Genomic DNA, 54719 nt, shown 5'->3' with positions numbered 1-54719 from the left:
GCCGACATCGCCGAGCGCATCCGCGCCCGCGGCATCCGCTGCTCCATCCGCGGCTCGGGCACCGGCAGCCTGGTCAACCACCTCATCGGCATCTCGGCGGTGGACCCCCTGGCCAACGGGCTGCTCATGGAGCGCTTCCTGTCGCACGGGCGCACGGGGCTGCCCGACATCGACCTGGACGTGGAGTCGGCCCGGCGCCTGGAGGCCTACGAGGCGGTGTTCGAGGGCTACCCCGGCGCCGCCTGCGTGTCGATGCTGGAGACCTACCGGGCCCGCAGCGCCGTCCGCGACGCGGGCGCGGCCATGGGGCTGCCGCCGCACGAGGTGGACGTGCTGGCCAAGGCCTTCCCCCGGATCCGCGCCCGGCAGATCCGCCAGGCCTGCGAGGACCTGCCCGAGCTGCGCACGGGACGGCTGGGCGCGCACCCGGCCCGCGCGCTGTTCCGCCTGGCCGAGCGGCTCGACGGGCTGCCCAGGCACGCGGCCCTGCACCCCTGCGGCATCGTCGTCTCGGACGGGACGCTGCGCGACCGGGCGCCGCTGCAGCCCAGCCGCACCGGCTTCGACATGGTCCAGTTCGACAAGGACGACGTGGAGGAGATGGGGCTGATCAAGCTCGACGTCATCGGGGTGCGCCTGCAGTCGGCCATGGCGCACTCCCTGGACGAGATCGAGCGCACCGGCGGGGAGCGGGCCGACATCGACGCGCTGCCCGACGGCGACCCGGCCACCTACGCCATGATCCGCTCCTCGGCCACCCTGGGCTGCTTCCAGATCGAGTCGCCGGGGCAGCGGGAGCTGGTGGGCAAGCTCAGGCCGAAGAACATGGGCGACCTGATCATCGACATCTCGCTGTTCCGCCCCGGGCCGGTGGGCAGCGACATGGTCGCCCCGTTCCTGGCCGCCCGCGAGGAGGCCGCCGAGGGGGGCGCGCCGGCCGGCCCCGACCTGGTCTCCCCGGTGCTGGCCGAGGTGCTGCGCGAGACCGGCGGGGTGGTCGTCTACCACGAGCAGGTGCTGATGGTGCTGCACCTGATGACCGGCTGCGGGCTGGACCAGGCCGAGGTGATGCGCCGCCGCCTGGGCACCGAGGAGGGGCGCGAGCAGGTGCGGGAGGTCTTCACCCGGATGGCGCTGGAGTGCGGCCGGCCCGGCGAGGAGGTCGAGCGCGCCTGGGAGATCCTGGCCTCGTTCGGCTCGTTCGGGTTCTGCAAGGCCCACGCCGCGGCGTTCGCCCTGCCCACCTACCAGTCGGCCTGGCTCAAGCGGCACCACCCGGCCGCCTTCTACGCCGGGATCCTCACCCACGAGCCGGGCATGTACCCCAAGCGCGCGATCATCGACGACGCCCGGCGGTTCGGGGTGCCGGTGCTGGGGGTGGACGTCGACCGGTCGGGGCGCGAGTGGCGGGCCGAGCCCACCCCGGACGGCCGGTGGGGGGTGCGGGCCTCGCTGGCCGACGTCAAGGGGATCTCCTCGGCCGAGATCGAGGCGGTCGTCGCCGGGGCGCCCTACGCCTCGCTGCGCGACTTCGTCTCCCGCGCGGCGGTCTCGCGTGACGTGCTGGACCGGCTGATCGAGGTCGGGGCGCTGGACCGGGTGGGCGCGGCCCCCGGCGCCGAGCGGTCCGGCCGCCGCGACCTGCTGCTGCGCGCCGGGGAGCTGGAGCGCGCGGGGCGGTCGGGCCCGGGCGGGGGCCAGCTGGGGCTGGCGGTGGAGCCGGGGGCGGCGGCCCGGGAGGCGGGGCTGCCCGAGATGACCCCGGCCGAGGAGGTGCAGGCCGAGCTGCAGGTGCTGGGCTACGACGCGAGCCGGCACCTGCTGGACTGCTACGCCGAGGTGCTGGCCGCGCTGGCGGCCCGGCACGGGGCGGTGCGCGCCCGCGACCTGTCCCGGGCCCGGCACGGGGAGCAGGTGCTGGTCCTGGGGGTGAAGGTGGCCACCCAGACCCCTGCGGTGCGGTCGGGGCAGCGGATCATCTTCACCACCCTGGACGACGCCACGGGGCTGGTGGACCTGACCTTCTTCGAGTCGGTGCAGGACCGGTGCGCGGCGACGGTGTTCGGCTCCTGGCTGCTGGCGGTGCGCGGCCGGGTGCGCAGGGCGGGGTCGGGGCCGCCGACGGTGAACGCGGCCGAGGCCTTCGACCTGGAGGAGCTGGCCCGGCTCTGGCACGAGGAGGGGGCCGAGGCGATGGACGCCCACCTGCGGCGGCCGCACCGGAGCCGCCTGGCGGGCGTGGGCGGCAGGCGCGTGCGCTACGCGAGCGGGTTCGCGCTCACCCCCTACGCCGAGATCGCCCCCGCGGGCAGCGGAAGCGACTCGGCCCCGAGGAAGCTCTGGCACGCCAGCCCGGGCAGCACGGGAAGGTGAGACATGGAAAGACCGTACAGACGTCGTCCCCTGGCGCGAGGGTCCCACCGCGGAAGAGCCGGATCACCTTCGTAGCACGGGCGTGGCGCTGGGAGTCCTTACGCCGGTGTCCCTCCTCGTCTTCTCAGTGGTGGTGTCATGGGGCGCCTGGAAGGCGTTGTCGGCGCCGGAGCCGGAAGTGACCGTGGCCGTTGTCCGGCGGAGGCGTAGGATTCGGCGCGTGGACGTCTCTGCCTCCCGTCCCCGCGTCCTGGTGATCGGCCTGGACCCCTACCGGGTCCCCGGCCCTTGGGACCCCGAGCCGGTTGCCGAAGCGGTCCGAAGAGGGCTCGCCCGCTTCGCCGAACACGGCGTCGGCGTCCGGGCCTGCCTGCTGGGCCTGGAGGACGGAGACGAGGCGGAGCGCGTGGCACAGGCCGCCCGCGCGCTGCGCAACCACCCGTGGGAGTGCGTCGTCGTCGGAGGGGGCCTACGCACGCACGACGACCTGCTCGAACTGTTCGAGCAGGTGGTCGACCTGGTGCGGCGCCACGCCCCCGGCGCCGCGATCGCGTTCTCCTCGGCCCCGGAGGACACCTACGAGGCCGCCGCCCGCTGGATCGAGTGATACGCGCCGCCGTGCACGGTTCGTTCACCACTGGGGACCCCGCACGTGAGCCCCCGAGGTCGGTCAGGGGCGGCCTTGGAGCGCAAGGTGCACGGCCCCTGGGCCGTCCCCCTTGAGGGGTTCACGTGGCGTCCGCCGCAGGGCGCCGGGCCACGAACACGAGCTCGCGGCCCGGCCGGTCAGGCGCGCCACGGACCTCCTCCACCGTGAACCCCTGGGCGAGCAGGTCGTCCTCGACCTCCTGCCGCTCGCGGAAGCGCAGTGTCGAATCCGAGGTCAGGACCTGTCCGTCCGAGGCGAAGACGTAGGTCGTGCGGAACTCCACCAGCGGCAGGGCGACGCGGGTGGCCTCGATCCATGTCTCCACGGCACCGACGCCCTCGACGTCCACGACGCGGTGCGTCCACGCGCGCCTCCAACGCTCCCAGGCGCGGGCGGCCGGATCCCGTGTCTCGAACATCAGGAGCCCTCCGGGGGCCAGCGCCTTGTAGGCCCCTTCCAAGGTCGCCCGCCAGGCCTCCGGATCCACGATGGCCTGGGCGACGTTGCCCGTCATCGTGGCCAGGTCGACGGGCGGCACCGGAAGCTCGGACGCGTCGCCGCGGATCCACCGGACGCGCCCGCCGCCCGCCTTGGCCTCGGCGACGTCGACGGACGCCCCGGCGGGGTCGAGGCCGACGACCTCGAACCCGCGGCCGGCGAGGAGGAGCGCGAACACCCCCGTGCCGCAGCCGATGTCCAGCACGCGACGCGCACCGCACTCCTCCGCCGCCCCGAGGTAGGCGCCCAGGTCGCCGCGGTCGCCCTCGACCGCGTCGTAGACCGCCGCCAGCCGCGGATTCCCGAAGCACTCATCGACCATGCGGCAGAAGATACGCACGGCGCCTACGCCGCCCAACCGGATTTCGGTCGGAGGGCGAGCGGCCCGCGTCAGTCGGCCGGAGGGGGAAGCGCCTTCTTGAAGCCGACGTGGGTGGGGTCGTAGCCCAAGCGCCCGTAGAAGCGGTGGGCGTTTTTCCGGGTGCGGTCAGAGGTGAGCTGGATAAGCGAGCACCCCCGTTCGCGGGCCTGGGACTCGGCCCACTCCATCATCCGGGCGCCGATCCCCCTCCCGCGCTCTTCGGCCCGGACGCGCACCGCCTCGACCAGGGCACGGGTGGATCCGCCGCGCGACAGGTAGGGAATGAAGGTGAGCTGCAGTGTGCCCACCGCTCTCCCGCCCGTCTCGGCGACCGCGAGGAGCTGGCGGGGGTCGGCGTCGATCTCCTTGAACGCGGAGAGGTAGGGCCCCAGGTCCCCGGTGTCCTCGCGCCCACGCCCGATCGCGTCGTCGGACAGCATCGCCACGATCTCTGCCACGTCCTCGACCTGCGCCCGCCGCATCCGGACCGGTTCGGCCATGCCACTCCCCCCGCTGGTCCCGCAGCTCTCGGTGAACGGCGTGAAGCCTATCCCCCTCCCGGCGCGGTGCCGGGCCCGGCACCGAGGAAAAGGGCTGGAGGGGCGGGCCCCGGCCGTGCTGGAATGACCGGGTGATCGAGCCCCATGTCCTGACCGCGTTCGCCGTCGCCTCGTTCCTGCTGATCGTCGCCCCCGGCCCCAGCGTGCTCTTCGTCGTGGGCCGCGCCCTTGCGCACGGGCGGCGCGTCGCGCTGGCCGGCGCCGTCGGCAACGCGATCGGCTGCTACGCGCTCGTGGGGGCCGTGGCGCTGGGCCTGGCGCCGCTCGTGGAGCGCTCGGCCGTGCTGTTCACCGCGCTGAAGCTGGCGGGCGCGGCCTACCTGGTCTACCTGGGCGCCAAGGCCTGGCGCGAGCGCGGGGCCCTGGCGCACGAGTCCGCGGACCAGGGCGCGCACGGGGGCCTGCCGCGCCTGGTGTGGGACGGTTTCGCCGTCGGGGCCGCGAACCCCAAGACCCTGGTGTTCCTCGCCGCCGTGCTGCCGCAGTTCGTGGACCGGGCCCAGGGGCACGTGGCACTGCAGATGCTCCTGCTCGGCCTGGTCTTCAGCGCCCTCGCGGCGGCCTGCGACAGCTGCTGGGCGCTGGGCGCCTCCTCGGCCCGGTCCTGGTTCGCCCGCTCGCCCCGCAGGCTCTCCGCCCTCGGCGGCGCCGGAGGTCTCACCATGATCGGCCTGGGGGTCGGTCTCGCCGTGACCGGACGCAGGGACTGACGGCGCACGGGCGGCCGCGGCGCCTGCGGAGCCCGTCACGGCCGCGTGTCGGCCACCGTCTCCGCGACGATCCGCCGGAAGTGCGGGCAGGTGACCACGTCCTCGTGCTCGCAGGCCAAGGCCTTCTCCAAGAGCTCGGCCGCCCGGCTCAGCAGGGCGATCCGCTCCCGCAGCCCGCTCAGCCCCTCGGCGAGCACGTGCTGCCGCTCCTCGGCGCCGCGCGCCCCCAGCAGGGCGCGCATCCGCTCCAGCCCGAGCCCGGCCTCCTTGCCGTGCATGATCATCGCGATCCGCACCAGGTCCTCCTCGCCGAACGTGCGGCGTCCGGCGGCGTCCCGGCCCGGCGTGAGCAGCCCTTCGTCCTCCCAGTGGCGCAGCACGTGCGGGCGCAGCCCGAAGCGCGCCGCCGCATCCCCGATCGGCAGTTCCCGACCGCCTTCGCTTGACTTCATGTCGCCATTAACCCGCATGCTCAGGCCTTCGGAGAAGACCGGCGGGCACCGCCCGCCCGGATCGAGGAGGACCTGTGGCCGCCACGCACCGGACGAATCGCCCCGCAGCACGCGAGGCCGAGGAGACGGCGGGGCTCATCGCCGCTCTGGACGCCTTCGACGCCGTCCCGGAGGCCGCCGCCCTGCGCGAGCGGTCCCACACGCTGATCGCTCCGCCGCCCGGGGGCACCGTGGTCGACGCCGGCTGCGGCGCCGGGCGCGCCGTGGCCGAACTGGCCGGGCGCGGCGCCGTGCCGGTGGGGATCGACGCCGACCCCCGCATGGTCGAGGCCGCCCGGGCCCGGGTGCCCGGAGCCGACGTGCGGGTCGGTGACGCCGCCCTGCTCCCCCTGGACGACGGGGCCGCCGCCGGGTACCGGGCCGAGAAGGCGTTGCACGGGCTGCCCGACCCGGCCCGTGCCGTCGCCGAGGCGTACCGGGTGCTCGTCCCCGGGGGCAGGGCCGTGCTGCTCGGCCAGGACTGGGACGGTTACCTCATCGACGCCGACGACGCGGACCTGACCCGGCGCATCACCGCCGCCGTCGCACGGGGCCTGCCCTCCCCGGACAGCGCCCGGCGGTTCCGACCGCTGCTGCTGGACGCGGGCTTCACGGACGCCGGGGTCGAGGCGCACGTACTCATGCTGACCGATCCGGTGTTCCTGCCGGTCGTGGCCGGGGCCGCCCGCGGGGCCGTCGCCTCCGGGGCGGTGAGCGGCGACGAGGCCGAGGAGTGGATCGCCGGCCAGGAGCGCCGCGCCCGGGGCGGGCGGTTCTCCGCGGCACTGTGCTTCTTCCTCGCGGTCGGGGTACGGCCGAGGGACTGACGACGGTCCGAGGAAACCGCGCCTGAACACGCCCGTCCGGCGGCTCAGTGCCGGTCCGCGCCGGTGATGCGTCGGGCCGTCGCGACGAAGGACTCCAGCGCCGGGTGGACCGCCCCGGGCCGCCAGACCAGGTGGACGTGCACCGGCGGCGCGTCCTCCAGGGGGACGTACACGACCTCGGCGTGCCGGCGGGTCAGCGCCACCGACCCCAGTGTCACCCCGATGCCCGCGCCCGCCGCGATCAGGTCGATCCAGTCGTCGACGTTGGCGGTGTCGCCCACCACGCGCGGGCGCGGCCCCGCGCCCCACATGCTCGGGTCGGTGGTACCGGTGCCGGTGTTGACCAGCAGCCCCTCGTCCGCCAGGTCGGCCAGGACCAGAGACCCCCGCCCCGCCAACCGGTGGCCCGAGGACAGTGCCGCCCACCGCTCTTCGCGGTGCAGCCGCGCACGGCCGTACCCGCTCCCCGGCGGTGCTCCCCGCACGACGCACGCGTCCACCTCCCCGGCCTCCAGGCGGGCCATCGCGTCGTCGCGGCGGACCAGTTCGAGCGGGCAGTCCGGGCGCTCATCGCGCCAGGACCGCAGCAGCGGGGTGGTGAAAGGGCCGAACGCGCCCCAGGGGTGGCCGACCCGCAGCGGGCGCGGCGGCCCGGCCGGGGCGCGGACCGCCTCGTCGAACGCCTCCAGGACGTGCTGCGCCCGGGCCCGGAACGCCTCCCCCTCGGCGGTGGGCTCGACGCCCTGGGGAGAGCGGCGCAGCAGCACGGCGCCCGTCTGCTGCTCCAGTGCGGACAGCGTGCGTGAGAGGGCGGGCTGGGTGATGTGCAGCCGTTGCGCGGCGCGCGTGATGCTGCGCTCCTCCACTGCGGCGACGAACGCCCGGAGGTGCCGGATGTCGACCCCATGCCCGCAGAGCATACCCCCATGGGAGAACGGCATTTCCCGCGGCCGCCGGGGATTGGCTAGAAAAAGGGTGTGCGGAATGCGCGCCGGCGCTGCGGATTCCTCAGCCCTTTCCTTGCGCGTTTCCCTCTCCCCTTCCTTTCCGTCGGCGATCGGAGCCCCCCATGTCCGCCACGGCCCCCGCCGCCTCCGCCAAAGCGGCCGCGGCGGCGCCGGCCGCCTTCGTCCTGCTGTGGGCGAGCGGACCGCTCGCCGTCCAGCTGGGGCTGCCGCACACCACCGTCCCGGCCTTCCTCTTCCTCCGCGCGGCGGGCGCCGCCGCGCTCGCGTGGGGGATCTGGGCGCTGGTGCGCGACCCCCTGCCCCGCGGTGCGCGCCGGTGGCTGCGACTGGGGGCGGTGGCCCTGCTCGTGCAGGTCCTCTACCAGGGGTTCTTCTTCCTGGCTCTGGCGGTGGGCGCGCCCGCGGCGACGGTGGTCGTGATCGTGGCCCTGCAGCCGGTGCTCACCGCCGCCGTGACCGGCGCGGGGCGGGGACCTGCGGTGTGGGCCGGGTCGGCCCTGGGCGTGGCCGGGGCCGCGCTGACGGCGGGGGCGGGCGCGGGGGTCCTGTCCGGTGGCGAGGGCGGTGCCGCGGGCGTGGCGTTCGCGTCCGCGGCGCTGCTGGGCATCACCGCCGGAACCCTGGTCCAGGGCCGCGCCTCGGGGGTGGGCCTGTGGGCGTCGCTGGCGCTGCAGAGCACGTTCAGCGCGGCCGTCTTCGGGGCGGTCGCCCTGGCCGGCGGCCGGATGCGGACCGATTGGGAGCCGGGCCTGCTGTTCGGGGCCGGGTGGATGGCCGCGGTGGTCTCGGTGGGGGCCACGGCGCTGCTGTACGCGATGGTGGCCCGGGGCGAGGCGGTGCGGGTCAGCGCCCTGTTCTTCTGCGTGCCGCCGGTGACCGCCCTACTCGAGTGGGCCGTGCACGGCCGGGTGCCGACCCCGGCGGCGGCCGCCGGCATGCTCTGCGCCGCCGCGGCGATCGGCCTGGTGGGGCGGGGCAGGGGACCCGCTCGCAGTGCTGCGGCCGAAGGGCGTGCGGACCACTGCGCCGAGAACTCCGCCCCTGCACGGGAAACGCGTGGGAATGCGCGCGCCGCCCGTCGGTGGTGACGGATTTCTCCATCGTTTCCTGCGTCCGGGGGCCCACACTGCTTGCCGGGAACAAGCGCGATGTCGTATACCGTTTTTCAGGGGCCCTGCGATCGGGCCCGCGGACGAGGGAGCCGTACCCGCTTCACGACAAGACGGCCATGGAAAGAGGTCCACATTTCATGGCGTGGTTCGTGTTGGTGGTCTCCGGCGTCCTGGAGGCGGTGTGGGCGGCGGCCCTGTCGGCCTCCGAGGGCTTCCGCCGCCGGCGCCCGACCCTGCTCTTCTTCGTCGCCCTGACCCTGAGCATGGCCGGGCTCGGCTGGGCCATGACGTCCCTGCCGACCGGGACCGCCTACGCGGTGTGGGTGGGCATCGGCGCCACGCTCACCGTGGTGTGGGGCTTCTTCACCGGGAAGGACCGCGCGTCGGTCACCAAGGTCCTGCTGCTGGTGCTCCTGGTCGGTTCCATCATCGGTCTGAAGGCGGTGAGCTGAGCATGCCGTGGATCATCCTTCTCATCAGCGCCGTCTTCGAGGCCGTGTGGGCCACGGCCATGGGCATGTCGGAGGGGTTCACCGAGCCCGGACCGACCGCCGTCTTCGCCGTCGCGCTCCTGGCGAGCATGGTCGGCCTGGGACGGGCGGTCAAGCACATCCCGATCGGCACCGGATACGCGGTCTGGGTCGGCGTCGGCGCGGCGCTGACGGTCGCCTATGCGATGGCCACCGGCGCCGAGCCGGTCTCGGCGGCCAAGATCGTGTTCATCGGCGGGATCATCCTGGCCGTCGCAGGCCTCAAGCTGGTCCCGGGCGGGCCGGAGCCCCTGCCGGGGGCGGCCGCCGAACAGGACGCGGGCGGCTGAGCGCGGTGGGCGGCCTCATCCGCCCATCGCCGCCAAGTGCTCCTCCAGGCGCTCGCCGACCTGCTGCAGCGCGGCGATCCGCCGCCGGACGGCGCGCAGGCGGCCGCGGTAGAGCTCGGCCGCCTCGCCGCACCCGGGTTCGCCTTCGAGGCCCTGCCCGAGGCAGTCCGCGATTGCGCGGACGTCCTCGCTGGTCAGGCCGGAGTCGAGGAGCAGCCGGATGTCGCGCACGCGGGTGATGGCTTCGGACGGGTAGTCGCGGTAGCCGTTTCCGCTCCTGTGCGGGGTGAGCAGGCCCTGCTGCTCGTAGTAGCGCAGGGCGCGCGTGCTCGCCCCGGTCGCCGCGGCGAGTTCTCCGATGCGCATGGCCCCTACCTCTTCCCTCGTCCCGAACGACTACCACCGGAGGTGCCCGGCCCGCCAGGGGCGGGCGCCTCACCCGGGCGGACTCCCCTCGCTCAGCGGTGCGGGGTACAGGCGCACCGCCACCGCCATGAGGACCAGCGCCGCGGCCCCGACCGCGGCCGACGCCGCCGCGGGACCGGCTCCGCCGTACCCGCTCAGCGCCGCGCCGCCCACCGCCCCCGCCGCGGCGATCCCCGCGTACAGGCCGCTGGTGTTGAGCGCCAGCGCCTCGGTCCCCGAGGTTCCGGCCAGGGCGAGGATGCGCGTGTTCATCGCAGGGTTGAACCCCCAGGCCGCCGCGCCCCACACGGCCAGCACCGCCCCGGTCGCCCAGGCCGGGCCCGGGCCGGCCGCGGCCAGCACCGCCAGCCCCGCGGCCGCCGCCACCATGCCGGCGAAGGCCGACAGGAGCGCGCGGTCCGGACCCCAGCGGTCCACCGAGCGCCCCCCGAGGAAGGTTCCGGCGGCCCCCGCGATCCCCACGACCGCGACCATCCCGGCCAGGAGGGGGCCGTCGGCTCCGGCGGCCTCGCGGGCCAGGGGCGCCAGGTAGGTGTAGGTGGCGAACCCCGAGCAGGCTCCGGCGACCGTGCCCAGGACGCCGGTCAGCACCGCGGGGCGGGCGAGGGAGCGCACTCGGCCGGCCGGGCGCTCCGCCGCCTGCGCGGGCAGCGGGGGCAGCAGCGCCGCGCAGGAGGCGGCGATGAGTGCGCAGGCCAGCCCCACAGCGGTGAACGTCGCACGCCAGCCGAACGCCGACGCAATGAGCGTGCCGACGGGGACGCCGAGGAAGAGGGAGACGGTGAGCCCGGCCGCCACCGCCGCGACGGCCCGTCCCGCCCTGCCCGGTGCGGCCAGGCGGGGTGCCGCGGCGAACAGGGCGGGGCTGACGGCCGCGGCCAGCAGCGCCGTGGCCACCCGCAGCGCCATGAGCACGGGGTAGGACGGAGCGAACGCGGACACCAGGTTCACAGCGGCGAACGCCGTGGTCCCGCCGATGAGCAGTGCGCGCCGGGGCACCCGGGCGAGGGCGACGGCGAGAACCGGGGCCGCGAGGGCGTAGGTGAGGGAGAAGGCGGTCACGAGCTGTCCGGCGGCCGCCTCGCCGACCGAGAGGCCGGCCGCGACGGAGGGCAGCACCCCGGCGATCATGAAGTCGTCGGTGCCGATCGCGAAGGAGACCAGAGCGAGGCAGGCCAGGGCGGCGGCGGTCCGGCGGGGACGGGTGGTGGTCGCTGTGTCGGGCATGCCGGGACGCTAGAACCTTGACGCAGGCGTCAAGGTCAAGCCGTCGCGTGACCGGGGGGCGCGGCGGGCGTCGGGCTCAGTGCAGTACGGGGTCGGCCCAGACCGCGCCGCCCTTGACGCACTCGTGCGAGGTGGAGACCAGCTCCAGGCGCAGGACGTCCCCGACGTCGGCCTCCAGGTCCGCCGCCTCGCCCAGGCCCACGGTCTCCTGGGCCAGGCGCTCGCCGTCGCCCACGACCTCGAAGGTGACGCTGCCGTCGGCCTCCTCGGCGCCGTCGTCGATGCCCACGGTCCCGGTCCACGTGCTCCAGTCCCGGCCGAGGTTGAACTCGGTCGAGCGGTCGTCGTCGCAGTAGTGGTCGTGGACGAGGGCCCCGTTGCGACGGGAGCCGTCCACGGACGCGTTGCCCCACATCCGGTCCCGGCCCTCCACCGATTCCCAGCCGGTCATGGGCTCACCGTCAGGCCGTGCGGCCGAGGGCCCGTCGGCCCCGTCCTCCTGTCCGCCGTCACCATCGCCGCCTCTGGAAGGCTGCGGCGCAGGGGAGGCGGTGACGGTGTGCGCGGCGGTCACCGTCGCCACCGGTCGGGGCGCGGGGTCATGCGGGGCGCCGTCGCGCGCGGCGACGTAGACGACCGGTGCGGTGACCAGGGCACCGACGGCGACGCCTGCGGAACCGGTGATCAGGGCGGTGGGCACGGTGACGTTCCGGGGCAGCGGCACGGCGGGTCCTCAGGGGGCGGGGGGGCGGTCAGTGGGGGCAGGCTAGCGGCCCCGGACCCTCCGTGTTCGCCGATCGGTCCGGATTCTGCAGANGCCGGCCCCGCCTCGGGCCCGTCCTGCGCCGCCGCGGCCTCGCGTTCGGCGATGGCGGCGTTGACCTCCTCGGGTGCCAGGACGTGGTCGAGCACCATGGCCGCGCCGCCGCGCAGGCCGGCCGCGCCCCCGGAGCGGTTGGGCACGATGCGCAGCTGCCGGGTGGCCAGCGCCGTGGCCCGGCGGAACACCGCCTCGCGCACCCCGGCGGCCAGCGGGTCGAAGGCGGTGCCCAGGTGCCCGCCGAGCACGATGACCTCGGGGTTGAGCAGGTTCACGGCCCCGGCCAGCACCTCGCCGACCCGGCGCCCGGCCTCGCGCACCAGCGCCACCGCGTCGGCGTCGCCGTCGGAGGCCAGCGCGGCCAGCCCCTGCACGCCCGCCGCCTCCCGCCCGGCCCGGTGGAAGCGCTCCAGCAGCGCCGGCCCGCCGGCCACCGCCTCCAGGCAGTCGGTGTTGCCGCAGCGGCAGGAGGTCCCGCCGCCGTCGGGCACGGGGATGTGCCCGATCTCCCCGGCCGCGCCGAGGGTGCCGCGCACCAGTGCGCCGCCGGAGATGATGCCGGCGCCCACGCCGGTGGAGACCTTGACGAAGACCAGGTCGTCGGCGCCGGGGTAGTCGGCGGTGTGCGCGCCCAGCGCCATCACGTTCACGTCGTTGTCCAGCAGCACCGGCACCGGGAAGCGCTCGGCGACCAGCGGGGCGATGTCCACGCCGCCCCAGCCGGGCAGCACCGGCGGCTCCTCGGCGCGCCCCAGGGCGAAGCGCACGGTGCCGGGCAGGCCGATGCCCACCCCGCGCGCCTCGTGCGGGGCGCGGCCGCACTCCTGAAGCAGGCGCTCCCAGGTGCCCAGCAGCCAGGGCAGGGCGGTGTCGGGGCCCTGGACGACCTCCGGGGAGCCCTCGGTGCGGGCCAGCACCCGCCCGGCCAGGTCGCACACGGCCGCCTGGCTGCGGGAGATGCCCAGGGCCGCGCTGAGCACCACGCCGCCGGCGGCGTTGAACTCCAGGCGCCCGGGAGGGCGGCCGCCGCGCGAGGGGCCGTGGTGGCCCTCGGTGACCAGCCCCAGGTCCATCAGCTCGGCGACCCGGGAGGCGACCGAGGGCCGGGAGAGCCGGGTGACCCGCGCGATCTCGGCGCGGGTGGCGGCCTCGCCGGTGCGGATCAGCCGCAGCACGTGGCCGGCGGTGGCGGCGGTCGCGGGCGGGCCGTGGCGTCGGGGCATGCCGCAATTCAACCACGCACACCCCCGTGTCGGACGCCGAACCGCCCCACTTCTGTAAAAAAATCTTCAGAAGCATGACTTGTGGTGTGACCGAAGTTGCCGCTAGGTTTCAACCGGTCTGCCCGAAGTCCTGCGGAAAGGGACCACATGCCCGCCTCTGCCCCGGCCACCCCGCCCCCGGGGGCGGCGCGCACCGCCGCGCCCACCGACCTCGTCGTCTTCGGCGGCACCGGCGACCTGGCGATGCGCAAGCTGCTGCCGGCGCTGCTGCTGTGCGAGAAGGACGGGCGCCTGGCGCCCTCCACCCGCATCGTCGCCGTCTCCCGCGACGGCATCGGCGACGCCGACTACCGGGGCAAGGCCGAGGCGGCCGTGGCGGACAACCCCTCGGTGCTGCGCGCCGGCGCGGTTCCCGAACCGGTGCTGCGCCGCTTCCTGGACCGCCTGCACCACGTGCCGCTGGACCTGGACGAGCCCGGCGACGGCTGGGAGCGGCTGGAGTCCCTGCTCGGACAGGCACCGGCGCAGGACGGGGCCGAGCGGGGACGGGTGTACTACCTGGCCGTGCCGCCCATGCTCTTCGGGCGCATCTGCGCCGACCTGCAGGCCCACGGCCTGGCCGAAGGCGCCTCCCGCGTCGTCCTGGAGAAGCCCCTGGGGCGCGACCTGCGCTCGGCCCGGGAGATCAACGACGCCGTGGGCGCGGTCTTCAGCGAGCGCCGCACCTTCCGCATCGACCACTACCTGGGCAAGGAGACCGTCCAGAACCTGCTGGCGCTGCGCTTCGCCAACATGTTCCTGGAGCCGGTCTGGAACAGCCGCTGGATCGACAACGTGCAGATCACCGCCGCCGAGACGGTCGGCGTGGGCACCCGCCACGGCTACTACGACCGCGCCGGCGCCATGCGCGACATGGTGCAGAACCACCTGCTGCAGCTGCTGTGCCTGATCGCCATGGAGCCGCCCGCCAGCTTCGACCGCGAGGCCGTGCGCGACGAGAAGGTCAAGGTGCTGCAGTCGCTGGCCCCGCTGACCGGGCAGGACGCCCTGCGCGACACCGCGCGCGGCCAGTACGCCCCCGGCACGGCCGGCGGCCGCCCGGTGCCCGGCTACACGGGCGAGCCCGGGGCCGACGGCGCCAGCTCCACCGAGACGTTCGTGGCCCTGGAGGCCTCGGTGGCCAACTGGCGCTGGGCCGGGGTCCCCTTCTACCTGCGCACCGGCAAGCGCATGGCCCGGCGCTACTCCGAGATCGTGGTGCAGTTCCGCGACGTCCCGCACCCCATCTTCCCCGGGCAGGGCGCGGGCGGCACGCCCAACCGGCTGGTCATCCGCCTGCAGCCCGAGGAGACCATCCGCCTGCACATGCTCGCCAAGGAGCCCGGCGCCGGGGAGCTGCGGCTGCGCCCCGCACCGCTGGAGCTGAGCCTGTCCGACCGCTTCGCGGTGCGCTCCCCCGATGCCTACGAGCGCCTGCTCATGGACGTCATGGCCGGCGACCCCACCCTGTTCATGCGCCGCGACGAGGTCGAGACCGCCTGGCGGTGGGTCGACCCGATCATCGACGCCTGGCAGGGGACCGACCCCGAGCCCTACGCCCCCGGGGGCACCGGCCCCCAGGGCGCCCACGACCTCCTCGCCCGCACCGGGCGGACCTGGCACGAAGGGGATATGACCTGATGACCCTCCATCCGCGCATCACCGACGTCACCGAGCGCCTGCGCGAGCGCAGCGCCCAGAGCCGCGCCGCCTACCTGGAGCGGATCCGCGCCGCCGCCGAGGCCGGGCCCGCCCGCGGCGCGCTGGGCTGCACCAACCTGGCGCACGGCTTCGCCGCCTGCCCGGCCGGCGACAAGCTGGAGCTGAGCCGCACCGTCCCCGACGGCGCCAAGCCCAACATCGCCATCGTCTCCTCCTACAACGACATGCTCTCGGCCCACCAGCCGCTGCGGGACTACCCCGAGCTGCTCAAGGAGGCGGTGCGCGAGGCGGGGGGCGTGGCCCAGTTCGCCGGCGGGGTCCCCGCCATGTGCGACGGCATCACCCAGGGCCGGCCCGGCATGGAGCTGTCGCTGTTCAGCCGCGACGTCATCGCCATGTCGGCCGCGGTGGCGCTGTCCCACGAGATGTTCGACGGCGCGCTGATGCTGGGCGTGTGCGACAAGATCGTGCCCGGCCTGCTGATCGGGGCGCTGAGCTTCGGGCACCTGCCGGTGGCCTTCGTGCCGGCCGGGCCGATGGCCTCGGGGGTCTCCAACGCCGAGAAGGCCCGGATCCGCCAGCTGCACGCCGAGGGCAAGGTGGGCCGCGAGGAGCTGCTCAAGGCCGAGTCCCGGGCCTACCACTCCCCCGGCACCTGCACCTTCTACGGCACCGCCAACTCCAACCAGATGCTCATGGAGGTCATGGGCCTGCACCTGCCCGGGGCCAGCTTCGAGCAGCCGGGCACCCCCATGCGCGAGGCGCTGACCGCCGAGGCCGGGCGCCGCGTGGTGGGCCTGACCCGGCTGGCCGGGGACTACACCCCGGTGGGCGAGATGATCGACGAGCGCGCGGTGGTCAACGCGGTGGCCGCGCTGCTGGCCACCGGCGGCTCCACCAACCACACCCTGCACCTGGTGGCCGTGGCCGAGGCCGCCGGGATCAAGCTGACCTGGGACGACTTCGCCGAACTGTCGGAGGTCGTGCCGCTGCTGGCGCGCATGTACCCCAACGGCAAGGCCGACGTGAACCGCTTCCACGAGGTGGGCGGCATGCCCTACCTCATCGGGCAGATGCTGGACGCCGGGCTGCTCCACCCCGACGTGGGCACGGTCGCCGGCCCCGGCCTGGACCGCTACCGCCACCGCCCCGAGCTCTCCGGCGACGGCTCCCTGGCCTGGCGGGAGGCGCCCGCCGAGAGCGGCGACACCGAGGTGCTGCGCCCGGCGAAGGACCCCTTCGCCGACGACGGCGGGCTGCGCATGCTCCACGGCAACCTGGGCCGCTCGGTGATGAAGGTGTCGGCGGTGGAGCCCGAGCGGCGCGTCGTGGAGGCCCCGGCCCGGGTGTTCGACTCCCAGGCCGCCCTGCAGCAGGCCTTCACCGACGGCGGGCTGGACGGCGACGTGGTGGCCGTCGTGCGCTTCCAGGGCCCCGGTGCCAACGGCATGCCCGAGCTGCACAAGCTCACCCCGGCGCTGGGGGTGCTCCAGGACCGCGGCCACAAGGTCGCCCTGGTCACCGACGGACGCATGTCGGGGGCCTCGGGCAAGGTGCCCGCGGCCATCCACGTCTCCCCCGAGGCCGCCGCGGGCGGGCCGATCGCCCGGGTGCGCGACGGCGATACCGTCCGGGTGGACGCCGAATCCGGCACACTGGAGGTGCTCGCCGCCGACCTGGAGCAGCGCGCGCCCGCCGCGCCCACGGTGGACTCCTCGGTCGGCACCGGACGCGAGCTGTTCGCGGCCTTTCGCGCCGCGGTCGGCCCGGCCGAGCGCGGCGCAAGCGTCTTTGGAGGAGACCGGTGACACGTGTGCAGTCCGCCCCCACGGCCGAGCGCCCCTGGCTGGTCGGCGACATCGGAGGGACCAACGCCCGGTTCGGGCTGGTGCAGGCCGCAGGGGGGCGGCCGGTGCGCGTGGGCAAGGTGCCCAGCGCCCTGCACGACGGGCTGGCCTCGGCCGCCCGCGCCTACCTCGACGGGATCGAGGAGCCGGTGCGGCCCTCGGCGGCGTGCGTGGCGGTGGCCGGGCCGGTCGTGCGCGACCGGATCCGGCTGACCAACGTGGGCTGGGACTTCTCGGTCGAGCAGACCCGCACCGGGATGGGCCTGGACCATCTGGAGGTGGTCAACGACTTCGCGGCGCTGGCCCAGTCCCTGCCGGTGCTCGGCGAGGACGACCTGCTGCCGCTGGGGGGACCGGCCACCGACCCCTCCGAGCCGATGGCGGTGCTGGGGCCGGGCACCGGCCTGGGCGTCGCGGGCCTGGTGCCGCTGCCCGGCGGCGGGTGGCTCCCACTCCCGGGCGAGGGCGGGCACGTCGACGCCCCGGCCGTGGAGGACATCGAGGCCGAGGTGGTGCGGGTGATCACCGCCGAGCGCGGGCGGGTGAGCGCCGAGGCGCTGCTCAGCGGCCCGGGGCTGCCCCGGCTGTACCAGGCCCTGGCCCAGGTGCGCGGCCAGAGCGCGCGCAAGCTCTCCCCCCGGGAGATCACCGCGGCCGGGGTGCACCCGGAGGGCGCCGAGCCGCTGTGCCGCGAGACCCTCGAGGTGTTCGCCGCCCTGCTCGGCGGGTTCGCCGGGAACGCGGCCCTGACCCTCGGCGCCACCGGCGGGGTGTTCCTCGGCGGCGGCGTGCTGCCCCGCATCCCCGAAGTGCTGCGCAACGGCCGCTTCCGGCTGCGCTTCGAGGCCAAGGGGCGGATGACCGATTACCTGAAGAACATCGCCACCGTGCTCATCACCGCCGAGAACCCGGCGCTGCTGGGCGCGGCCGCGCGACTGGACCACCGACTGGAGCGCCCGTGAAACCCCAGACCAGCCACGACCTGTTCGCCCTCGCCCCGGTCGTGCCGGTGGTGGTGCTCGACGACGCCGGCACCGCGGTGCCGCTGGCCCGCGCGCTGGCGCGGGGCGGCCTGCCCGCCATCGAGGTGACGCTGCGCACCGAGGCCGGGCTCACGGCGATCGAGCGCATCGCCGCCGAGGTGCCCGAGGCCGTGGTGGGCGCGGGGACGGTGACCACACCCGGGCTGGCGGCCGCGGCGGCCAAGGCGGGGGCGGCGTTCCTGGTCAGCCCGGGCTGCACGGACCGGCTGCGCGGGGCCATGGCCGACACCGGCGTGCCGTTCCTTCCGGGGGTGGCGACCGCCTCGGAGGCGATGACGCTGCTGGAGCAGGGCGTGGACGCGCTGAAGTTCTTCCCGGCCGAGGCGGCCGGGGGCCGCACGTACCTGAAGTCGCTGTCGGGGCCGCTGCCACAGGTGCGGTTCTGCCCGACCGGCGGTGTGACCCCGGCGAGCGCGCCGGAGTACCTGGCCCTGCCGAACGTGGGCTGCGTGGGCGGCACCTGGCTGACCCCGCGCGATGCCGTGGAGGCCGGCGACTGGGACCGCATCGAGTCCCTGGCCCGGGAGGCCGCGGCCCTGCGCCCGTAGGGGCGCGTCCCCGGAAGAGCCGGGAACGGTCCACCGGAATCACCGGTGGGCCGTTCTTATTCCCGCTGCCGGTCCCCGTCCTCACGCGCGCCAGGCGTTCAGGCACCGGGCCATGATCCGGAACGGGAGGGCCCGCCCCGCGGTCTGGTCGACGGTGCCGGCCAGGTGCACGTCGAGTTCGGGGCAGTGGAAGAGCCAGGTCCCCGTGGCTCCGGAGTGCCCGATGAGGGTGACGGGCCGGTGGAGCGGTGACGCGGCACGGCCGACCGTGAAGAACATGGTGCCCAGTCCGTAGGAGAGGACGGGGGCGTTGCGCAACCGGTTGCGGCGCTCGGTGAGCGCCGCGGGCGAGCGCGGGTCGGCGAAGGGCGCACCGGCGAGCAGCGCCCTCTGGAAGGCGAGGAGGTCGCCGACCGTGCTGTACAGGTCGTTGCTGGAGGCGATCAGCGACGGCAGCTCCACACGCCGCCGCCCGGCGTGCAGGGGCGCGGGCTCCGCGGCCTCCGGACGGCGCGGGCGGTGCCCGGGAAGCCAGGTGTCCTCCAGGCCGAGCGGGACGAGGAGCCGCTCGGCCAGCAGTACGGGGAAGGGGCGGCCGGTGGCCTCTTCGAGGATGCGGATGAGGAGCTGGAAGCCGGTGTCGGAGTAGCGGGCCCTCTGCCTCGGGCTCCTCAGGTCCTGCGGCGCGAAGTGCGGGCGCTGCTCCCGGCGGGTGATCCGCACCGTGTCCTCGAAGGTCCACGCCGTGTCGCGGCCCGTGGCCAGGTGCCGGTCCAGGCTCGGCCCCCCGCGGCGCTTCTCGAAGTGGTCGGGCAGTCCGGAGGTGTGGGTGGCCAGATGGCGCACCGTGACCGACGGCGTGCGGTCGGTGCCCCGCAGGACGTGCAGCCCTGCGGCCTCCTCCGGCGGCAGCAGGGCGGTGATCGGCGCGCCGAGGTCGAGCTCGCCGCGCTCGTGGGCCTGCAGGACCAGCGCGGCGATGAAGCGTTTGGTGATGCTCGCGATGAAGAACGGGGTCCCGGGGCGCACCGGAGGGGCGTCGCCCGCGGGTCCGGCGGCGCCGCGCCAGCGCCGGCGCCCGTCCCCGCTCTCGACGGCCATGACCGCGTGGTGGACGCCGGGCCGTGCGGCGACGCGCCGCAGCAGGCGGGTCAGCCGGGCGTCGAGGCCGTCGGGGCCGCGGTCGTCCTGGTCGCGGGCCGTGGTCTGGTGCGGTGTCACGTCGTGCCTCCCGGCGGCGGGTCCCGCGCTCCGCCTCCGCCGGCCGGGGGCGTCGATCCGTCGGGCGGGGACCCGCGATGGCGACATGTCTACTAGACATGTCTATGAGAGGCAATAGACTCGGACGATGGCCCACGTGATCCTCGGACTCCTGCTGATCGCCCCGCAGAGCTTCTACGACCTGGTCAAGGCCTTCGAGGGCGGCGTCGGGCTCTTCTACAGCGCCAGCTCCGGAAGCATCAAACGGGCGCTGGACCGCCTGCTCGCGCAGGGCCTCATCGAGACCGACAGCACCGAGAGCGGCGGCCGGCGCCGCAAGGCCTACCGCCCGACCGAGGCCGGGCGCGCGGAGTTCCGGGCGTGGATGACGGCCGCGCCCCCGGCCGGCCCCGGCCTGGAGACCGGGGCGCTGGCCAGGCTGTATTTCCTCGGGCTGCTGGAGCCGGAGGAGCGCCCGCGGGTGCTGCGCGGCATCGAGGAGCGCATCGAGCACGGCCTCGCGGCGCTGGCGGACCTCGACGAGCGCCTGGACGCCCGGAGCGCCCCTGAGGGCCTCCACGACGTCTTCGAGTACCAGCGGGCAACGCTCGACTACGGCCTCGCCTCGCACCGCTTCATGCTCGACTGGTTCCGCGACCGGGCCGGCCGGGACGCCCTGCCCGGCGGCTGACTCCGCGTGCACCCGCCCGCGCCGACGCGCGGGAGCACTCCGCCGCCGTATACCCCGGTAGGGTTGTCACGCCTGTGCACGATAGGAAATGATTACCGTTTCCAGTGATGTCGAGCGGCAAGGGGACGGCCATGGGCGGGACGGGTATCGGAGGGGTCTTCGACGCCGGGGCGCGGGAGTTCGATGCGTGGGGCGCGCGGTTGTGGGACCCGATCGGCGAGGCCACCGTCGGCGCCTGCTCCCCCAAGGGCGGGGAGCGGGTGCTCGACGCCTGCTGCGGGGCCGGCGCCTCCGCGCTCCCCGCGGCCGCGGCCGTGGCGCCGGACGGGACGGTCGACGCGGTGGACCTGTCCGAGGCCCTCCTGGCGCAGGGGCGCGAACGCGCCGCGCGGGCGGGCATCGACAACGTGCGGTTCGTCCGCGCCGACGCCGCCGCCTGGCCCGAGCCCGGCGCCTACGACCTGGTCCAGGTGGTCCACGGCGTCGCGTTCTTCCCCGACATGGACGCCGGGACCGCGGCCCTGGCCGGTGCCCTGCGGCCCGGCGGCCGGATGGCGGTCACGGTCTGGGCCGAGGGCGCCCTGGCCGACTTTCTCACCTTGTACTTCGAGGCGATCGGGGCCGAGACCGGCACCCGGCCCGGACCGCCCGGTTTCCAGCAGGCCCGCGACCGGATCGCGGACGCCGCACGGCTGACCGCGTGGCTGGAGGGCCTGGGGCTGGTCTGCGAACACGTGGCGCGCCACGACCACCGCGTTCCCCTCGACGCCGCCTCGGCCTGGGAGTTCGTCCAGGGGAACGCCGCGCGGGGGCTGATGGACGGCCTGGACGCCCCGGCACGCGAGCGCGTGCGCACGCGGCTCGCCGACCTGATGGCCGAGCGCGGCGTGGCGGAGCTGGACGCCTCCTTCACCGTCGCCCTGGCGCGTCGCCCCGACTAGCTCCCGGCCCAGGCGCGTCCCCCGGAGTGTTACCGCCCTGGGGGACGCGCCCCGGTGGCTCATACCGTCGCGGAGAAGCGCCACCGCGTCTGGGCGGCGGCCCCGCCCCGTTCGAAGCCGAAGGCGGTCACCGGGGCCACGCCGAACACCAGCGCCGACCCGCCCTCGTGGTGGAAGGCCCCGTCGCGCACCTCGAAGCGCCACACCTCCCCGTACTTCGCGGCGAAGTCGTCGGCCAGGCCCGCCAGAAGGGCCTCGTCGCCCACCCGATCGGCGCGGCCCTCCACCACCACGTCCAGCCCCTTGTTCAGGTCGTTGGTGCCGGTGGTGAGCGTGCACTGCGGGTTGTCCGCCAGGTTGCGCGCCTTGCGCTCCTCGGGGCCGGTGCAGAAGTGCAGGGCCCCGTCCCGCCAGACCGCGATCAGCGGCGTCACGTGCGGCCGCCCGTCCGGGCGCACCGTGGACAGCCAGTACACGCCGGCCGACTCCAGCTCGCGCCGCGCCCGCGCCCACGGGGTGGGCCGGGCCGCCTTCCCGCTGTAGCGCGCGTCGAGTTCGCCCGCGGTGTCCGGGGTGTGCGTCATCGCCTGCTCCTTCGCTCCGTCACCGAGGCCGTGGTGAAGGTAGTGACGGGCCCGGGCGGGCGAACTCATCGCTCCCGCCGCCGGCTCCCGGACTTTTTCCCTGGGGGATTGACAGCGGCCCCGCCCGGGTGGATATTCAACCCAGAGATTGAACAACGAGAAGGTTGAATACATATGGCGGACGACCGGCTCAGCGTGGTCTTCGCGGCTCTGGCCGACCCCACGCGCAGGGCGATCCTCGCCCGGCTGGCGCGCGGCGAGGCCACCGTCAACGAGCTGGCCGAACCGTTCGAGGTGAGCCTGCAGGCCGTCTCCAAGCACCTCAAGGTGCTGGAACGCGCGGGGCTCATCACGCGGGGGCGCGACGCCCAGTGGCGCCCCTGCCGTCTGGAGACCGAGCCGCTGGAGGAGGCCTCGGCCTGGATCCGGCGCTACCGGGACGTGCAGACCGACCGGATGGACCGGCTGGAGGCCGCGATCGGCCGGATCCGCTCGGGGGCCGGCGACACCGACGAGGACGGGGCCGAGAGGCCGCAGAGAGGGCAGTGAGATGGGCAAGACGGAGTTCGTGATCGAGCCGGGCCGCCAGGACATCGTCACCGAGCGGGTCTTCGACGCCCCGCGCGAGGCGGTGTTCCGGGCCATGACCGACCCTGAGCTGATCCCCCGCTGGTGGGGGCCGGCCGCCTACACCGTGCGCGTCGACCGGGCCGAGATCGCCACCGGGGGCTCCTGGCGGTTCCTGACCTCGGGCGCGGACGGGGAGTTCGATTTCCACGGCGTCTACCACGAGGTGACCGCGCCGGAGCGGATCGTGCAGACCTTCGAGTACGAGGGCGCCCCGGGCCACGTGTGCCTGGAGACGGCCACGCTTGAGGACGCGGGCGGCTCCACCCGCTACCGGGCGGTGACCGTCTTCCAGTCGGTCGAGGACCGCGACGCCATGGTGGCCGACGGCATGGAGGAGGGCTCCGCCGAAGGCCTGGACCGCCTGGCCGACCTCGCGGCGGAGCTGGCGGAACGCGGGTGACGGGCCGGGGCGCGGCCCGGCGCCCCTGCGGCCGCGCCCCGGCGCGGTGGTGTGCGCACCACCCCCGGGAGAGGGGAGCACGGTAGTGCCCGCCGGGTGCGGGATCCGTAGCGTTCCGGGTATGCAGACGCTCATCCGGCGCCTCGGCGCCGACACCCGCTACGTCCTCATCGGGCTCCCCGCCTCCATCGTGGGGTTCGCCCTCGCCGTCGCCGGGCTGGCGGCCGGTGCCGGCACCGCGGTCCTGGGGGTCGGCCTGTTCGTTCTCGCCGGCACCCTGCTGGCCGCCCGGATGGCCGCCACGGTGGAGCGCAACCTCCTCCCCGACGTCCTGGGCCGCCCTCTGGGCGCCCCGCGCTACCGCCGCGCCGCGGCCGGCGCCGGACCGCTCCGCTCGGCCCTGGCCCCGCTCGCCTGCGGCCAGAGCTGGATGGACGCCGGGTACGCGCTGGTGCGCCTGCCCGTGTCCGTGGCCTCCTTCGCGGTGGTGGCGACGTGGTGGTCCGCCGCCCTGGCCGGGCTCACCTACCCGGTCTACGGGTCGGTGCTGCACCAGATCCCCGGCAACACCGGTCTGCCCGAACTCCTGGGACTGAGCGGTTCGCTCGCCGTTTCGATCGGCTTCCACACGGGCCTGGGCCTGCTCTTCGCCCTCACCCTGCCCGTCGTGGTGCGGGCCGCGGCGATGCTCAACGCCTCGCTCGCGCAGGCGTTCCTGTCCCCCTACACCCCGGCCTACGAGGAGCCGGAGCCCGGCCGGCGCGCTCCGGCGGACGCGGCGGCACCGACGGCCCCGGCGGCGCAGGGCGGGCCCGCCGAGGCCGCGGCCCCCGCCGCCCGGTGAGCGGCGCGGCCCGGCACGCCGGGCCGCGGCCTCAGTGCAGGATGCGCACGCCGTTCCAGCCCTGCCGGGCCCACGCCGCGGCCAGGACCTCCTCCAGCGGGTGGAAGTCCCGGTCGGCGGGCATCGCCATCTCCTCGTCGCAGGTCGTCGCCCACACGCACCAGCCCCGGTCGGCGAGCTTGAACACCGCGTGCCGCAGCTCCTCGGGGACCTCCTCGGGCGCCTCGGCGTCCCAGTCCGCGGCCAGGCCCCGGCGTTCGGCCTCGCGCCGGGCGACCTCGCAGGTGAACGACCGGGGGGTGTGGCGCATGCTTCTCCTCAGAGGTGGTCACGGTCCGCAGGTCATGCTACTGCCCGTGACGCCCCTGCGGCTGCGCCCCGGCGCCTACACCAGGTCGCGCGGGATCGTGGTGTTCCACGTCTTGGCCGCCACGCGCGCACCGTCCTCGTAGGCGTCCAGGGTGGCGTTGAGCCGGAACTCCTCGGGGGTGGCGCTCAGCTCGGTGCGCGTCACCGTGCGGACCTGCCACCCGCCCCGGGCGAAGCCCATCCGCCACTCGGTGCGCCCCACCGGCGAGGAGAAGTCCTCGCCCTGCGAGCAGTACTCCTCCCATGCGTGCCGGGACACCTCCCAGCCGGTGTCCGGGAAGCGCACCGTCCCCAGGTCCTTGACCACCCGCAGCGACGACCAGTAGTCGACCAGGTCGCGGGAGAGCTCCCAGCGCCCCTCCCCCGGCACCACCTGCTCGGTCTCCACCGGCGGGGCGCCCTCGGGCTCGGCGAAGGGCCGCGGCTCGACCCCCGTGCCCTCCGGCCGGATCGGCAGGACCAGGGAGGTGCCGCCCTCCAGCAGCGCGGTGAGCACCACCGGCTCGGGCGGCGGCCAGGCCAGCGGCCAGTAGGAGGTGGACACCGACACCCGGATGCGGTGGCCGGGCGGGAACGCCTGGGCCACGCCGTTCATCGGGACCGCCACCCGGTAGCGCCGCCCCGGCTCCAGCGGCCGCGGGTCGTCGTGCCCGGTCGCGTGGGTCAGGTTGAGCAGCCCGTAGGTGACCCGGGTGGCGCGGCCGTCGCGCGCCACGTCCGAGAGCCGCACCGCCGCCATGGCCACCGGCCGGTCGACGGTGAACTCCAGGTTGAGCACCGGCGCCCCGTGGATCTCCACCCGTTCCTCCAGCGGCGGGGTGTCGAAGACCAGCGAGCCGCCGTCGTCCTCGCGCTGGTCGTAGGGCAGGTCCGGCGGCGCGTTGTAGGAGCACCACTTGCCCGCGTACTGCCCCACGGTCAGCGGCGACCGCACCGAGGCGGTGTCGGGGCGCACCGGCTCGCCCGGCTCGCCGATCCGGTGCAGCCCGAGCGGGCGCTCCTCGTGCACGATCTTCGGCGAGGGCCACTCCTGCTCGCCCACCCACCGGCCGGGCCGCTCGGTGTAGGCGGTGGAGGGCGGCATGCTCTCCTGCATCCAGCTGCGCAGGACCGGCTCGGCGTCGATGCCGTTGTCGGCCCCCTTGAGCCAGCGGTCCCAGAACCGCACGCAGTGCTGCAGGAACCCGATGGCCGGGCCCGGCCGCCCCACCTGCGGGTACTTGTGCGACCAGGGGCCGATCAGCCCGATCCGGGGGACGGCCAGCCCCTCCATCAGCCGGAAGACCGCGTTGGAGTACCCGTCGGCCCAGCCGCTGACCGCCATCACCGGGACCCGGATCGCCGACAGGTCCTCGCACACCGACCCGTGCCGCCAGTAGGCGTCCCGGCGCTGGTGGCGCAGCCAGGTGTCCAGCCACAGCCCGCTGCCCTCCAGGCGGTCGCGCCACAGGTCCCGCCACCCGGGCCCGACCGCCGCGGGGTCGGGCGGGCAGGAGGTGTAGGCGAACATCGTCGAGGCCCAGGACAGGTTGTCGCCCAGCAGGCACCCGCCCATGTAGTGCACGTCGTCGGCGTAGCGGTCGTCGGTGGAGCACAGGGTGACGACGGCGCCCAGGCTGCGCGGCCGGCGCGCGGCCACCTGCAGGGCGTTGAACCCGCCCCAGGAGATGCCCATCATCCCGGTGGTGCCGTTGCACCAGGGGCGGGAGGCCAGCCACTCCAGGACCTCCTCGGCGTCCCGCAGCTCCCGCTCCAGGTACTCGTCCTGGAGCACCCCCTCGGAGTCGCCGCTGCCGCGCAGGTCCACCCGGGCGCAGGCGTAGCCGTGCCCGGCCAGGTAGGGGTGCATGGACGAGTCGCGCAGCGCGGTCAGGTCCCGCTGCCGGTAGGGGATGAACTCCAGGAGCGCGGGCACCGGGTCGGTGCCGGAGCCGGCCGGCCGCCAGACGCGGGCGGCCAGGTGCACCCCGTCGGAGACGGGGACGGTCAGCTCCCCCTCCTCGATCACCTCGTGCGGGAACTCGGTGACGGTGCGCATGTGCGGTCAGTCCCCCTCGCCGCCCGCGGCGGCGTCCTCGTCGGGTTCATCGATCTCGAACGGCAGCCGCGCCAGGCACAGCTCGTAGGCGCGGCGCAGGTCCTCGTCGCTGCGCCCGGCGGTGAACACCTGGGCCAGTTCGTAGCTGTAGCTGTCCTGGGAGGGCATCCGGGACAGCCGGGTCCCCGGCGGGGCCGACACCTTGGCACCGGTGCCGGGCACGTCGCGCTCCATCCGGGCGATGTCCTCGGGGCCGGGGGCGGTGCGCACCACCCCGTCGGTGAACCGGCGCAGGAACCACTTGGCCGCGGTGGCGTGGCGGCCGGCGCCGGTCTCCAACAGGGGCTCGCGGCCCAGCGCCAGGCGGACCATGTGGTCGTGGTTGGGCACCCCGTCGACCTCCGCCATCAGCCGGGCGTGCGACTGGGAGTGGCGGGGGTTGATCTCCAGCAGGCGCAGGGTTTCGTCCCCGGGGTTCCAGAAGTACTCGATGTTGAAGGTCGTGGCGTCCAGGCCCATGCGCCGCACCACCCGCTCGCTGATGTCGGCGAGCCGTTCCGCCACCGTTCCGGGCAGCCCGGCGGGGTAGGTGTAGCGCAGGAAGCTGGGCGAGTCGGGGTAGGTGGCCGAGGAGACCACGCCGTAGACCACGGGGTCCCCGCGCCAGACGTAGCCCTCGACGGTGACCTGCTCCCCGTGGACCTCCTCCTCGGCCACGCAGGCCGATCCCCCGGCACGGGCGACGGCCTCGGGCAGGTCGATGCGCCGGAGCAGCCAGTCGAACGGGCTCCCCAGGTCGTCGATGCCCTCCCTGATACGGCCGAGGGCCTCCCGGAACTCCTCGTCGTCGGTCACCCGGAAGGCCAGGGCCGAGGAGAAGGACTTCACCGGCTTGAGCCACATGGGGTAGCCGACCTCGGGCGGCGGCGCCTCGGCCTCCAGGGGCACCTCGGCGAACGGAGGGACCGCGTCGGTCACCTCGCGCTGCTCGCGGCGGCTCCAGTACTTGTGCTCGCACTTGACGACGGACTCCAGGGACGGCGAGGGCAGCCCCCGTTCGGCGCACAGGATCGGCACGAGTGTGCGCACGGGGAAGTCCCAGAAGCCGATGACGGCGTCGACGCTGCCCTCGAAACCGTCGAGGATCCGGCGGGCGTCGTCCAGCAGCTCGGGCAGCCGGTCGTGGGCGTCCCGCAGCTCCTCCATCTCCAGGAGCCCGTGGATCCGGTAGCCGCGCCTCTCTGCCAGCTCGTCCAGCACGGCCCGGTTGTGCGGGTCCGCGCCCAGCACGAAGACGTTGTCGCCCATCTCGTCCATGTGCCTCCCCTCCGCGTTCCCCGGCCGACTACCCGAATTCGCGATGGTTACGGATCGGAGGGGCAGCGGGAGACGGCCCGACCTGGGAGGAAACGACGGAGGCCGCCCTGCCGCCGCGTGTCACCGCGGCGGCAGGGCGGCCTCCGGGAGCCGGCGTCGGGGCGTCGGTTGTGCCCCCCATCCGCCCCCCCAGAAGGCCACGGACCGGCCTTCCGGGAGGCTTCAGGGGGCGCCCGGCCTGGCTATCCCTGCATCTCCTCCAGGGTCTTGCCCTTGGTCTCCTTGACGAACTTCCAGACGAACAGGAAGGACAGCACCGCGAAGGCCGTGTAGACCGTGTAGGTGCCGGCGAGGTCCCAGTCGCGCAGGGTCGGGAAGGTGACGGTGACCAGCCAGTTGGCGATCCACTGCGTGGCGGTGGCCACCGCCATCGCGGCCGCCCGGATGCGCAGCGGGAACATCTCCCCCAGCAGCACCCAGGTCACCACGCCCCACGACAGGGCGAAGAACAGCACGAAGCCGCTGGCCGCGACCAGCGCCACCGCGCCCCAGCCGAAGGACAGCTGGGCCTGGTCGCCGGCGACCGTGGCGTGGCTGAAGGCGAAGCCGGTCGTCGCCAGCGTCACCGCCATGCCCGCCGAGCCGATCAGCAGCAGGGGCTTGCGGCCGATCCTGTCGACCAGGCCGATGGCGACGAACGTGCCGATGATGTTCACGATCGAGGTGAACAGGCTCAGCAGCAGCGAGTCGCTCTCGTTGACCCCGACCGACTGCCACAGCGACGCGGAGTAGTAGAAGATCACGTTGATGCCGACCAGCTGCTGGAACGCCGAGATCGCCATGCCGATCCACACGATGGGCAGCAGCAGGTAGGGGCCGCGCAGGTCGCTCAGCCGGGGCTTGACCTCCGTGCCCAGGGCCCGGTGGATCTCGGCGATGCGCCCCTCGACGTCGCCGCCCTCGACGTCCTCGAGGATCCGGCGCGCCTTGGCGTCCTTGCCCACGCGCACCAGGTAGCGGGGGGACTCGGGGATGGTCAGCGACAGCAGGATGTACAGGGCGGCGGGGAAGACCTCCACGCCCAGCATCCACTGCCAGGCCTGCAGCGGCCCCAGCTCGTTGAGCGCGCTGCCCCCGGCCAGCGACGCCAGCGCGTAGTTGACCAGCTGGGACACGGCGATGCCGAGCACGATCGCCAGCTGCTGCATGGAGGCCAGGCGCCCCCGGTACGCCGCCGGCGAGACCTCGGCGATGTAGGTGGGCGCGATCACCGAGGCGATGCCGATGGCACCGCCGCCCACCACGCGCCACAGCGCCAGGTCCCACACCGTGAACGGCAGCGCCGAGCCGATGCCGCTGATCAGGAACAGCAGGCCGGCCAGCTGCATGACGCGGATGCGGCCGAAGCGGTCGGCCAGCGACCCGGCCACCGCCGCGCCCACCGCCGAGCCGAGCAGCGCCGCGGCCACGGTGAACCCCGTGACGCCCGGCCCCACCTCGAAGTGCGCCTGAATGGACTCGACGGCGCCGTTGATCACCGAGCTGTCGTAGCCGAAAAGGAAGCCGCCCATGGCCGCCGCGCCGGCGATCATGACGACATGGACGAGGTTGCCGGCCTCGGGATCCGAGGCCGAGGAGTGCGCTCGCGCCACGCTCCCCTCCTAACCGCGTTCAACGGGGGGTGATGGACATGTCACGGCCCACCATGCTCCCGCCGCCGCACAGGTGGGCCGTGACGAAACGCGGTGTGTTGTCGTTCACAGGCCGAGGGATTGCCGTTTCGCGGTGCGGATGACAGGCGCCATGCTCGGGTAGGGCCCCGCCGGCGGCCGCGGGGCCGCGACCGATCCGCGAAGGGAAACCAGCATGTCCGACCTGCTCGACCTGCACGGCCAGGCGATGAAGGAGTTCGACCGGAGGGTGCGCGCCATCGGCCCGGTGCAGTGGGCCGAGCCCACCCCCTGCCAGGAGTGGGACGTGCACGACCTGGTCGAGCACCTGGTGCGCGAGCAGCTGTGGGTGCCCTACCTGCTGGAGGGCGGCACCATCGCCGGGGCGGGGGACCGCTTCGAGGGCGACGCCATGGGCGAGGAGCCGGTGGCCACCTGGGAGCTGGCCGCGCGCGAGGCCCGCACCGCGTGGCTGCGGCCGGGCGCCCTGGAGGCGACGGTGCACCTGTCCTTCGGGGACGCCCCCGGGTCGCTGTACCTGTGGCAGATGACCTTCGACCTGGCCGTGCACGCCTGGGACCTGGCCCGCGCGATCGGCGCGGACGAGCGGCTCGACCCGGCCCTGGTGCGCGCCCTCCTGGAGTCCGAGCAGATCTCCGGCGACCTGGAGGCGGCGCAGAGCCGGGACGGCGCGGGCATCTTCGCCCCGCCGCAGCCGGTCCCCGAGGGCGCCGGCGACCAGGCCGTGCTGCTCGCCCGCACCGGCCGCGCCGTCTGAGCCCCGGCAGGCGGCCGGCGTAAGGGGCGGGGTCCACAAACTCGGCGGGGCCGACTTTGGCTCCTCCGTCTCCTGCGGCACACCCGCCCCCTGCCCCAGGATCGGCCCCATGGCCCGATTCGACGTGCTCTCGGACAAGGCGCTGCGGCGCGACCCCCTGACCCGCGAGGAGCTGCTCGGTGTGCTGGGCAGCGGCGACGACGACCTGATGGACCTGGTGGCCGCGGCGGCCCGCCCCCGCCTGCGGTTCTTCGGCCGCACCGTCAAGCTCAACTACCTGGTCAACCTCAAGAGCGGGCTGTGCCCGGAGGACTGCACCTACTGCTCCCAGCGCCTGGGCTCCACGGCCGACGTGGTGACCTACACCTGGCTCAAGCCCGACCAGGCCGCCGAGGCGGCCCGCGCCGGGGTGCGGGCCGGCGCGGCGCGGGTGTGCCTGGTGGCCAGCGGGCGCGGCCCCACCGACCGGGACGTGGACCGGCTCCGCCCCACCATCGAGGGCATCAAGGACGAGCACCCGGGGGTGGAGGTCTGCGCCTGCCTGGGACTGCTCTCGGACGGCCAGGCCGAGAGCCTGCGCGCCTCGGGCGCGGACGCCTACAACCACAACCTCAACACCTCCGGGGAGCGCTACTCCGAGATCTGCACCACCCACACCTTCGACGACCGGGTGGAGACGGTGGGCAAGGCCAAGGCGGCGGGCCTGTCGCCGTGCTCGGGGCTGATCGCCGGCATGGGCGAGAGCGACGCCGACCTCGCCGACGCGCTGCTGGCCCTGCGTGCGCTGGACCCCGACTCGGTCCCGGTCAACTTCCTCATCCCCTTCGAGGGCACCCCGCTGGCCGGGCGGTGGGACCTGGACCCGCAGCGGTGCCTGCGCATCCTGGCGGCGGCCCGCCTGGCCTTCCCCGACGCCGAGGTGCGCCTGGCCGCCGGGCGGGAGGTGCACCTGCGGGGCCTGCAGTCCACCGCGCTGTACCTGGCCAACTCGATCTTCCTCGGCGACTACCTGACCAGCGAGGGCCAGGCGGGCCGGGCCGACCTGGAGATGATCCGCGACGCCGGGTTCACCGTGCTGGGCGCCGACGGTGACGGGGCGAACGACGGCCACGGCGCCGACGGGGGGCGGGAGCGGCCGGACCTGGTCCGCCCCCGCCACCGCGGCACGGGCACGGCCCTGCCGCCGAACGCCTGAGCCGCGCCCCCGGGGCCGCCGGTGGGGACAGGGGTGTCACCCCCGGCGGCTACCATCGCTGTCCGTGCGCATCATCCTTGACGACGTCCCCTGGGACCACCCCGCCGGAGCGGCCCTGCGCCGCGAGCAGGAGCGGGAGACCATCGAACGCTACGGCGGCGACATCGAGGCGGGCCCCAAGCCCTCCGCCGAGGACGTCGCCGCCTTCCTGCTGGCCACCGACGACTCCGGCGACGCCGTAGGCTGCGGATGCCTGCGGCGCCTGGACGAGGACACCTTCGAGATCAAGCGGATGTACGTGGCCCCCCGGTGGCGGGGCCGCCGCATCGGCGGCCTGCTGCTGCGCGCCCTGGAGGAGCGCGCGCGGGAGCTGGGCGCCTCGCGCATGCGCCTGGAGACCGGGGCCGAGCAGCCCGAGGCGATGCGGGTGTACGAAAGGGCCGGCTACCGGCGCATCGAGCGGTACGGTCCCTACGTGGCGTGCGAGGAGAGCATCTGCTTCGAGCGCGGCCTGGCGGGCGAGCCCGCCCGGGCCTGACCGCCCCGGCCGCACGGCCCCGAGCACCCGAACCGTTGGAGGGCCCTGCCGTGGACCTGGTCTGGTACGTGAGCTACGGCGCCAACACCGACGCCGCACGCCTGGACTGCTATGTGCGCGGCGGGGCGCCCGGCGGCGGGGCACGGGCCAACCCGGGCTGCCGGGACCGCACCCCGCCGCGCGCCGACCGGCCGGTGTGGCTGCCCGGCGGGGTGTACTTCGGGCTCGAATCGCCGATGTGGGGCGGCGGCCTGGCGATGCTCGACCCGGACCTGCCGGGGGCGGCGCCCGCGCGCGCCTACCTGGTGGGGGCCGGGCAGTTCTCCGACATCGCCGCCCAGGAGATGTACCGCTCCCCCGGCCGGGGGCCCGACCCGGCCGAGGCGGTCGGTGGGGGACGCGCGGTCCTCGGTGAGGGCCGCTATGAGACGCTGCTGCACTGCGGGGACATGGACGGGCTGCCGATGCTGACCTTCACGGCGCACTGGTCGAGCCGGGAGGTTGAGCACACGCCGCCGTCCGCCGGCTACCTCAGGGTGATCGGCGCCGGCCTTGAGGCCGCGCACCGGTGGGGCCCGGTGCGGACGGCCGCCTACCTGGCGTCGCGTCCCGGTGCGGCCGGAGGGTGGAGCGCTGAGCAGGTGCGGTCGGTGCTGGCGGGCTGACGGGAAAAACCGGTTGCCCTCGCACGGGGCGCCGGGGTTGGATCGACGTGCGCGGGTCCTTCGGCCCGCCCGTCCCGTCCCCGTCCCACAGTGAGCGAGTGTGTGGTCTGCATGTCGAATTCGGTGAGGTCTGTGCCCCGGTCCCGCGTCGTCGCTACCCCGCGGAGAGCTTCGGACGCCTGACCTGCTGAGGCCCTTCGCGGGGCGGCGGACGGCGCCGAGCGCCCGATCCGGCCGTTCCACTCGCGAGGAGTCACCTTCGTGTCACGACGACGCGACCACCGAAAGCGCTCCCACCAGGGAGCCGACAGTTTCCGCTGCGCCCACTGCAGCCTCGACGTGCCGTTGGGCGCCCCGGGGACGCGGCACCGCAACCACTGTCCCAACTGCCTGTACAGCAAGCACGTCGACGACGGCGTCCCGGGCGACCGGGCATCGGACTGCGGGGCCCGCATGGAGCCCATCGCGGTCACCGTCCGCGGCGACGGCGAGTGGGTGCTCATCCACCGGTGCACCCGGTGCGACACGCTGGTCGCCAACCGCAGCGCCGGCGACGACAATCCGCTGCTGCTGATGCGCACGGCGACCCGCCCGCTGGCGAGCCCGCCGTTCCCGCTGGAGCGGTTGGCGGCTCTGTGAAGAGGGGGCCGGGGCCGGACCGCTGCGTGCGGTCGGGCCCCGGCCCCGCCGTTCTCCCGTGGATTCCGGGGCCGCACCGCCGTGCGCGGCCGTAGGGTGTCGGCGCGCCGGAGCGGCCCGGCGCCGCCCCGAGAACGGAAGGACCCCCCATGACCGGACCCGCGGACCTGTGGGACATGGCCGACCTGCTGACCCCCATGGCGGTGCGCACCGCCGCCACCCTGCGCCTGGCCGACCACATGGCGCAGGGGGCGCGGACCGCCCCCGAGCTGGCGCGGGCCTGCGGGGCCGACGCCGACGCCCTGGGCCGGCTCCTGGCGCACCTGGTGCGGGTCGGGGTGGTCGACCGCGACGCGCAGGGGCGCCACCGCACGCGCGGCGAGGGCGAGCGGCTGCGGTCGGACCACCCGGACTCGCTGCGGGCCGAACTGGACCTGGAGGAGCACCTGCCCCGCGCCGAACTGGCGCTGACGGAGCTGGTGCACAGTGTGCGCACCGGCGGGGCGGCCTTCCCCGAGCGCTTCGGGCGGGGGTTCTGGGAGGTGCTGGCCGACGACCCCGAGCGCGCGCAGGTCTACGACCGGCGGATGGGCACCGACGTGGCCAAGGACGCCGAGGCCATCGCGGCCGCCTACGACTGGGGCGCGCTGGGCGGCGTCGCCGACGTCGGCGGGGGCGACGGGACCCTGCTCGCCGCGCTGCTGCGGGCCCACCCCGGGCTGCGGGGCGCCGTGGTCGACCGGCCGGACACCGCGCGGCGGGCACGGTCGCTCCTCCAGGAGGCGGGGTTCGGCGACCGGGCCGGCGCCGTGGCGGCGGACTTCTTCTCGCCTCTCCCCCGCGGGTACGGCGGCTACCTGCTCTCGGCCGTGGTGCACGACTGGGACCGGGCCTCGGCGGTGGAGATCCTGCGCCGGTGCGCGGAGGCGGCCGCCCCGCAGGGGCGCGTGCTGGTCGCCGAGAACACCGGGGCCGACGGGGAGTCCCCGGACACGGCCTTGGACCTGCGGATGCTGGCCTTCTTCGGAGGCAAGGACCGGGGCGTGGGCGAGCTGCGGGAGCTGGGCGAGGAGGCGGGCCTGCGCACGGTGGGCGTCCACCCGGCCGGGCGGATCTCGGTGGTGGAGATGGCCCCCGCCGGACGCATGTGACCGCCACCTGCCCAGCTCTCACATCATGAGACGACTATTTTATAATGTGATATGCCGGTGTACGGTTCGGGCATGCCGAACCTGCGCTGGGACGCCGAGCTGTACGACACCCGCCACGCCTACGTCTCCGCCCTGGGGGCCGATCTGGTCGACCTGCTCGCCCCGCGCCCGGCAGAGCGGGTCCTGGACGCCGGGTGCGGGACGGGCGACCACGCCGAGGCCCTCCGCGAGCGCGGGGCCACGGTCGTCGGCGTCGACGCCTCCCCCGAGATGGCCGAGCGGGCGGCCGAGCGCTTCCCCGGCCTGGACGTGCGCGTGGGCGACCTGCGCGACCTGGGGCTGAGCGGGTTCGACGCCGTGCTCAGCAACGCCGTCCTGCACTGGGTCCCCGAGGCGGACCGGGCCGCGGCGTCCCTGGCGGCGGCGCTGCGCCCCGGGGGCCGGCTGGCCGCCGAGTTCGGCGGTGCGGGCAACGTCGCGGCGATCGAGGCGGCCGCCCGCGCGGCGCGTGCCGACGCCGGCCTGCCCGATGCGCCCTCGCCCTGGTACTTCCCCGGTATCGCCGAGTACGCGCGGGTCCTGGAGGGGGCGGGGTTCGAGGTGACGGGGGCCTGGCTGTTCGACCGCCCCACGCGCCTGGAGGGCGCGGACGGCGTGGCGGTGTGGCTGCGGATGTTCGGTCCGCACCTGCTCCAGGGGGTCGGCGGCACCGGCGGCACCGGCGGGGCCGGAGATGCCGGGGATGCCGACGACGCCGGAGCCGTGGACGCCTTCCTTGCCGAGGTCCAGGAGCGCGCACGCCCCCGGCTGTACCGGGACGGCGCCTGGTGGGCCGACTACCGCCGGCTGAGGGTGACCGCGGTCAGGCGCTGATCGGGCGCCTCCGCGCTCCGGCCCTTCCGGGCCTGCTCGCACACCGGGGCGCCGGCCCAGGAGGCGGCCACGACGGCGCCCATCACCACGCGCGAGGCCAGAAGGTCCTCGCGGGCGTAGAGGGTGCCGGTCAGGTAGTGGTCGATGAACCCGTACCGCATGACCTCGCGGCCGCCCATGGCGCGCGCCCAGTTCTCCAGCTCGGTGAGCACGCAGGGCCAGTCGATCAGGACGATCCCGACGGCATAGGCGGCCACGAACAGGTGCGGGCGGATCGCCTGGGGCCGCCTCCAGGCGAGGAAGCCGCCGAAGACCACGTAGCCCAGGAAGAGGAAGTGCAGGAGCGCCGCGGCGTGCCCGATGAACAGGTAGAGCATGCCGCGAAAGTACGGCCGCCCGCACGGGCCGCACATCGCCTCCGGCCCCTAAGTCCCCTGAGTACCGGCACTCAGGCCCGCCCCGGTGACGGCGCCTCCGCTCCCTGCGCCTCCTCCTCTCCGGTGTCCGGCACCTGCGCGGGCGGACCCGCGCGCCTGCGGGCCGCGCGCTGGGTGACGGCGATGCACCCCAGCACCACCAGGGCCGTCAGCGGGGCCCAGGGGTTGAAGGCCTCGCCCAGCACCAGGAAGGCCCACACCAGCGTCAGCAGCGGCTGGGCCAGCTGCAGCTGGCTGGCCTTGGCGACCCCGATCAGCGCCATCCCCCGGTACCAGGCGGCGAAGCCGCCGAACTGGGAGACCAGGGCCAGGTAGGCCATGCCCGCGAGCGGCAGAGGGGCCAGGTGGAACGGCTCCAGGGCCAGCCCCGCCGCCGTCAGCGGCGCCGTCACCGGAAGGGAGGCCACCAGAGCCCAGGCGATCACCTGCCATCCGGGCATGTGGGCCGAGAGCCGGCCGCCGGCCGCGTACCCGGCGGCGCACAGCACCAGCGCCGCGAACAGGTACAGGTCGCCCGGCCCGGGCGCGCCGCCGGTGCGCAGGGCGGTGAACCCGGCGACCGCGACCGCCCCGACGGCGGCGGCGGCCCAGAACACCCCCGGCGGCCACGAGCGCGACCACAGCGAGGAGACCACGGCGGTGGTCAGCGGGAGCAGCCCGATGATCACGGCGGCGTTGCCGGTCGAGGTGGTCTGCAGCGCCAGCGAGGTCAGCAGGGGGAAGGCCAGCACGCACCCCAGCGCCACCACCAGCAGCCCCGGCACGTGGCGCCGCTCGGGCAGGCGGGCGCCGGAGGCCTTGAGCGCGGCCGCGGCGACGAGCCCGGCCAGCGCGCACCGCAGGCCCGTGGCCGTCCAGGGCCCGAAGCCCTCCAGGGCCCAGCTGGTCGCGGGGAAGGTGAAGGAGAACGCGGCGACCCCCAGCGCCGCCAGTGCGGTGCCGCGCCGGGCCGCTACCCGATCCGAAGCGATAGCGCTATTATCAGCTCTCATGAAAAAGAGTAGCAGTGTGGCGGAGCTCGCGGCATCGCTGCGACACGAGGTCGACCGCTACTCGCCCGGCGAGAAGCTCCCGCCGAGCAGGAAGCTGGTGGAGCGGTTCGGGGTGAGCCCGGTGACGGTCTCGCGCGCCGTCGCCGCGCTGGCCGCCGAAGGCCTGGTCGTCACCCGGCCGGGCTCGGGGGCCTACCGCGCCCCCGCGCCCGCGGGCGCCCGCACCAAGGGCGACACCTCCTGGCAGGAGGTGTCGCTGAGCGCCGAGCCGACCCTGGGCGGCGCCGAGCCGGTGCCGCGCAGCGTGGACGACGCCGGGATCCTGGCCACCCTGTCCTCCCCTCCCCCGGGCACGATCGCCTTCAACGGCGGCTACCTGCACGCCGGCATGCAGCCGGAGCGGGCGCTGTCGACCGCGCTGGCCCGGGCCGGGCGCCGCCCATCGGCCTGGGAGCGGCCGCCGGTGGAGGGCGTTCCCGAGCTGCGGGGCTGGTTCGCCCGCGAGATCGGCGGCGCCGAGGGGGTCCTGGACGCCTCGGACGTGCTGGTCACCGCGGGCGGGCAGAGCGCGCTCACGGCCGCGCTGCGCGCACTGGCCCCGCCGGGCGCCCCGGTGCTGGTGGAGTCGCCGACCTACCCGGGCATGCTGGCGGCGGCGCGGGCCTCGGGGGTGCGGCCGCTGCCCGTCCCGATGGACCGGGACGGGGTCCGGCCCGAGCTGCTGGAGGAGGCCCTGCGCTCCTCCGGGGCGCGGGTGTTCGTGTGCCAGCCGCTGTTCCAGAACCCCACGGGGCGGGTGCTCGGCGCCGAGCGGCGGCGCGCGGTGCTGGAGATCGCGCGCGCGGCGGGGGCGTTCGTGCTCGAAGACGACTTCGCCCGGCACCTGGCCCACGCCGACCTGCCGTCCCTGCCGCCGCCGCTGGCCGCCGAGGACGAGCACGGCACCGTGGTGCACGTGCGCTCGCTGACCAAGGCGACCTCGCCCAACCTGCGGGTGGGGGCGCTGGCGGCGCGGGGGCCGGTGATGCGGCGGCTCCGGGCGATCCAGGTGGTGGACAGCTTCTTCGTTCCGCGGCCGCTGCAGGAGGCGGCGCTGGAGCTGGTGGGGTCCCCGGCCTGGGGCCGGCACCTGCGCGCGGTCGCCGCCGGCCTGGCCGGACGGCGCCGGGACATGGTCGCCGCGCTGCTGCACGACCTGCCGTCCCTGACGCCGCCCGAGCCGCCGCGGGGCGGGCTGCACCTGTGGCTGCGGCTGCCGGAGGCGGCCGACGAGCAGGCGCTGGTGGTCTCGGCCCTGCGGGCGGGCGTGGCCGTCGCCCCGGGGCGGCCCTACTTCCCCGCCGAGCCCCCGGCCCCGCACCTGCGGCTGAGTTTCGGGGGCACGACGGGCCCGCCGGAGATCGACGAAGGGGTGCGCCGCCTGCGCGCCGCCCTGACCGAGTGCGGCCTGGCGTGAGAGGCGCCGACGGGGGCGCGGCCTCAGCTCTGGGCGGCCGGGGTGATGTGGGTGTTCACGCAGAGCCAGCGGCCCCCTCGCCGGACGAACACGTCGGTGGTCCACTCGTCGGCGTCGATGCGGTTCCCCCGGTAGTGGGCCGTGTTGACGATTCTGGCGGTGGAGACCGCGGTGCCGTCCAGCAGCAGGACCTGCGGCTCGGTCACCGGCTCCATCATCGAGTGGGTCAGGTCCCCGGAGGCGATGTGTCCGAGGAACTGGCTCCGGGTGGCGATGCCGGTCTCGGACACGAGGGTCCACTCCTCGGCCAGGAACATCGCGATCCGCTCGGCGTCGTTGGACAGGATCGCGCCTCCGTCAAGGCGTCGGCGGTGCCGAGGACGCCGGTGCGGGCGGCGGCCTCCTCGGGCGGGGGTGGCGGGTCGCCCTTGTCCTTCATGCCCCGACCCTTCCCCCGTCCGTCGCCCCCCGACACCGGTGGGCGGGACACCGGAGCGCATGCGCTCGCGCCCTGCCCGCCTCGGCCCGCACCATGTGCGCCCCTCCTGCCGCGCCGCCTGCAAGCACCGCGGAGCGGCGACTCGGGGAGCGCGCCTGCCCGAACTGCACGGCCCCGCTGATCGACGCCGAGCGGCGCGTGCTGCAGGTGCTGCTGCGCGCGGACCGCCGCGCGCACCGGGGCCTCAGGGGCCGCACGGGTCGAGGGGGACGGTCAGCCCGGCCTTGACCGCCTCGGAGGCCGGGAAGGTCTCGTACCGGCGCACCCCGAAGTCGGTGACGAACAGCCGGCGCGACACCTGCCTGTTCTGCGCGATGTCGCGGGTCACCAGGAGCACCGCGTAGTCCCACTGGCCGACGATCGCGTAGCACTGCTGCACGCAGGCCTCCGTGCGCATGCGCTCGCGGAAGGCCGCGTGGTGCTCCGGGTCGTCGTCGGCCAGGGCCACCAGGACCAGCGACGTCAGCCCCGCCCCCACCGCCTCGGGGTCGACCACGGCCACGTCGGCCCGGACCACCCCCGAGCGGCGCATGCGGGTGAGCCGGCGCTGGACCGCGCTGGGCGACAGGCCCACCTGCTCGCCCAACTCGTGCAGGGGGCGCCGGGCGTCCCGCTGCACCAGCCCGAGCAGCAGTCGGTCCAGGTCGTCGAGGGAGGGCGTGTCGCGCATGCAAGAATCTTGCACGGGCGGCGGGAAACCGGCAATCGCCGCCACCGCGTCCCGGCCTACCGTGGCGGCGTCCACTTCGAGACCTCCGATGACCCGGGAGGCCGCCATGGCCCGCACCCCTGCCGACGCCGCACCGCCCGAGGGCACCGCCCCCGTGCAGGGCGCCGACGACCTGGACCCGGACCGCATCGCCGCGGCCCGCGAGCACATCGACCCCGTCTTCCTGGACACCCCGCAGTACCGCGACACCGTGCTCGACGCCCGTATGGGCCGCCCCGTGCTCGTCAAGGTCGAGACGCTCAACCCGCTGCGCAGCTTCAAGGGCCGCGGCGCCATGCACCTGGCGGCGCGGCTGCCCGAGGCCTCGGGTCTGGTGTGCGCCTCGGGAGGGGGCAACTTCGGGCAGGCCGTGGCCTACGCCGCCCGGAGCCGCGGCATCACCGCCGACGTGTTCGTCCCCGAGCCCGCCTCCGCGGTCAAGACCGCCCGCATGGAGGCGCTGGGCGCACGGGTGCACCGGGTCGGCGGCGACCCCCAGACCGCCGCCGACGCCTTCGCGGCCGAGGGGAGCGGCCTGGTGCCGGCGGTGGACGGCCGCGACGCCGCGATCGCCGAGGGCGCCGGGACCATCGGGGTGGAGCTGCTGCGCACCGGCGGCTTCGACACGGTGGTCCTGCCACTGGGCGACGGGGCCCTGATCACCGGCGTGGCCCGGTGGCTGCGCGCGCACGCGCCCGGGGTGCGGGTGGTGGGCGCCGGGGCGGCCGCGGCCCCGGCGATGGCGCGCGCCTGGCGCACCGGCCGCGCCGAGCCCGTGGCGCCCTCCTCCGCCTTCGCCGCGGGGATCAGCATCACCGCGCCCCACCCCGAGGCGGTGCGGCGGGTGCGGGCGCTGGTCGACGGCGTGGTGCTGGTCGAGGAGGGGGAGCTGGTGCGGGCGGCGCGCCTGGCCGCGGCCGCCCTGGGCGTGCTCCCCGAGCCTGCGGGGGCGGCGGGCCTGGCGGCCGTCGCCCGCGGGCCGGAGGCCGTCCCGGGCGCCTCGGTGGCCACCGTGGTCACCGGCGCCAACGCCGACCCGGGGTTCCTCGCCGACCTGGCGCCGGAAGGCTGAGGGCGCCCCGCCTCAGCCGGTCACCGGCAGGGACCGCAGGTGGCGGGAGCCGGGCTGGTCGAACCGCTCCACGCGGTCGGGCGCCACCGCCAGGCGCAGGTGCGGGCGGCGCTCCAGCAGCGCCCCCAGGGCGACCTCCCCCTCGGTGCGCGCCAGCGCCGCGCCCAGGCAGTAGTGCGGGCCGTGGCCGAACGCCACGTGGCTCTCGCGCCGGCCGGCCGGCGCGCGGGCCAGGTCCAACCGCTCGGGGGCGTCGAAGGCCGAGGGGTCCCGGTTGGCCGCGGCCAGCGCGCACACCACCGCGTCGCCGCGCGGGATGCGCACCCCGTGCAGGAGCACGTCCTCCTTGGCGTGGGCGACGCCGGCCATCGGCGCCGGGCCGTGCAGGCGCAGCAGCTCGTGCACGGCCCGCGGCATCAGACCGGGGTCCGCACGCAGCGCCTCCAGCTGGTCCGGGTGCTGCTGCAGGGCCAGCACGGCGTTGGCCACGAAGTGGGCGGTGGTGTGGTGCCCGCCCTGGACGATGATGAGCACCATCGCCACCAGCTCGTCCTCGCCGAGCCGGCCGCCGTCCTCGTCGCGGACGCGGATGAGCGCGCTCAGCAGGTCGTCGGGCGCCCGCCCCCGCTCAGCGAGCGCGCGCCGGTCGGCGACGGCCTCCAGCACCGCGTCGACCATCCCGGTGAGGGATTCGCCGTAGCGCTCCGGCTCGCCCCCGGCGATGGCGTGCATCCACGCGCGCCACCGGGGCCGCTGCTCCTCCCCGATGCCGACGAGCTCGCAGATGACGTTGCCCGAGACCGGGAAGCCGAAGTCCCACAGGACGTCGAAGCCCTCCCGGCCCTCCAGCCCGTCCAGGACGCCCCCGACGATGCCCTGGATGCGCGGGCGCAGGTCGTTGACCCTGCGCACGGTGAAGGCGCGGGAGACGAGCTTGCGCAGCCGCGCGTGGTCGGCGCCGTCGGTGGTGAGCAGGCCGTCCATGTAGCGCTTGTAGTCCTCGGGGACGCCGAAGGCGCTCACCATCTGGTCGAGGACGCCCGCGCCCTCCAGGCCGGGGACGCCGGCCGCGTCGCGCACGAAGCGCGGGTCGTTGAGCACGTCGCGCACGACCTCGTACCGGGTGGCCATCCACGTCGTGTAGTCCACGCCGGGGAAGGCGATGCGCACCAGCGGCGCGCGGTCGCGCATGCGGGCGTAGGAGCCCGGGATGTCGTCCATGAACCCGGGGGAGCCCAGGTCGAAGACGGCGTCGGAGGGGGTCGGGGAAGCGGTCATGGTCGCCTCGCAATGCGGTGGGTGTGCGGCGGGTGGTCCGCCTCCGCCAACACTACGTTATGTTCAGAAATTTCTGAAGACTGGAAACATCAGGAAGGCGTGAAAAGGAGGCGTGTCCACGGCCCCCGCCCGACCTGAAGCGGCCATCCGCCACCGGGCCGCTCACCTGGGAAGAGACAGCGCGTCACCGTGCGGTCACCGATGAGGGACCAACGTTCATCGCGTGATGGTTGGGGCGCGTGCCCCCGGCATGTCCTCATGGACCACGGTCCGGTCCGCCCCCAGGGGCGGACGCTCGATGAGTCCGAGGAGACCGTGAATGTCGGACGTCCCCCTTTCCCCATCCCCCTCCTCCCCCTCCGCCTCTGAGGCCGGCCGGCACCGCGCCACCCGCCGCGGCGTCCTGCTCGGCGGTGCCGCCGCCATGGGCGCCGCGGCGATCGACGCGCTCACCCCCGCCCCTGCGCACGCCGGCCGCGGCCGCCTGCACGACCCCTTCACCCTCGGCGTGGCCTCGGGCGATCCGCTCCCCGACGGCGTGGTCCTGTGGACCCGCCTGGCCCCCGAGCCGCTGGCCGAGAGCGGGCTGGGCGGCATGCCCGAGCGCCGGTTCCAGGTGCAGTGGCAGATCTCCGAGGACGAGCGGTTCAGACGCATCACCGCCGCCGGCACCTGCACGGCCTCCCCCGAGTCGGCCCACGCGGTGCACGTGGAGGTCTCGGGTCTGCGCCCCGGGGCCGACTACTTCTACCGCTTCCGGGTACAGGGCCACCTCAGCCCCGTCGGCCGCACCCGCACCGCCCCCGCGCCCGGTTCGAGCCCCGACCGGTTCTCCTTCGCCTTCGCCAGCTGCCAGAGCTACACCAACGGCCACTACACCGCCCAGGCGCACCTGGCCCGGGAGGACCTGGACCTGGTGGTCTTCCTCGGCGACTACATCTACGAGTACGGCGAGGAGGGCGACCTGGGCCGCCCCCACATCCCCTCCTGGGAGACGGTCTCGCTGTCCGACTACCGGATCCGCCACGCCCAGTACAAGAGCGACCCCGACCTGCAGGCCGCGCACGCCGCCTTCCCCTGGGCGCTGGTCTTCGACGACCACGAGGTCGACAACAACTGGGCCGACGACATCCCCGAGAACGGGGGCGACCCCCAGGAGTTCCTGCGCAGGCGCGCCGCCGCCTTCCGGGCCTACTACGAGAACATGCCCCTGCGCCGGGCCCAGCGCCCCCGGGGGGCCGACGTGCAGATGTTCCGGCGCCTGACCTTCGGCGACCTGGTGGACCTGCACCTGCTCGACACCCGCCAGTACCGCAGCGACCAGGTCGGCGACCCCCAGCACGACGACCCCGACCGCACCCTGCTGGGCGAGCGCCAGCGCCGGTGGCTCTTCGACGGCCTGAACGGGCCCACCGCGCGCTGGAACGTGCTGGGGCAGCAGGTGTTCTTCAGTCAGCGCGACTTCGTGGAGGGGCCGGCGACCAACTTCAGCAACGACGCCTGGGACGGCTACCGGTACGAGCGCGACCGCGTCCGCGACGTCCTCGCCTCGGGCCCCTCCAACCCCGTGGTGATCACCGGGGACGTGCACGCCAACTACCTGTGCGACGTCAAGGCCGACTTCGACGACCCCGACTCGGCGACCGTGGCCACCGAGCTGGTCGGCACCTCCTTCACCAGCGGCGGCGACGGAACCGACCAGAACCCCGGCGACGCCGTGCAGCTGCAGGAGAACCCGCACATCCGGATGATCAACCGCCGCCGGGGCTACGTGCGCAACACCGTCACCCCGAGCGAGTGGACCGCCGACTACCGCGTCGTCGACCGCGTCTCCGAGCCGGGCGCCCCCATCCGCGACCTGGCCCGGTACGTCATCGAGGACGGCCGCCCCGGCGCGGTCGACCCCGGGCCCCTCCCCTGAGCCCCTGCCCCTCGAGCCCCTGGGCGCGTGCGGCGCGCGGGCCGCAGGCCCGCGCGCCACGCCGCCCCGATGCACGAGAACAGGTTCCACCCGGGGTGCTAGGTTCCCTGCATGCGTGTGGACGAGTACCTGGAACACGATGCCGTCGGACTGGCCGGACTGATCCGCGAGGGACAGGTGGGGGCCGCGGACGTGCTGGACGCCGCCGTCGCCCGGTGCGAGCAGGTCGACCCCCTGCTCAACGCGGTCGTCCGGCCGATGTACGAGGAGGCGCGGCGGCGCGTCGCCCGCCCCCTGGACGGACCCCTGGCCGGGGTCCCCTTCCTGCTGAAGGACCTGTTCCAGGACTACGCAGGTGTGCCCACCTCGGCCGGGTGCCGCGCCCTGAGGGAGCTGCCCGCGCCCCGCCACGCCGAGGTGGTGCGCCGGTGGCTGGACGCCGGCCTGGTCCCCTTCGGCAAGACCAACCTGCCCGAGTTCGGGGCCAAGGGGGTCACCGAGCCCGAGGCCTTCGGCCCGGCCCGCAACCCCTGGCACCCGGGGCACACCCCCGGCGGGTCCTCCGGCGGCTCGGCCGCCGCAGTGGCCGCGGGCGTCGTCCCCGCCGCCGGCGCCAACGACGGGGGCGGGTCCATCCGGATCCCCGCCGCCTGCTGCGGCCTGGTCGGCCTCAAGCCCGGGCGCGGCCGGGTGCCGTTCGGCCCGGACATGGCCGAGCCCATGCACGGGGCCGCGGTCAACGGCACCGTCACCCGCACGGTGCGCGACACCGCCGCGCTGCTCGACGCGGTGGCCGGGCCCGAGCCCACCTCCCCCTTCCCCATCGCCCCGCCCGAGCGGCCCTACGCCCACGAGGTGGGGCGCGCGCCCGGGCGGCTGCGCATCGGCTTCACCGACCGCTCGCCGCTGGGCACCCCGGTGCACCCCGAGGCGGTGGCCGCCGTGCGCTCGGCGGCGGCGCTGCTGGAGGAGCTGGGCCACGACGTGGTCGAGGACGGGCCCGACCTGGACGGCCGCCGGCTGACCGAGGACTTCCTGACGCTGTGGTACGGCTCCATGGCGGCGCTGGTGGAGGGGGTCAAGGAGCAGACCGGCTGCGGCGACGAGGGTTTCGAGGCCGACACGCTGATGCTGGCGGCGATGGGCCGGGCGATGAGCGCGGCCGACTACGTGCGCGGCGCCGACCGGTGGAACACGCACACGCTGGCCCTGAGCGCGTACCACGCGCGCTACGACCTGCTGCTGACGCCCACCATCGCCGGCCCGCCGGTGGCGGTCGGGCGCCTGGACCCGCCGCGCTGGCTGCGCGCCGCCGAGCGGGCGCTGGTGCGCACCGGCACCGAGCGCCTGGTGGCGGCGACCGGGCTGGTCACCAAGGAGGCGGTGAACAACCTGACGGCGACGCCGTTCACGCTGACCGCCAACCTGACCGGCACCCCGGCGGTGTCGCTGCCGCTCCACTGGACGGAGCGGGGGCTGCCGCTGGGCGTGCAGTTCATCGCGGCCGCGGGCGGCGAGTCCCTGCTGATCCGCCTCGCCTCCCAGCTGGAGGAGGCCCGCCCGTGGGCCCACCGCCGCCCGGGGGCGGTCCCCTTCCCGGAGCACGCACCCGCCCCCGGCTGACCAGGGCCCCCTCCGCCGCCGCCCGGCCCCTCGGCCCCCGCCCGCCGTGCGCGGGAGGGCGGCTGCGGGGCCGGTCCCAGACGGCCGCGGGGAACGGCTGGAAGGCCGTCGCCACGTGGGCACCGGGCGCGGGCACGGCGCTCCGCTCCGCCCCGGAGCCGCCCCCGGGATCAGGTCAGTTCGAGGCCGCCGTCGATGGTGAGGACCTGCCCGGTGAGCCAGGTCGTTCCCGGGTCGGCGAGCCGGAGCACCCACTGGGCGACCTCGTCGGGTCCTCCGCGGCGGCCCAGCGGGATCCGCGCGGCCTCGGTCTCCTTGATCCGGGCCACGTCGGCCTCGGCGATCCCGGCCGCCGACAGGGCCTCGCTTTCGGTGGGGCCCGGCGCCAAGGCGTTGACCCGCACCCCCTCGGGGGCCAGTTCCAGCGCCCAGCAGCGTGTCAACTGCTCGACGGCGGCCTTGGAGGCCGCGTAGTGGGCGGCGCCGGGCAGCGGCCTATGGCCATAGGTGCTGGAGATGTTGACGATCGTTCCCCTCCGGTCGCGCAGGTGCGGCAGGGCCGCGGCGGCCAGAAGGCTGGGGGCGGTGACGTTGAGCGCGAACAGTGCGGCGATGCGGTCCGCATCGGTTTCGGCCAGCGGCATCATCTCGGTGGCGCCGGCGTTGTTGACGAGCACGTCGATACGGCCCCACTGGTGCGTCGCGGCCTGGACCACCCGGGCGGGGGCGTCGGGAGCGCGCAGGTCGGCGGGGTGAGCGGTGATGCCGGGGTGGTGGGCGGCGGTGGTCTGGAGCGCCTCGTGGCGCCGCCCCACCCCCAGGACGTGTGCGCCGGCCCGGGCCAGGGCGATCGCGGTAGCGCGGCCGATACCCGATCCGGCGCCGGTGACGATGGCGACCCGATCGTTGAGGTCGTCGAGGTCGGTGCGCTGGTGGTGCTGCTCGGTCAACCCGCCTCCTTTGTTCGTTGTTCGTCGAATATCGAACAAGGTAGCATGGCCGGATGAGATACGCACACCACCCGGCGACCGAGGACCTGTCGTTGCCCGAAGTGATGGCGGCGCTCAGCGACCCGTTGCGCATCGGGCTGGTGCGGGTGCTCGCCGACGGCGCCGAGCGCGGGTGGGGGGAGTTGCGGGCGCCGGTGGCCAAGTCGACGCTCAGCCACCACCTGCGGGTCCTGCGCGACGCGGGGGTGACCCGCACGCGCCAGGAGGGCACCCGCTGTTTCGTCACGCTGCGCCGCCGGGACCTCGACGAGCGCTTCCCCGGACTGGTCGGAGCTCTGCTGGGGGCTGCCGAGGCCGAGGATGTGGGCGGCGTCCACCTCGCCTCCGACCCCGGAGCCGCTCGCCGCTGACGGCGGCCGGAGACCGGCCGCCGCCCCGGCCCCGGCCGGGCGGGGCGGTGCACAGCGGGGGGGCGTGTCGGTGACCTCCGACAGCACTGCCGGAAGGCCCAGCGCACCTCTCCCCTCCTCGCTGGGCGCTGCCATCGCCGTCTGCGGAGCCGCAGGCCAATGCGGAGCGCCCGCAGCGAAGCGAGGACGANNCGGCGAGCGGCGGCCGCACCCGGCGACGGGGGAGGGCCCCACTGCCTCCCGGGGCGGCGTCGACGCACCGTGCGCCTTCCGGACGCCGCCAGAAGCCGTCGACGAGCGCTCTCAACCGGGATCGGCATGGCCAGGAAGCGGGGCCGCCGGTGCCTCAGCCGCCGCCGGTCAGTGCGGTGCCCAACGGCGTCCTCGCGTAGAGTACCCTCCGGCCGGCCCGCCAGGACTCCAGCAGCCCCACCGCCCGCAGGGCGGTCAGATGGCCCGAGACGCTGCCCGGGCTCATTCCCAGGCGCGCGGCCAGGCCCGTGGTCGTGTCAGGCTCGGCCAGCGCGAGCAGGAGCGTCGCCCGCGTGCGCCCCAGAGCCCCCGCCAGGGCCTCGGGCGGGCGCGGACCTTCCGGGGACCACAGGGCTCCGACCCCGCGCGCCGGGTAGACCAGGGTGGGCTGCCACGGCTCGTCGCTGACCAGGATCAGCTCCGGCCACACGAACACGCTGGGTATGAGCACCAGCCCGCGCCCTTCCAGGTGCAGCTCATCGGGCGCGGTCGGCCCGCGGACCGCGAGCGCGGACCCGTCCCACCTCAGGCGGGAATCGAGCCCCGCCATGAGGCGCTCGAGGCCGCCCTCGGCAAGCACGCGCACCCGCTCGGCGATGTCGGCGTCCAGAAGCGCGCGTATCCGGGGCCAGTGGGGGCGCACCAGGTGATCCCAGAACGCCCCCAGCAGGTCGGCCAGGGCGTCGCGGGTGGCAGCGGGGTCGCGGAGGAGCGGGTCGACCGCCTCGGAGGGGAGCCGGCGGCGCGGGTCGAGGAGGCACTGGCGCAGTTCGGCCTCCACCCGGGCGGCCGGGGTCGCGCGCACCCCGGCCAGCTGGTCGGCGACCGAGGTCAGCGGCCCCTCGGGGGCGGGCGTCAGGAAGTCGGGCACATAGCCGGGCCGGGGCACCAGCAGGCGGAACGTCTCCAGGTCGGCACCCTCGGGCAGGCGCGCCCGCCGCACCCACGGCAGGTGGTAGCCCTGGCGGTCCGGTTCGAGCAGGGTGTGCGCGGCGGCGAAGGCCTCCCACAGCGGCGAGAGGGCGAACCTGCACCGCATCAGGTCCTCGTGCGCGAAGTACACCCGTCCGCTCACCCGCCGCCCCCTTCGATTCGACCATAGCCGAATCCGTTGTGGGGGCGGTCGGCGCACGGCACGGTCGGGGCATGTCCACCCCTGCCCCCGCGGCCCCAGCGGGCCGCGCGACCTACCTGCGCGTGCTCGCCGTCGCCGAGTTCCGCGCCTTGTTCGCCGCCGAGGTGCTGTCCGTCCTGGCGCTGGTCGCCGTCCAGATCACGCTGTCGGTGCTGGTGTTCGAGCGCACCGGCTCGCCGCTGCTGTCCGCGCTGGCCTTCGCCCTGGGGTTCGCCCCGCAGCTGGTGGGCGCGGCGCTGCTGTCGGCGGCGGCCGACCGCCTGCCCGCGCGCTCGCTGATGACGGGGGCCCAGGCGGTCAACGCCGCCCTGGTGGCCGGCATGGCGCTGCCCGGTGCGCCGGTGCCGGCGATGCTGGCGCTGCTGGCGGTGACCGGTCTGATCGCGCCGGTCTACCAGGGGTGCCGGGCGGCCGCCGTCGCCGACGTCCTGCCCGGCGACGGCTTCCCGCTCGGCCGGTCGCTGCTGCGGATGGCGGCCCAGACCGCGCAGATCGCCGGCTTCGGTGTGGGCGGGACGCTGCTGATGGTGCTGCCGGCGCGCACGGTGCTGGCGGGGGCGGCCGCGATGATGGCGGCCTCAGCGCTGCTGATCCTGCTGGGAACGGCCGCCCGCCCGGCCCGGCGGGGCTCGGGCCCCGAGCGCCTGGTGGGCGCCTCGCTGTCCGGGTTCGCCCGGGCGCTGCGGGTCCCCCGGCTGCGCTCGGTGCTCCTGCTGACCTGGCTGCCCCCGGCCCTGGGGGTCTGGCCCGAGGCGCTGGCGGCGCCGCTGGCGCACGGCATGGGCGGCGGGCCGGTGCTGGTGGGCCTGCTGCTGACCGCCGGCCCGGTGGGCACGGTCGCCGGGGAGCTGCTGGCCGGTGCGCTCCTGGACGCCGAGCGCCGCCGCCGCTGGATGGTGCCGCTGGCGCTGGCGGTCTTCGCCCCCTTCCCCGCCTTCGCCGCGGCGCCCGGCCCGGTGGCGGCCGTCGCCCTGCTGGGGGCGGGTGCGCTGGGGTTCGGGTACACGCTGGCGCTGGACGCCCTGCTGCTGGAGGCGGCGCCGGAGGAGATGCGCGGCCGGGTGTTCACCCTGAGCTCGGCGGGTCTGATGATCACCCAGGGGGCGGGGTTCGCGGCGGCCGGGGCCGTTGCGGAGGCGGTCCCGCCGCACCTGGCGGTGGCGGCCGCGGGCGCGGTCGGCCTGGCCGTGGTGCTCACAGCGGGGCGCCCGTTCCTCAGGCGGCGCTGACCAGGGCGAACGCCAGGCACACCGCGCCCGCCGCCGACAGCGCCGTGCGCACGGCGTTCCAGCGGACCCACGGGCGCTCGAAGGCCGCGCGGGCCTGTGCCGCCTGTTCCCCGTGGACGGGGCCGACCGCGTCCAAGGCCTCGTTGAGCGGGACGTTCACCGCGACCGTCAGCACGAGCACCGCCGCCACCAGCACGAACGCCGCCCAGGCGGTCACCGCGGCGGCGCCGCCCGCCCCGGTGGACACCACCGCGGCCACCAGGGACAGCACCGGCGCGCCCAGGAACACCAGCAGGAAGGGCGGGTTGACGATCGCCCGGTTGATGCCGCGCATCGCCTCGGCGAACACCGCGTCACCGGCGGCGCGCAGCCCCGGCATCACCGCCACCGTGAAGGCGAAGAACACCCCCGCGTACAGCCCGGTGGCCGCCAGCGCGGCCGCACCCACCGCAAGTCGCCAGAACTCGGCCATCGCGGGCCTCCTCACCGCTCGCCACCGCTCGCCCTCTCCGACCCCTCCTACTCGACCGCAGCGCCCGGACACCCGCCATCGTCCAGGCCCTCACGCCCATAAGCGCGCGTCCGCCCGGATGCGCCAGACTCCCCTCATGGACGAACTGGCCGGGCTGCTGGACGGCCCGCGCGCCCGTGGGGCCTTCCTCCTGCGTGCGCTCCTCACCCCTCCGTGGTCGCTGCGCATCGAGGACGAGGCGCCGCTGACCCTGATGCTCGTGGTGCGCGGCACCGCGCACGTCCTGCCCGACGGCGGCGCGCCCGTGCGCCTGGCCGCCGGCGACGCCGCCATCGCCCCGGGGCCGGGCCGCTACACCGTCGCCGACCCGCCCGGCACCCCCGTCCGCATCGTCATCGGGCCCGGCCAGGAGTGCACCACCCGCTACGGCGCGCCGATGCGCCAGCGCCTGGCAAGGGGCGTGCGCACCTGGGGCGACGAGGCCTCCCCGACCACCGCCGAACTGCTCGTGGGCACCTACCGGGTGGGCGCCGAGGTCGGCCGGCACCTGCTCGGCGCGCTTCCGGACGTGGCCGCCCTGCACGGGCCCGAGCGCGACCCGTCCGTGGAATCGCTCGCCGCCCTGCTGCACTCCGAGACCGGCCGTGAGGGGCCCGGCCAGGAGGTCGTCCTGGACCGGCTGCTCGACCTGCTGCTCATCGCGGTCCTGCGGGCCTGGGCGGCCCGGCGCGGCGCCGACGCCCCCGCGTGGTCCCGCGCCGGCGCCGACCCCGTGGCCGGGCGGGCGCTGCGGCTGATGCACGCCGCACCGGCGCGGCCGTGGACGGTGGCGGCGCTGGCGGCCGAGTGCGGCTGCTCCCGGGCCGCGCTGGCCCGGCGCTTCGCCGACCGGGTGGGCGAGCCGCCGATGGCCTACCTGACCGGGCTGCGCCTGGCCGCGGCCGCCGACCTGCTGCGCGAGGGCGACGAGACGCTGGAGGCGATCGCCCGCAGGGTCGGCTACGGCTCGCCGTTCGCGCTGAGCACCGCCTTCAAGCGGGTGTACGGGCTGAGCCCGGCCCGGTACCGGCGGGCGTGACCCCGGACGGGGTGCGCGGCGGCGCTCAGCCGCCCAGAACCGCGGTTCCGCCGCAGTCCAGGCCCCATGAGGCCGCGAACCCCGGCCGCCGGGAGGCGTCCACGATCTCGATGCGCGCCCCGACGGAGTCGAGCCGGTGGTAGGCGAACGGGCGGCCGTAGGGGCATCCGGAGAAGTCCTGCGGGGCGTCTGCCGCCTCCAGGCGCTCGGCCTCCCGCTGCAGGTCGGCGGCCCAGTAGCCGAGGTGGTCGAAGCGCGCGCGGCCCTGGCAGTCCCACGGGCTCCCCGGCGGCCCCTCGACCAGTTCGACGAACGGGGCGTCCCCCTGGGAGAACACGATGCGGAACTCCCACTCCCCCATGGTCCGGCTCCTGGGCCGCGCCCACTGCGCGCCGGTGGCCGCCGTCAGGTCCGCCATGGCCCGCTCGATGTCGGGAACGGCGAAGCACACGTGGTAGAAGTCCACCATCGGCGCCCCTGCCCTCTCCGGTCCGCCCGGCCCACTGCTCGGGACGGGCCGACCCTAGGGCCGCGCCGCGCGGGAGCACCAATCCGGGGGCCGATGGCGGTCATCGGCGCGCCGATGACCGCCATCGGCCCCGCGGCTCTGAGCCGGCTCAGAGCCGGCTCAGCGGCTCGGCCGCCGCCTCTTCCAGGTCGGCGGCGAGCATCTGGGAGTAGGTGGCGGTCAGGTGGTGGCTGTCCCGGTAGACCAGCACGTTGCCGACGACCGCCGGACAGCTGTCGTCGGTGCACAGCCGGTCGTTGAGGTCGACCACCTCGGCGCCGTTGCCGTCCATCCCGGCCGCCATCAGCTGCGGGTCGTCCTCGGCCAGCGCGTCGTCGCGCTCCTTGGCGCAGACCGCGGGGTCGTCGGCGTTCAGCTCCACGCACTCGGGCACGCGCGCCCGCTGCGCGGGGGTGTCGGCGATGGCGACCACCGCGGCCCCCGCCTCCTCCACGGCGTCCCACTGCTCGGCCATGCCCTCGGCGATGCGGCGCTTGCCCTCCCCGCCGTCCGCCCGCACGCTGTCGGCGGTGCTGCGGGAGCTGGTGAAGACCAGGTCGGGCGCGTCCTCACCGGTCAGCCGCCCGACCACGTCCTCGTTCCAGTCGGTGCACTCCTTGTAGGGCCGGTCGTCGCGCGTCACCGTCTCGCTGGTGAAGGGGCAGGAGGACTTGGTGAAGGTGGAGACCCGCCACCCGTGCTCCTCGGCGACCTCCCGCACCGCCGGGACCCAGTGGGCGGCGTGCGAGTCGCCCACCACGGCCACGCGCACGTCGGCGTCCTCGGGGCCGTAGGCGCACGGGTCCGCGCTCCGGTCGCCGGGCATGGACTGGCAGTCGTCGTGGTAGACGCTGGGCAGGTCGTCCAGGGCGTCGACGGGCGAGGGGAAGATGTCGGCCGCGGTGTCGCCCTCGGGGGTGCTGTCGCCGATGGCCTGCGGGCCCACGTGCACCGACGGGTCGAAGTCCACGTTGCGCTTGGCCTGCACGTGGCCGTACTGCACGGCGCTGACCGTGGCGGCCGCCAGCACCGCGGCCACCGCGAACACCAGGGCCGAGCGGCCGGTGCGCAGCAGCCCGCCGGTGCGCACGGGGTCCTCCACCGCGATCTTGGTGGCCCAGGCCAGCAGCACCGACCCGGCGGCCACGGCCGCCCCGGCGACCGGGCCCAGGGAGCCGGACCCGGTGGCGGCGAGCGCGAAGACGATGAGCGGCCAGTGCCACAGGTAGAGGGCGTAGGAGATGTCGCCGACGAAGCGGGCGGGCGCCGCACTCAGCAGCCGGTAGGTGGACAGCGGGCCGCGGGTGTGGCCGGCCGCGATGACCGCGGCCGTGCCCAGCACCGGCAGCGCGGCGGCCCACCCGGGGAAGGCGACCGCATCGTCGTAGGCGGCGGCCGAGGCCACGATGGCCAGCAGTCCCGCCCACCCCAGCCCGGCCCGCACGGATTCGGGCAGGCGGCGGTGGGCGAGCACGATCGCCAGCACCCCGCCCACGGCCAGCTCCCAGATGCGGGTCTGCGGCAGGAAGTAGGCCGGGCTGGGGTCGTTCAGGGTGATCCACACCGAGCAGGCGAAGGACAGCGCCACCACTGATCCCCCGGCCAGCAGCAGCGTCCGGGCGCGGCGCAGGCGGGCCGGCAGCGCGGTCCAGCCGACGAAGAGCAGCGGCCACAGGAGGTAGAACTGCTCCTCCACGGCCAGCGACCAGAAGTGCTGGACCGGGCTCTCGGCCGACCCCGCGGCCAGGTAGTCCACCGACTGCTGGGCGAGCAGCAGGTTCTGCACATAGGCGGCCGAGGCCAGGATCTGCTTCGCGGTGTCGATCAGCTGCGCCGAGGGCAGCAGCAGGACGGCCGCGGCCCCGGTGACCGCCAGGACCGCGGTGGCCGCGGGCAGGATGCGGCGCACCCGGCGGATGTAGAAGCCCGACAGGGACACCCGGCCCTTCTCCCGCGCCTCGCGCAGCAGCAGGGTGGTGATCAGGAAGCCGGAGATGACGAAGAAGACGTCGACGCCGACGTAGCCGCCGGGGAGCAGGTCCTTGTCGATGTGGTACGCGACCACGAGCCCGACGGCCAGGGCGCGCAGGCCCTGCACTTCGGGGAAGAAGCGGCGCGGTGGCGGGGCGGCGGGGGCGGGGCTCGGGGCTGGGGGCGCGGGCTGGGATCGAGTCGTCACGGAGGTCCTTGCCTGCGTATCGGGGCCGTCACCTGGTCGCGGCGGGGCACGGCGCCCGGTACCGCCGCCGCACGGCGCGCCTCGCCGACTTTCCTGGGAACTCTCTCAGGAATGTGGATTCTCTCAGGAAAACGCGACCGTGTGTAGCCGATCGGTGCGCGTGTGCGCCACCGCCCCGCACATCGGCGCGACCGACCGGTCGGTTTGCAAGCACTGGTCGGCGCCACCGCGCCGGCCCGGAGGGCGGCCCCGGGCCCGATGACCGGCGGGCGCGGGGACGGACGGACCCGCCCCCGCGCCCCTCACCCTCCTCCGGGCTCCCCCGTCACGGGGCGGACGGTGGCATACCCCTGCCACGGCGGGGCCTTGAGCACCGAGTCGCCGGAGAACACCAGCTCGGCCAGAGGGAGGCGCCGGTGGTAGAAGTTCAGCGACGAGGGCGCCCCGAAGATGTCCGCCGAGGCCAGGAAGAACGGGAGCTCGGCCACCAGGTAGCGCATGGCGGTCTCCAGCGCCTGCCCGGTGGGCGGCCCCGTGCTGCCGCGCGCGGCGAGCACCTCTGTGCTCATCTCGGCGCAGGTCTCGTGGAGCACGGGGTCGTCCGCCAGGGCGCGCTCGCATTCGGCGTACCTCTCCCGGTACACGTCCCCGGAGGCGAGTTCGGACATCCGGTGCAGGCCGTCGGTGCCGCGCGGACCGCCCAGGGACTCCCAGGCCCGCGCCGCCCGGTTGCGGAGGACGTTGGTCTCGCCTCGGGCCTTCTTCGCGGCGCGCCGGGGCTCGTACCCCAGTGCACGGTAGGTGTGCTCCAGCGCCGAGTCCGGCACCACCGCGTCGATGCGCGTGAACCGCTCGCCCAGCCACTCCAGGAGCCCGGTCAGCACGGGGACGCTGAAGTAGCGGTTGCCCGGGCTCAGGCCGAGGACCGCGTGGTGGCCCAGTTCCAGGACGGTCCGGCCGTCCTGGCCGAAGGGCTCGGCGGTGAACACCGGGCGCTGCGGCTCCGGACCGGTCCCGCTCACGTCCACCGGCCGGTCCCGGGACGGCCGGCCTCGGCCAGGAAGCGGCGGCGCAGCTCTTCTCTGCGGATCTTGCCGGTGCCCGTGCGCGGCACCTCGCCGGGGGCCACGACCACCGGGTCGGCCAGCGCCGGGAGGCGCCGGACGGCGCTGCTCCAGGCGTCCGGGTCGAGCCGTCCGCCGGGGGCGGCCACCACCGGGACCGGTGGGCCCCCGGAGACCGACAGCAGCGCCACGTCGTGCCCCTCGGGCAGGTTGTCGACGAGGACGTCCTCGACCTCGAGGCAGCTCACACCGGGCGTGTGGTTGACCTCGCGGTCCAGCAGCCGGACGTTGCCGCTCCAGGTCCTGACCCCGATGTCGCCGGTGTTCCACCATTCGCCGTGGGCCTTCTCCTCCCAGCGCTCGGGCTCGCCGTAGTAGCCGACGCAGCGCGCCTTGGTGCGGGCGAGCACCAGTCCGGGCCGGCCGCTGGGCACGGGCCGGAAGGTCTTCGGGTCCACGACCTTGATCTGGACGAAGGAGGGCATGGGGCGCCCGACGGTGCGCGGTCCGCGCTCGGCGTCGCGGCGGCGGTTGGCGGTGCGGCGGGTGATGAAGGTCATCCCCAGGCCGCCGGTCTCCGACTGGCCCCAGGCGTAGCGCCACACGGGGAAGGGGTGGCGGGAGGCGTTGAGGAAGGTGCGGATCGTCGACCAGTGCACCGCGTCGAAGGTGCTGGCGTACATCCGCACCTTCGAGAAGGGGCCGGGGCCGGGTTCGGCGGCCAGCCC

At 75.3% G+C, this 54719-nt stretch carries 56 protein-coding genes and 1 riboswitch (1 of these 57 running past the window's edge); of the genes, 30 read left to right on the top strand and 26 right to left on the bottom strand.

The window, feature by feature from the left end:
• Together D450_RS0105470 and D450_RS0105465 are read left to right on the top strand one after the other, a co-directional pair.
• On the top strand, positions 1-2373 hold the 3' portion of the coding sequence (locus D450_RS0105470; protein WP_017537669.1) for a DNA polymerase III subunit alpha. It extends 1011 nt beyond the left edge of the window; the window shows 2373 of its 3384 coding nt (coding positions 1012-3384); its start codon lies beyond the left edge, outside the window; the stop codon is at positions 2371-2373.
• Positions 2374-2593: 220 nt separating this feature from the next.
• Positions 2594-2980 carry a hypothetical protein gene (locus tag D450_RS0105465; protein WP_017537668.1) on the top strand — a complete coding sequence of 129 codons (387 nt, stop codon included), beginning with the start codon at positions 2594-2596 and terminating at the stop codon, positions 2978-2980.
• 121 nt (positions 2981-3101) lie between these two features.
• On the opposite strand, the gene D450_RS0105460 is transcribed toward D450_RS0105465, so the two are convergent.
• Together D450_RS0105460 and D450_RS0105455 are read right to left on the bottom strand one after the other, a co-directional pair.
• Entirely contained in the window at positions 3102-3842 is a 741-nt protein-coding gene (locus tag D450_RS0105460) for a class I SAM-dependent methyltransferase (RefSeq protein ID WP_026128400.1), read from the bottom strand.
• Positions 3843-3910: 68 nt separating this feature from the next.
• Positions 3911-4381 carry a GNAT family N-acetyltransferase gene (locus D450_RS0105455; RefSeq protein ID WP_017537666.1) on the bottom strand — a complete coding sequence of 157 codons (471 nt, stop codon included), beginning with the start codon at positions 4379-4381 and terminating at the stop codon, positions 3911-3913.
• 131 nt (positions 4382-4512) lie between these two features.
• Here D450_RS0105455 and D450_RS0105450 point away from each other — a divergent pair, with 131 nt between their 5' ends.
• Positions 4513-5151: a LysE family translocator gene (locus D450_RS0105450; RefSeq protein WP_017537665.1), complete on the top strand. Its 639-nt coding sequence runs from the start codon at positions 4513-4515 to the stop codon at positions 5149-5151.
• 35 nt (positions 5152-5186) lie between these two features.
• Here D450_RS0105450 and D450_RS0105445 read toward each other — a convergent pair whose 3' ends face one another.
• A complete protein-coding gene (locus D450_RS0105445) occupies positions 5187-5603 on the bottom strand; it encodes a MerR family transcriptional regulator (RefSeq protein WP_017537664.1) in 417 nt (138 codons plus the stop codon).
• 74 nt (positions 5604-5677) lie between these two features.
• Here D450_RS0105445 and D450_RS0105440 point away from each other — a divergent pair, with 74 nt between their 5' ends.
• Positions 5678-6469, top strand: a complete 792-nt coding sequence (locus D450_RS0105440) for a methyltransferase domain-containing protein (RefSeq protein WP_017537663.1) — start codon at positions 5678-5680, stop codon at positions 6467-6469.
• 44 nt (positions 6470-6513) lie between these two features.
• On the opposite strand, the gene D450_RS0105435 is transcribed toward D450_RS0105440, so the two are convergent.
• Positions 6514-7389, bottom strand: a complete 876-nt coding sequence (locus D450_RS0105435) for a LysR family transcriptional regulator (RefSeq protein ID WP_017537662.1) — start codon at positions 7387-7389, stop codon at positions 6514-6516.
• A gap of 149 nt (positions 7390-7538) precedes the next feature.
• Between D450_RS0105435 and D450_RS0105430 the strand changes: the two genes are divergently transcribed.
• The 3 genes from D450_RS0105430 (at position 7539) to D450_RS0105420 (ending at position 9369) form a co-directional block, all read left to right on the top strand.
• Complete coding sequence (locus D450_RS0105430) at positions 7539-8525, top strand: DMT family transporter (RefSeq protein WP_017537661.1); 987 nt, start codon at positions 7539-7541, stop codon at positions 8523-8525.
• Between the two features lie 78 nt (positions 8526-8603).
• Positions 8604-8668, top strand: a riboswitch (guanidine-III (ykkC-III) riboswitch).
• Between the two features lie 18 nt (positions 8669-8686).
• Positions 8687-9001: a DMT family transporter gene (locus tag D450_RS0105425; RefSeq protein WP_017537660.1), complete on the top strand. Its 315-nt coding sequence runs from the start codon at positions 8687-8689 to the stop codon at positions 8999-9001.
• A 2-nt stretch (positions 9002-9003) separates the two neighbouring features.
• Positions 9004-9369: a DMT family transporter gene (locus D450_RS0105420; protein ID WP_017537659.1), complete on the top strand. Its 366-nt coding sequence runs from the start codon at positions 9004-9006 to the stop codon at positions 9367-9369.
• A gap of 15 nt (positions 9370-9384) precedes the next feature.
• On the opposite strand, the gene D450_RS0105415 is transcribed toward D450_RS0105420, so the two are convergent.
• The 4 genes from D450_RS0105415 to D450_RS0105400 all read right to left on the bottom strand — a co-directional run bounded on the left by D450_RS0105415 (position 9385) and on the right by D450_RS0105400 (position 13065).
• Positions 9385-9735, bottom strand: coding sequence for a MerR family transcriptional regulator (locus D450_RS0105415; RefSeq protein ID WP_017537658.1), 351 nt, complete (start codon positions 9733-9735; stop codon positions 9385-9387).
• 69 nt (positions 9736-9804) lie between these two features.
• Positions 9805-11022 (bottom strand): MFS transporter, encoded by a 1218-nt coding sequence (locus tag D450_RS0105410; protein WP_017537657.1) that lies wholly within the window; start codon positions 11020-11022, stop codon positions 9805-9807.
• A 76-nt stretch (positions 11023-11098) separates the two neighbouring features.
• The gene (locus tag D450_RS0105405) at positions 11099-11746 is read right to left on the bottom strand and encodes an NPCBM/NEW2 domain-containing protein (protein ID WP_017537656.1); all 648 of its coding nucleotides are present in this window, start codon (positions 11744-11746) and stop codon (positions 11099-11101) included.
• The gene (locus tag D450_RS0105400; protein ID WP_017537655.1) at positions 11707-13065 is read right to left on the bottom strand and encodes an ROK family transcriptional regulator; all 1359 of its coding nucleotides are present in this window, start codon (positions 13063-13065) and stop codon (positions 11707-11709) included. Before D450_RS0105400 ends, D450_RS0105405 begins: the two co-directional genes overlap by 40 nt.
• 147 nt (positions 13066-13212) lie before the next feature.
• On the opposite strand from D450_RS0105400, the gene zwf reads away from it, so the two are divergent.
• The 4 genes from zwf to eda are packed head-to-tail and all read left to right on the top strand — an operon-like array spanning position 13213 to position 18204.
• Positions 13213-14745 carry a glucose-6-phosphate dehydrogenase gene (gene zwf / locus D450_RS0105395; protein ID WP_017537654.1) on the top strand — a complete coding sequence of 511 codons (1533 nt, stop codon included), beginning with the start codon at positions 13213-13215 and terminating at the stop codon, positions 14743-14745.
• Positions 14745-16574, top strand: coding sequence for a phosphogluconate dehydratase (gene edd, locus D450_RS0105390; protein WP_017537653.1), 1830 nt, complete (start codon positions 14745-14747; stop codon positions 16572-16574). Before zwf ends, edd begins: the two co-directional genes overlap by 1 nt.
• 5 nt (positions 16575-16579) lie before the next feature.
• Positions 16580-17575 (top strand): glucokinase, encoded by a 996-nt coding sequence (gene glk, locus D450_RS0105385; protein WP_017537652.1) that lies wholly within the window; start codon positions 16580-16582, stop codon positions 17573-17575.
• Positions 17572-18204, top strand: a complete 633-nt coding sequence (eda, locus tag D450_RS0105380; RefSeq protein WP_017537651.1) for a bifunctional 4-hydroxy-2-oxoglutarate aldolase/2-dehydro-3-deoxy-phosphogluconate aldolase — start codon at positions 17572-17574, stop codon at positions 18202-18204. The genes glk and eda overlap by 4 nt, the downstream gene beginning before the upstream one ends.
• 81 nt (positions 18205-18285) lie before the next feature.
• On the opposite strand, the gene D450_RS0105375 is transcribed toward eda, so the two are convergent.
• Positions 18286-19425, bottom strand: coding sequence for a serine hydrolase domain-containing protein (locus D450_RS0105375; protein WP_017537650.1), 1140 nt, complete (start codon positions 19423-19425; stop codon positions 18286-18288).
• Positions 19426-19552: 127 nt separating this feature from the next.
• Between D450_RS0105375 and D450_RS0105370 the strand changes: the two genes are divergently transcribed.
• Both D450_RS0105370 and D450_RS0105365 read left to right on the top strand, forming a co-directional pair.
• The gene (locus D450_RS0105370; protein WP_017537649.1) at positions 19553-20095 is read left to right on the top strand and encodes a PadR family transcriptional regulator; all 543 of its coding nucleotides are present in this window, start codon (positions 19553-19555) and stop codon (positions 20093-20095) included.
• Between the two features lie 107 nt (positions 20096-20202).
• Positions 20203-21036 (top strand): methyltransferase domain-containing protein, encoded by an 834-nt coding sequence (locus D450_RS0105365; protein WP_017537648.1) that lies wholly within the window; start codon positions 20203-20205, stop codon positions 21034-21036.
• Between the two features lie 59 nt (positions 21037-21095).
• On the opposite strand, the gene D450_RS0105360 is transcribed toward D450_RS0105365, so the two are convergent.
• Entirely contained in the window at positions 21096-21620 is a 525-nt protein-coding gene (locus D450_RS0105360) for a pyridoxamine 5'-phosphate oxidase family protein (RefSeq protein ID WP_017537647.1), read from the bottom strand.
• Between the two features lie 174 nt (positions 21621-21794).
• Between D450_RS0105360 and D450_RS0105355 the strand changes: the two genes are divergently transcribed.
• The 3 genes from D450_RS0105355 to D450_RS0105345 all read left to right on the top strand — a co-directional run bounded on the left by D450_RS0105355 (position 21795) and on the right by D450_RS0105345 (position 23494).
• Complete coding sequence (locus D450_RS0105355) at positions 21795-22169, top strand: ArsR/SmtB family transcription factor (RefSeq protein WP_017537646.1); 375 nt, start codon at positions 21795-21797, stop codon at positions 22167-22169.
• Between the two features lies 1 nt (position 22170).
• Positions 22171-22650 carry an SRPBCC family protein gene (locus D450_RS0105350; protein ID WP_017537645.1) on the top strand — a complete coding sequence of 160 codons (480 nt, stop codon included), beginning with the start codon at positions 22171-22173 and terminating at the stop codon, positions 22648-22650.
• A gap of 121 nt (positions 22651-22771) precedes the next feature.
• On the top strand, positions 22772-23494 hold the full coding sequence (locus tag D450_RS0105345) for a sensor domain-containing protein (protein ID WP_017537644.1): 723 nt from the start codon (positions 22772-22774) through the stop codon (positions 23492-23494).
• Between the two features lie 31 nt (positions 23495-23525).
• Here the strand turns inward: D450_RS0105345 and D450_RS0105340 are convergent, their stop codons facing one another.
• The 4 genes from D450_RS0105340 to D450_RS0105325 all read right to left on the bottom strand — a co-directional run bounded on the left by D450_RS0105340 (position 23526) and on the right by D450_RS0105325 (position 28870).
• Positions 23526-23804 (bottom strand): hypothetical protein, encoded by a 279-nt coding sequence (locus tag D450_RS0105340; protein ID WP_017537643.1) that lies wholly within the window; start codon positions 23802-23804, stop codon positions 23526-23528.
• Positions 23805-23879: 75 nt separating this feature from the next.
• Positions 23880-25901, bottom strand: coding sequence for a CocE/NonD family hydrolase (locus D450_RS0105335; protein ID WP_017537642.1), 2022 nt, complete (start codon positions 25899-25901; stop codon positions 23880-23882).
• Between the two features lie 6 nt (positions 25902-25907).
• Entirely contained in the window at positions 25908-27218 is a 1311-nt protein-coding gene (locus D450_RS0105330) for an ATP-grasp domain-containing protein (protein ID WP_017537641.1), read from the bottom strand.
• Between the two features lie 242 nt (positions 27219-27460).
• Positions 27461-28870 carry a sugar porter family MFS transporter gene (locus tag D450_RS0105325; protein ID WP_017537640.1) on the bottom strand — a complete coding sequence of 470 codons (1410 nt, stop codon included), beginning with the start codon at positions 28868-28870 and terminating at the stop codon, positions 27461-27463.
• 214 nt (positions 28871-29084) lie between these two features.
• Here D450_RS0105325 and D450_RS0105320 point away from each other — a divergent pair, with 214 nt between their 5' ends.
• The 7 genes from D450_RS0105320 (at position 29085) to D450_RS0105290 (ending at position 34727) form a co-directional block, all read left to right on the top strand.
• Entirely contained in the window at positions 29085-29666 is a 582-nt protein-coding gene (locus D450_RS0105320) for a TIGR03086 family metal-binding protein (protein ID WP_017537639.1), read from the top strand.
• Positions 29667-29775: 109 nt separating this feature from the next.
• Positions 29776-30861 (top strand): biotin synthase BioB, encoded by a 1086-nt coding sequence (gene bioB, locus D450_RS0105315; protein WP_017537638.1) that lies wholly within the window; start codon positions 29776-29778, stop codon positions 30859-30861.
• A gap of 64 nt (positions 30862-30925) precedes the next feature.
• Positions 30926-31399, top strand: a complete 474-nt coding sequence (locus D450_RS0105310; RefSeq protein WP_017537637.1) for a GNAT family N-acetyltransferase — start codon at positions 30926-30928, stop codon at positions 31397-31399.
• Between the two features lie 50 nt (positions 31400-31449).
• Positions 31450-32064: a hypothetical protein gene (locus tag D450_RS0105305; protein ID WP_017537636.1), complete on the top strand. Its 615-nt coding sequence runs from the start codon at positions 31450-31452 to the stop codon at positions 32062-32064.
• Positions 32065-32325: 261 nt separating this feature from the next.
• Positions 32326-32703, top strand: coding sequence for an RNHCP domain-containing protein (locus tag D450_RS29515; RefSeq protein WP_026124085.1), 378 nt, complete (start codon positions 32326-32328; stop codon positions 32701-32703).
• Positions 32704-32852: 149 nt separating this feature from the next.
• A complete protein-coding gene (locus tag D450_RS0105295) occupies positions 32853-33854 on the top strand; it encodes a methyltransferase (protein WP_017537634.1) in 1002 nt (333 codons plus the stop codon).
• Between the two features lie 72 nt (positions 33855-33926).
• On the top strand, positions 33927-34727 hold the full coding sequence (locus tag D450_RS0105290) for a class I SAM-dependent methyltransferase (protein WP_026128396.1): 801 nt from the start codon (positions 33927-33929) through the stop codon (positions 34725-34727).
• Here the strand turns inward: D450_RS0105290 and D450_RS0105285 are convergent.
• Together D450_RS0105285 and D450_RS29510 are read right to left on the bottom strand one after the other, a co-directional pair.
• Positions 34691-35104 carry a DUF2784 domain-containing protein gene (locus tag D450_RS0105285; protein ID WP_017537632.1) on the bottom strand — a complete coding sequence of 138 codons (414 nt, stop codon included), beginning with the start codon at positions 35102-35104 and terminating at the stop codon, positions 34691-34693. The two genes, D450_RS0105290 and D450_RS0105285, sit on opposite strands and share 37 nt — an antisense overlap.
• Before the next feature lie 71 nt (positions 35105-35175).
• A complete protein-coding gene (locus tag D450_RS29510) occupies positions 35176-36156 on the bottom strand; it encodes a DMT family transporter (protein ID WP_017537631.1) in 981 nt (326 codons plus the stop codon).
• Positions 36157-36172: 16 nt separating this feature from the next.
• Between D450_RS29510 and D450_RS0105275 the strand changes: the two genes are divergently transcribed.
• Entirely contained in the window at positions 36173-37612 is a 1440-nt protein-coding gene (locus D450_RS0105275) for an aminotransferase-like domain-containing protein (protein WP_017537630.1), read from the top strand.
• 23 nt (positions 37613-37635) lie between these two features.
• On the opposite strand, the gene D450_RS34480 is transcribed toward D450_RS0105275, so the two are convergent.
• Both D450_RS34480 and D450_RS0105265 read right to left on the bottom strand, forming a co-directional pair.
• Complete coding sequence (locus D450_RS34480; RefSeq protein ID WP_241483066.1) at positions 37636-37902, bottom strand: nuclear transport factor 2 family protein; 267 nt, start codon at positions 37900-37902, stop codon at positions 37636-37638.
• A 393-nt stretch (positions 37903-38295) separates the two neighbouring features.
• Positions 38296-38781, bottom strand: a complete 486-nt coding sequence (locus D450_RS0105265; RefSeq protein ID WP_017537628.1) for an Lrp/AsnC family transcriptional regulator — start codon at positions 38779-38781, stop codon at positions 38296-38298.
• Positions 38782-38887: 106 nt separating this feature from the next.
• On the opposite strand from D450_RS0105265, the gene D450_RS0105260 reads away from it, so the two are divergent.
• On the top strand, positions 38888-39892 hold the full coding sequence (locus D450_RS0105260) for a threonine ammonia-lyase (RefSeq protein ID WP_152520800.1): 1005 nt from the start codon (positions 38888-38890) through the stop codon (positions 39890-39892).
• 12 nt (positions 39893-39904) lie between these two features.
• On the opposite strand, the gene D450_RS0105255 is transcribed toward D450_RS0105260, so the two are convergent.
• Positions 39905-41170, bottom strand: a complete 1266-nt coding sequence (locus tag D450_RS0105255; protein WP_017537626.1) for a cytochrome P450 family protein — start codon at positions 41168-41170, stop codon at positions 39905-39907.
• A 319-nt stretch (positions 41171-41489) separates the two neighbouring features.
• Here D450_RS0105255 and D450_RS0105250 point away from each other — a divergent pair, with 319 nt between their 5' ends.
• Positions 41490-43091, top strand: a complete 1602-nt coding sequence (locus D450_RS0105250; RefSeq protein WP_017537625.1) for an alkaline phosphatase D family protein — start codon at positions 41490-41492, stop codon at positions 43089-43091.
• Between the two features lie 111 nt (positions 43092-43202).
• The gene (locus tag D450_RS0105245) at positions 43203-44714 is read left to right on the top strand and encodes an amidase (protein ID WP_017537624.1); all 1512 of its coding nucleotides are present in this window, start codon (positions 43203-43205) and stop codon (positions 44712-44714) included.
• A 170-nt stretch (positions 44715-44884) separates the two neighbouring features.
• Here D450_RS0105245 and D450_RS0105240 read toward each other — a convergent pair whose 3' ends face one another.
• On the bottom strand, positions 44885-45664 hold the full coding sequence (locus D450_RS0105240; protein WP_017537623.1) for an SDR family NAD(P)-dependent oxidoreductase: 780 nt from the start codon (positions 45662-45664) through the stop codon (positions 44885-44887).
• A 53-nt stretch (positions 45665-45717) separates the two neighbouring features.
• Between D450_RS0105240 and D450_RS0105235 the strand changes: the two genes are divergently transcribed.
• The gene (locus D450_RS0105235; protein WP_017537622.1) at positions 45718-46074 is read left to right on the top strand and encodes an ArsR/SmtB family transcription factor; all 357 of its coding nucleotides are present in this window, start codon (positions 45718-45720) and stop codon (positions 46072-46074) included.
• Between the two features lie 346 nt (positions 46075-46420).
• Here the strand turns inward: D450_RS0105235 and D450_RS0105230 are convergent, their stop codons facing one another.
• On the bottom strand, positions 46421-47389 hold the full coding sequence (locus D450_RS0105230) for a DUF5937 family protein (protein ID WP_017537621.1): 969 nt from the start codon (positions 47387-47389) through the stop codon (positions 46421-46423).
• A gap of 83 nt (positions 47390-47472) precedes the next feature.
• Here D450_RS0105230 and D450_RS0105225 point away from each other — a divergent pair, with 83 nt between their 5' ends.
• The gene (locus tag D450_RS0105225) at positions 47473-48690 is read left to right on the top strand and encodes an MFS transporter (RefSeq protein WP_017537620.1); all 1218 of its coding nucleotides are present in this window, start codon (positions 47473-47475) and stop codon (positions 48688-48690) included.
• Here D450_RS0105225 and D450_RS0105220 read toward each other — a convergent pair.
• Complete coding sequence (locus D450_RS0105220; protein WP_017537619.1) at positions 48677-49162, bottom strand: anthrone oxygenase family protein; 486 nt, start codon at positions 49160-49162, stop codon at positions 48677-48679. The genes D450_RS0105225 and D450_RS0105220 overlap by 14 nt on opposite strands.
• A gap of 136 nt (positions 49163-49298) precedes the next feature.
• Here D450_RS0105220 and D450_RS0105215 point away from each other — a divergent pair, with 136 nt between their 5' ends.
• Positions 49299-50240 (top strand): AraC family transcriptional regulator, encoded by a 942-nt coding sequence (locus D450_RS0105215; RefSeq protein ID WP_017537618.1) that lies wholly within the window; start codon positions 49299-49301, stop codon positions 50238-50240.
• A gap of 25 nt (positions 50241-50265) precedes the next feature.
• Here the strand turns inward: D450_RS0105215 and D450_RS0105210 are convergent, their stop codons facing one another.
• From D450_RS0105210 to D450_RS0105195, 4 genes are all read right to left on the bottom strand, one after another.
• Positions 50266-50709 carry a VOC family protein gene (locus tag D450_RS0105210; protein ID WP_017537617.1) on the bottom strand — a complete coding sequence of 148 codons (444 nt, stop codon included), beginning with the start codon at positions 50707-50709 and terminating at the stop codon, positions 50266-50268.
• 148 nt (positions 50710-50857) lie between these two features.
• A complete protein-coding gene (locus D450_RS0105205; protein ID WP_275041886.1) occupies positions 50858-52927 on the bottom strand; it encodes an acyltransferase family protein in 2070 nt (689 codons plus the stop codon).
• Positions 52928-53229: 302 nt separating this feature from the next.
• Positions 53230-53955 carry a tRNA-dependent cyclodipeptide synthase gene (locus D450_RS0105200; RefSeq protein ID WP_017537615.1) on the bottom strand — a complete coding sequence of 242 codons (726 nt, stop codon included), beginning with the start codon at positions 53953-53955 and terminating at the stop codon, positions 53230-53232.
• A partial coding sequence (locus tag D450_RS0105195; protein WP_017537614.1) for an AMP-binding protein occupies positions 53946-54719 on the bottom strand: 774 nt, incomplete at its 5' end. The genes D450_RS0105200 and D450_RS0105195, both read right to left, overlap by 10 nt.

Source organism: Nocardiopsis halophila DSM 44494 (genome assembly GCF_000341245.1).
Classification (GTDB): Bacteria; Actinomycetota; Actinomycetes; order Streptosporangiales; family Streptosporangiaceae; genus Nocardiopsis_A; species Nocardiopsis_A halophila.
This window is presented reverse-complemented; position numbering and strand designations above follow the sequence as displayed.

Excerpts from the sequence above, each read along its gene's own strand:
- D450_RS0105460 (WP_026128400.1), bottom strand. The coding sequence starts at position 3,842 with ATGGTCGATGAGTGCTTCGGGAATCCGCGGCTGGCGGCGGTCTACGAC.
- D450_RS0105455 (WP_017537666.1), bottom strand. The coding sequence starts at position 4,381 with ATGGCCGAACCGGTCCGGATGCGGCGGGCGCAGGTCGAGGACGTGGCA.
- D450_RS0105445 (WP_017537664.1), bottom strand. The coding sequence starts at position 5,603 with ATGAAGTCAAGCGAAGGCGGTCGGGAACTGCCGATCGGGGATGCGGCG.
- D450_RS0105435 (WP_017537662.1), bottom strand. The coding sequence starts at position 7,389 with ATGCTCTGCGGGCATGGGGTCGACATCCGGCACCTCCGGGCGTTCGTC.
- D450_RS0105430 (WP_017537661.1), top strand. The coding sequence starts at position 7,539 with ATGTCCGCCACGGCCCCCGCCGCCTCCGCCAAAGCGGCCGCGGCGGCG.
- D450_RS0105425 (WP_017537660.1), top strand. The coding sequence starts at position 8,687 with ATGGCGTGGTTCGTGTTGGTGGTCTCCGGCGTCCTGGAGGCGGTGTGG.
- D450_RS0105420 (WP_017537659.1), top strand. The coding sequence starts at position 9,004 with ATGCCGTGGATCATCCTTCTCATCAGCGCCGTCTTCGAGGCCGTGTGG.
- D450_RS0105415 (WP_017537658.1), bottom strand. The coding sequence starts at position 9,735 with ATGCGCATCGGAGAACTCGCCGCGGCGACCGGGGCGAGCACGCGCGCC.
- D450_RS0105410 (WP_017537657.1), bottom strand. The coding sequence starts at position 11,022 with ATGCCCGACACAGCGACCACCACCCGTCCCCGCCGGACCGCCGCCGCC.
- zwf (WP_017537654.1), top strand. The coding sequence starts at position 13,213 with ATGCCCGCCTCTGCCCCGGCCACCCCGCCCCCGGGGGCGGCGCGCACC.
- edd (WP_017537653.1), top strand. The coding sequence starts at position 14,745 with ATGACCCTCCATCCGCGCATCACCGACGTCACCGAGCGCCTGCGCGAG.
- D450_RS0105370 (WP_017537649.1), top strand. The coding sequence starts at position 19,553 with ATGGCCCACGTGATCCTCGGACTCCTGCTGATCGCCCCGCAGAGCTTC.
- D450_RS0105365 (WP_017537648.1), top strand. The coding sequence starts at position 20,203 with ATGTCGAGCGGCAAGGGGACGGCCATGGGCGGGACGGGTATCGGAGGG.
- D450_RS0105360 (WP_017537647.1), bottom strand. The coding sequence starts at position 21,620 with ATGACGCACACCCCGGACACCGCGGGCGAACTCGACGCGCGCTACAGC.
- D450_RS0105355 (WP_017537646.1), top strand. The coding sequence starts at position 21,795 with ATGGCGGACGACCGGCTCAGCGTGGTCTTCGCGGCTCTGGCCGACCCC.
- D450_RS0105350 (WP_017537645.1), top strand. The coding sequence starts at position 22,171 with ATGGGCAAGACGGAGTTCGTGATCGAGCCGGGCCGCCAGGACATCGTC.
- D450_RS0105345 (WP_017537644.1), top strand. The coding sequence starts at position 22,772 with ATGCAGACGCTCATCCGGCGCCTCGGCGCCGACACCCGCTACGTCCTC.
- D450_RS0105340 (WP_017537643.1), bottom strand. The coding sequence starts at position 23,804 with ATGCGCCACACCCCCCGGTCGTTCACCTGCGAGGTCGCCCGGCGCGAG.
- D450_RS0105335 (WP_017537642.1), bottom strand. The coding sequence starts at position 25,901 with ATGCGCACCGTCACCGAGTTCCCGCACGAGGTGATCGAGGAGGGGGAG.
- D450_RS0105330 (WP_017537641.1), bottom strand. The coding sequence starts at position 27,218 with ATGGACGAGATGGGCGACAACGTCTTCGTGCTGGGCGCGGACCCGCAC.
- D450_RS0105320 (WP_017537639.1), top strand. The coding sequence starts at position 29,085 with ATGTCCGACCTGCTCGACCTGCACGGCCAGGCGATGAAGGAGTTCGAC.
- bioB (WP_017537638.1), top strand. The coding sequence starts at position 29,776 with ATGGCCCGATTCGACGTGCTCTCGGACAAGGCGCTGCGGCGCGACCCC.
- D450_RS0105295 (WP_017537634.1), top strand. The coding sequence starts at position 32,853 with ATGACCGGACCCGCGGACCTGTGGGACATGGCCGACCTGCTGACCCCC.
- D450_RS0105290 (WP_026128396.1), top strand. The coding sequence starts at position 33,927 with ATGCCGAACCTGCGCTGGGACGCCGAGCTGTACGACACCCGCCACGCC.
- D450_RS0105285 (WP_017537632.1), bottom strand. The coding sequence starts at position 35,104 with ATGCTCTACCTGTTCATCGGGCACGCCGCGGCGCTCCTGCACTTCCTC.
- D450_RS29510 (WP_017537631.1), bottom strand. The coding sequence starts at position 36,156 with ATGAGAGCTGATAATAGCGCTATCGCTTCGGATCGGGTAGCGGCCCGG.
- D450_RS0105265 (WP_017537628.1), bottom strand. The coding sequence starts at position 38,781 with ATGCGCGACACGCCCTCCCTCGACGACCTGGACCGACTGCTGCTCGGG.
- D450_RS0105260 (WP_152520800.1), top strand. The coding sequence starts at position 38,888 with ATGGCCCGCACCCCTGCCGACGCCGCACCGCCCGAGGGCACCGCCCCC.
- D450_RS0105255 (WP_017537626.1), bottom strand. The coding sequence starts at position 41,170 with ATGACCGCTTCCCCGACCCCCTCCGACGCCGTCTTCGACCTGGGCTCC.
- D450_RS0105250 (WP_017537625.1), top strand. The coding sequence starts at position 41,490 with ATGTCGGACGTCCCCCTTTCCCCATCCCCCTCCTCCCCCTCCGCCTCT.
- D450_RS0105245 (WP_017537624.1), top strand. The coding sequence starts at position 43,203 with ATGCGTGTGGACGAGTACCTGGAACACGATGCCGTCGGACTGGCCGGA.
- D450_RS0105235 (WP_017537622.1), top strand. The coding sequence starts at position 45,718 with ATGAGATACGCACACCACCCGGCGACCGAGGACCTGTCGTTGCCCGAA.
- D450_RS0105225 (WP_017537620.1), top strand. The coding sequence starts at position 47,473 with ATGTCCACCCCTGCCCCCGCGGCCCCAGCGGGCCGCGCGACCTACCTG.
- D450_RS0105220 (WP_017537619.1), bottom strand. The coding sequence starts at position 49,162 with ATGGCCGAGTTCTGGCGACTTGCGGTGGGTGCGGCCGCGCTGGCGGCC.
- D450_RS0105215 (WP_017537618.1), top strand. The coding sequence starts at position 49,299 with ATGGACGAACTGGCCGGGCTGCTGGACGGCCCGCGCGCCCGTGGGGCC.
- D450_RS0105210 (WP_017537617.1), bottom strand. The coding sequence starts at position 50,709 with ATGGTGGACTTCTACCACGTGTGCTTCGCCGTTCCCGACATCGAGCGG.